Genomic DNA, 56,821 nt, shown 5'->3' with positions numbered 1-56,821 from the left:
CTACGAGGATCTCCGGACCGCGTACGCGTCCGCGCTGGACCTGCCGCCCCGGTCCGCCCTGGTCCTCGAGATGACCAGCGAGCCCGGGAGCCAGTGGCTGGCGGCCGAGATCGTGCTGGCGGCCGCCGATCGCTGGCCGCTGCTCGTCAGGGATTTCGGCGGCGAGATCCTCACCGTCGAGCAGTTCCACCGGCGGCTGGCGAAGCGGCGGGCGGGCTTCTTCGACGCCGCGACATGGCACGACCCGTCCCCCGCCGCGGCGCGCCGTGGCCGGGTCGCCCTCGTGACGATGGCGCTCCCCCCTGATGTGACGCCCCGGCACGTCGAACGGCTCGTCCGGTCACTGGGCGGCCTGGCGGGCCACGGCGAGGAGGCGGACGCGCTGCTGGAACGCGGGCCCGCCCGGGTCTGGGTTCAGCTGGCCGACGCGCGGGCCACCCCGCCCGGACCCGCCTCGGTCACCCGCGAAACGCTCGGAGACGCCCCTTGCACCTGCGTGCTGCTGGAGGTGTTCGAGACGCCCGGATCGCAGGTGCTGGCGGCCGAACTGGTGGAGGCCGCCGCGGCGCACTGGCCGGTGCTGGTGCGCGGCGCCTCGGGACAGTCGATGACAGTGGAGGACGTGCGGGCCAGGATCGCCATGGGCGCGATCGACGTTTTCGACCCCTGATCGTCAACCGATCTTTCCGGGCTCGGCAGGGCCCGGTAGATTCCGGCGAGGGGGAACGGGCCGGGGCGGCCGGAGACGCCGCCGTCCGCATCACAGGGGAGGGCGCGACCGGTGTTCGGCATTTTCGCCCTGGCGTTCGGCGTGGCGTTCATCGTCGGCGGGATTCACCGGTTCCGGAGCGGCCGGGCGTTCCTCGCCTCGGCACACCGGGTGCCGGGGATCGTCGTCGGCAGCCACCGGGTATGGAGGACCGACTCCCACGAGTACTTTCCGATCCTGCGCTTCCGCACGCTCGACGGCGCCGAGATCGAGACCGTCGGCCAGACCAGGGGCGGCTCCTTCGAGATCTTCAACCTCACGGGCCGCCAGGTCGTCGTGCTGTACGACCCGGACGACCCGCGCAAGGCGCGGATGGACACCTCGTCGGGGCGCGGCCTGGCCGGATCGGTGGCACTGGTGGTCGCCGGTTGCGTCTTCCTCGCCATCGGCCTCGCCATGCTGGCCGCCGCCGTCACCTGATCGGCGGGACACGCGTCGCGGAGGTCAGCTGAACAGGGCGTCCACCACCCGGCGGGCGGCCTGCCCGTCGGCCATCGGGCGATACCTCGCCAGGAACGCGGCGTACGCGTCCCGGTGCTTGTCCGCGACCTCGCCGAGGTGCGCGAGCGCGTCGAGCACCTCGTCCTCTCCCCCGGCGCCACCCCCGGCGTCACCGTGCAGCACCGGCCCCGGCGCCTCGGGCAGGAGCCACAGGTCCCGCGGCCGGCCGGCGTGCAGGAGCACCGGGCGTCCCGTCACGGCGAAGTCGAACACCGCCGCCACGTCCCCGGCGATCAGGACGTCGGCGGCGAGGTACAACTCGTGCGGGTCCGGATGGCCGCTCACGTCCCGCAGGCGGACGCCCTCCGTCCCGGCCCCCGCCGGGTGACGGACCAACAGGACGTGGCCGCCGGTCAGTCGCGCCGCCAGGCGTCCGGCGTCGAGCGTGTCGTGCTCCCCCGCGACGTACAGCAGGACGTGGGCGCGCTCCGGCAGGCCGAGGCGGCGCCGCACCTCGGCGGCACGCTCCCGGGCGCCGGGTCCGGTCAGCAGGTCGTCGCAGGGCAGGCCGGTCTCCAGCACCTCTCCCTCGAAGCCGAACGTCCGCCGCAGCAGCGGCGTCCACCACGGGCCCGCGGACACGAGATGGGTCCACTGACCCGCCCCGGAACCGCCGGCGGCGTCCTCCGACGTGTACACGGGCTGCTGCCAGGTCTGCACGACCACCTGTCCGGGCCTGCGCTCGAACCACGGCGGGAGCGGTGCGTCGGTGACGACGTAACGGCACCGGGCGAGGGCCTCGTAGTGTTCCCGTCCCAGCGTGCGCACCGGTTCGACGTCGCCGGGCAGGGCGACCTGGCCGTCCCGCACGTTCCACAGCAGCGGCAGGTCGGTTCCCCGGCGGCGCAGTTCCTCGCAGACCGCCCTCGGGCTGCCGCCGAAGCGGGTGCCCGCGCCGCCGTCGAACAGGACGGCGTCCCGCAGCGGCCTGTCCCTCATCTGGGGATAGGTCCTCGTGCGCAGCACCCGCTGGGCCTTCTTGCCGCGCTCGTCGGCGGTCAGGTCGCCGCTCACCGTCAGCACGGCCCGGCCCGGACCCGATGTGACGATCCCGAACGTACGGCGAGCCGTCTGGTGGGCCGCAGGCACGTCCGTGTCGAACTCCAGCGGCAGGTCCGTCCACTCTCCTCCGGCGGCGCGTGCCCGGATCGCCAGGGCGTACCGGCCGCGCGGCAGCGGCAGCGGCCCGGCGGGCGAGCCGACCTGCTCGGGTGTCAGCCGCGCCCGGAAGCGGGTTCCCGCTCCCTCGATCGGCAGCAGCCACTCCCCGCGCCGGGGGGTCACGCGGGTGCCGGGTGCGACGTGGTCGAGAGCGGCCACCACCAGCGCGGACATCTCGTGCGGCACCGCGAGGCCGCCCTCGACGAGCAACTCGCCGCCTCCCCCTCGGCGCGCGGGCAGCCATTCGGCGAGGTCGGCGTACGCCGCGACGGGCTGGTCCCGCAGCACCAGGCCGCCGGTGCGGTCGCGGGTCACGACGATCTCACGGCCGGCCAGGCCGTACCGGCCGGTGGGCACGTCCTCGGCGACGGTCACGGGCGTCACGGTGCCGTCGGCGGCCCGCACCTCCACCTCCCACCACGCCTCGGGCGCGGCGACCTCCGCCGGCACGGCGATCCACGGAGTCCGGGACGCGGGCAGCAGGTCCCGCAGGTCGACGACGGCCTCGAACGTACGCCGGTCGACATGCACGGGATAGGCGCGGGGGACGCCTCCGGGGCGCCGGGTGACCTGGAGCACCGGGCTCGGGCCGAGGTCGTTGACGACGTGGCCCACCAGGCGCAGGCGGCCGTCGCGCACCTCCCGCGTGACGACCCGGGCGGTCTCCCGCTCGGCCCGCAGCATGAGGGCGCCGGTCTCCCCGAGCAGCGGCGCGACGTAGTGGTCGGGGCCCACGGTGCGATACCCCGCCTGCTCGACGGTCGAGGCGGCGGCGCGCGGGTCGGTCAGCCGTCCGCGCCGCAGGACGCCCCGGTGGAGCACGCGCAACTCGACGTGCCACCGCCCGAGCCGGCCGGGCCTGGCCAGGGTCGCGGGGTCGATGGCGAGCCGGAACCCGCCCCAGTCGCGCTCCTTCGACTTCGTGGACACCCGGGCCCTGGTGACCGAGGCCGGCACCCGGACGCGCCGCCCGGTCCGCTCGTGGACGAGGGCGGCGAAGACCTGCTGGTGGACCCGCCGGGTGGGCCGCAGGTACGGCGGCGCCGCGCGTCCCTCCACCACGAGCACGCCGTTCTCCCAGCGGACCGCGTCGATGCGGTGACGCGGGACGAGTTCGTCCCTGGCCCGGGTCACGGTGGCGGGGATCTCACGGTCGGCGGAGCGGGCGAGGGGCACGTTCAGGTGGTGGCCGCCCATCCTGCGGACGAGCCGCCGGTCGGGTTTCACCTCCCGGTCCCAGGCCAGGACCTCCAGCAGGTCGGCCAGGCGGCGCAGGCGCACCAGATGCCACTGCAGCCGCCGCAGCGCGGGCAGCCCGTCGAGCACGGGCGGCGCCACGTCCTCCAGGTACAGTCCGGCGAGGTCGAGGAAGCGCTCCCGGAACGCCGGGGAGGCCTGGTCGAGCACGTCGAGGAAGTTCGTGAGGTCGCCGTCGAGCACGGCGTGGTCCCAGGCGTGGATGTGCGCGGTGAAGTTGTGCTCGCTGAGGAAGCGGCGGACCTCGGTGACGGCGGCGAACCGGTCCTTCAGATGCGCGACCTGTGTCTTGTCCTGCGTGATCGAGCGGCCGCCGCCCTCGCGCCGCCGCCACAGGTAGACCGGCGCCGGCAGCACGTCCACGGCACGCGCCAGGAAGTGGGCGCGCAGGGCCACCGCGATGTCCTCGTAGAGCACGCCTTCCGGGAAGGCGAACCCGTGGGCGTCCCAGAACGAGCGGCGCCACAGCTTGTTGGTGACCAGCCGGTCGCGCAGGAGCGCGTGCGCCCGGGTGATGTGGGTGGCCGCGGCGGCGTCGGCGAAGACGGCCCTGTGCATGGCCGACTGGCGGGCGCCGCGCCCGTCGAAGCGCAGCACGTTGCCCGTGGCGAGGTCCGATCCCGTCTGTTCCAGGGACGCCAGGAGGCATTCGAGGGCGTGCGCCGGCAGCAGGTCGTCGCCGTCGAGGAACATCAGGTGCTCCCCGGTCGCGTGCCGCACGCCCGTGTTGCGCGCCGCCCCGAGCCCCGCGTTGGCCTGGCGGACCAGCCGGAACCTGCCGTCGCGTGCCGCGAAGCCGGCGGCGATCTCGGCGCTGCCGTCGGGCGAGCCGTCGTCGACCATGACGACCTCGATGTCCTGCCAGGTCTGCGCGGCGACCGAGGCCAGGCAGCCGGCGACGTACGGTTCCACGTCGTAGATCGGAACGATCACGCTGAGGCGGGGCACGGGCGGTCCTTAGGGTCGGCGAAGCGGGAAACACGCGCGGCTCAGGCCGGGCGCACGAGCGCGCGCAGGCGCCTGCGGAGCAGCCGGGCGGTGCGGCGCAGCCGCCTGGGCCCGGAGAGGCTCAGCCGGCCCTGGTGGCGGGGACTGCGGAGCGCCCTCGCGGCCCCGGCATCTCCGGGGGCGTCCGTCCAGGCGCGGCCGGGCACCGGCGGGGCGGTCGTCGCGGCGAGCGCGGCGGGCAGGAACCCCCATTTGTCGCCCGCGTCCCACACCGTGCCGTACATCTCGTGGACCAGGTCGCCGAGGTCGTCCCCCGGCCCCGCGCAGTGGCGGGCGCGGCTCATCGCGGCGGTCCGCTCCAGGCGGGCGTGCACGACGCGGCCGTCCTCGCGCTCGTCCAGCGCGAGCGAGACGATCCCGAGCCGCTGCCGGTCGGCGTGCTTGACCACCGACCCGATGGTGCCGCGCGACGGCACCCAGCCGGGCGGGCAGTGGAAGCGGAACGGCACGGGGAAGCAGTCGTCCGGCACGGCCTCGCGGAACCGCACGCGCGGCTCGCCCTGGTAGCACGCGAGCACCAGGCGCAGGTCGAGCGAGGGGTCGCCGAGCGGGTCCCGCCGCCCGCCGCCGAGCCGTCCCCACGGCCCGACGACCGTCACCCGCACGTCGGGCAGCCGCCCGGCGAGCACGGCGTCGACGGTCGCCCTGACCTCCTCGAACGACGCGTCTCCCACCTCGACCACGACCTCGACGTACGGCACGAGGTAGGTGCGGTGGGGGTGCCTGCGCAGCCAGCGGAAGCTCGGGACGCGCTCGGCGAGGTGGGGCCAGTTGTGCCGCTTCACGTCGGGCTCGCGGCGCATGACGGTGGACCGGCCGAGGTGCCAGCACCGGCTGTGGCGGTCGGGCACGAACACGGCCCCCGCCTGGGCCAGCCGGTAGCCGAGCTCGGTGTCCTCGCCGAGGACCAGCGAGGCGTCCAGCCCTCCTGCGGCGCGCAGCAGGCGGGCGGGCACCGACGCGGTGGCCCCGACCATGACGGAGAACGCGCTGAAACCGGCCGCCCGCAGGTCGTCGGTCTGGTCCCAGCGCCGCTCGGTCCACTGCGGCGTGGCGTCCTCCTCGGCGAAGAGCTTGGGCACCGCACCCGCCTCGACTGCCGCGAGCACCTCGCTCGCCGGGACCTCGTCGAGGCCGGGCACGAACCGCAGGTGCCCGAGCACGACCAGGTAGTCGGCCAGGTGGTGCCAGCGCATCTGGGCCTCCACGTGCTCGGGGAACAGCACGAGGTCGGCGTCCAGGTAGAGGATCACCTCGCCCTCGGCCGCCTCCGCCCCCGCCGCGCAGGCGCTCGCCCTCCCCCACGCCCCACCGCGCGGGCGTACCACCCGCAGCCGATCCGGCAGCGGCCCGGCCGACGACTCGGGCGGCGGCTCCATGGGCCGATCGCCGTCGTCCACCACCACGACCTCCATGAGGTGGGCCGGGTAGGTCTGCCGGGCCAGGCTGGCCAGCGTCAGCGGCAGCGTGCGCTCCGCGCGGTATGCGGGGATCACCACGCTGACCGTGAGCGTGGGGGTCCACTCCCCCGGCGCGGGCGGCTCTCCGAGCACCCCGTAGTCGTTGAGCGGGATGCGCGTAGCCCCCGTCACGTCCTCACCTCCGCCCGCCATCGGGCACCGTCCTCCATCAGTTCGTTGAAGACCAGCCCGCGCCACTGCTCCTGGTAGGACGCGAGGAACGACTGCACGGGCTGGCGCCAGGTGTGGCCGTACGCGCTGCGGCGGCGCAGCACGTAGCCGAGGCCGTGGGTGCGGTAGATCCGGCCGCCGACGGCCTCAACCGCCTGCAGCAACTGACCGTCCACGGTCCTCGCCAGGGGCCGGAAGCCGCCGGCCGCCTCGAACGCCGCCCGGGTGACCAGCATCGTGCCCCCGGCCACCAGCGGCGCGAACCGCTCGGTGCCGATGCACCTCCTGATCGTCACGTCGAGCGGCTCCAGGTAGACGAACTCCGCGGCCGAGCCGACGAGGTCGGCGCCGCTGTAGCGCCGGGCGAGCAGGAGGTCGGCGAGGTGGTCGGGCCCGTACCAGTCGTCGTCGTCCACCTTGGCGAGGTACGAGCCGGAGGCGACGGCCGCCGTCCGGTTCAGGACCTCCCCGAACGGCATCGCGGCGGGAGCCTCGATCACGGTGACCGGCAGCCGCGTGCGGGGGATCGCCGCCTCCCGCGCGGTGAAGCCGTGGAGCCCCACGATCAGCTCGGCGCTCACGCCGCGCTGGCGCTCCATCTGCTCGACCGCGAACGGCACCATCTCCGGGCGGCGCGTGCACAGCAGGATCGAGACCCTCGGGTCCGGCGGCACCGGCAGGCCGGCGGCCAGGGCCAGACGCCGCCAGCGGGCGACGGCTCCGTGCTCGCGCAGCGCGGCCCTGCGCAGCCGGATGCTCAGCTCCTCGCGGCGCAGGTCGGACACGAGCGCCTCCCCGGTCACGGCGGCGAGCGCGGCGGCGAGGGCGGGGCCGAGCACCCGGTCGCGGGCGGGATCTGGCGCGGCGAGCACCGGGATCCCGGCGGCCGAGAGGGCGGCCACGACGCGGGCGACCTCACGCGCCCGCCCCTCCCCTGCCTGTGGGTCGAGCGCGGGCACCTCGATCCCGCGCACGTCCCGCAGGCGGGCGACGTCCACGTCCGTGACCCGTCCAGAGGCCGGAAGCCGTACGAGCATGTTCCCGCCGAGGGTGACGACGAACCCGTCCCGGTGCGCGGCGAGCGCCGCCATCCCTTGCGAGGGATGCTGGCGGAATCCGATGGGGTTGACCACGGCCTCGTCCAGCGGCGGCAGCAAGCCGTCAGAGCCGGCGACCACCGAGCCGGCAACCGCGATCACAGGGCCGTCCGCCTCCGCCCGGCGCAGCGGCAGGTCGCAGCCCGGGGCGTCGCGGCGGTCCGGCACCGGCCCGCCGGGCGGCGACAGCGTCACGTTGGGGTCGCCGGGCCGCCAGTCGGCCGTGACACCGCCCTCCAGTCCCGCAACAGGAGTGGCCGCCGCGCATCCGCCGAACAGGCCGTTCGCGACGTGGGCCACGACGTCACCGGCCGGCACCGGCTCGGTGAAGGCGGCCTCCAGATGCCAGCCGCGGCCCCGGCGGGAGACCCGCATGTCGGTCAGGTGCCGCCAGCAGGCGCCCGGAGCGGCGACAGGCAGCGGCTGGGCCGCCCAGGGCGGCACGTCGGCGACGGCGACGCGCACCCGCGTCGCCGTGGGCAGCAGGCCGCGCAGCGGTACCGCCCTGCGCAGGTCGGCCGGCGACCGCGCGGCGAGCACGACGCATGCGGTCGCGCCGGTTCCGTCCGGCGCCGCGTCCCGTACCGCCTCCCCTGCCGCGTCCGGGCTCGCCTCCGCGTCGCCCACCGGAGCTGTCGAGAGATCGGGGACGGGAACGTCCTCCAGCGGGATCCAGGGACCGGCGAAGCCCTCGACGAGGCGGCCGAGCAGCGCGGGACAGGACTCGAACCCGATCCACGTCCCCCACGCCGACCGGGTGGCGGTTCGCGTCACCCGCCCTCCTCACGCTGCCCGGTTCCTCTTCCGACCGGCCCAGCATCGCGAACCGCACTCGCGAGGGAGCAGCCTTAGTCCCTTCCTTGGCCGAAGGTTTAATCGCTCCCGTCCCAGGTGGACGAAGGTTTGTGGTCAGTACGAAACCGGACTGAAGAGGAGGAAGTTACGCGGAGCACGTTACGATGCCGCGTTATAGATCCCCCCGAGGAGTACCCCATGGCTGTACGTCGTCTGATCCCTCTGGCCGTCGCGTGCGCCCTCGCCGCGGCCGCCGCCACCCCTGCGCAGGCTCGCGGGACCGATGAACCGTACTGCGCGACCCACAAATGCATCGCCCTGACCTTCGACGACGGTCCGGGGCCGTACCTGCAGACCCTGCTTAAGACCCTCGCCACCTACAAGGCGAAGGCGACGTTCTTCCTCATCGGCACCGAGGTGAAGAAGCACCCGAAGCTCGCTCAGCAGATCGCCAAGTCGGGCCACGAGATCGGCAACCACTCGTGGGACGCCAGCTATCTGACCCAGCTGACGTACGCCCAGATCAACAAGAAGATCGGCGACACCCAGCGGCTGATCCAGAAGACGACGGGCAAGACGCCGAAGCTCTTCCGCGCGCCGGGCGGGCTGCGCAACGGCGGCGTGGAGGAGATCACCGCCAAGTTCGGGCTCATCCAGGTGCCCGGCACGACCGCCACGAAGGACTACATCAAGGATTACCGGCATGTGGACCTTCTCACCAACCGGGCCCTGGATGTGGCCGGGGAGGGCGAGGTCGTGCTGATGCACGAGACCATCAAGGAGACCGTCGAATCGATGCCCGAGGTGCTCCAGACGCTGAGCGCGGAGGGCTACAGCTTCGTGACGGTGTCCACCCTGCTCGAGGGCCAGGAGCTCACCCCGGGACAGGTATATCCCGACCGGTCGGGGATGGAGACGACGACCGCCGTCGAGTGATCCTGCGGCCCAGCGCCTGGGCCGGCGCCTCCACGAAGCGATAGGTCAGCCAGCTCAGCGTGAGCAGCGCCACGAGATAGCCGAGCGCGACGGCCGCCTGGCCGGTCGGCGTGAGCGACCGAAGGTCGCCGGCGAGCGCGTTCAGATACTTGAGCAGCGGGTGGTGCACCAGGTAGACCGAGTAGCTGATCAGGCCGAGCCAGGTCAGCACGCCGGGGACGCGCCGCCCGCGCAGCACCATGCCGAGGGCGAACGTCCCGCCGGCGAGGACGATGGTGGTGATCCACACGTCGGGCTGCACCCACCACCAGCCCGCCTGGATCGACCACACCGGCGCGGCGGCCACCAGGGCCGCCGCGGCCACGACCGGGCCGAGCCCGCCCGTGCCCCGCTCCCAGCGGTACAGGGCCGTCCCCGTGAACATCACCGCGAGGATGGCCGCCCCGAACCACGGCACGAAGCTGCCGAACACGAGCAGCACGAGCGCCATCAGGCCCAGCGCGTACGCCGCGACCGTACGGAACCGGCCGGTGATCAGGCAGGCCAGACCGGCGAGGAACAGCACGCAGGCCGCGACGGCGGGCCACGGCCCCGGCAGCAGCGGCGCCGACAGCACCAGCCCGGCGGCGACCGCCACGACGCCGAAGGCGATCGCCAGCGTCCCGCTGCGCCGGTGGGCCCCGCCCACGAACAGCGCGGTCACCAGCAGGTAGAACACCATCTCGTACGACAGCGTCCACATCGGGTCGGCCAGGGCGCCGGTGTGGACGACGTCGAGCAGCATGCTCACGTGCGCGGCCACGGCCGACGGATGCCGGGGCACCTCCTGGCGCACCGGAACCCAGAACGCCATGACGAGCACGGCGGCGATCACCAGCAGGTAGAGCGGGTAAAGCCGGAACACCCGGCTGACCCAGAACGCTCCGACGTCGCCCCTTTTCTCCAGGGACGCGGGGATGATGTACCCGCTGACCAGGAAGAAGACCAGCACGCCGTACATGCCGAGGCTGAACCAGTAGGGACGCAGCGACGGCATGAGCCAGGGCAGCGCGTGCTCGGCGACCACCGCCAGCGCGCCGATCCCCCGCAGGGCGTCGAGCCACGCGAGCCGGGTGACCTTCGCACCTGACCGATCGGTGACGGGGTGAGTGGCAATCACACCGCGCCACTCTATCCGGCACGGCCGGGATCATTCCGATTGATCCCCACTCATTGATCCCCGCTTACCGATCCCCGATCAATGATCCGCGGTCACTCCCACTCGATGGTGCCCGGCGGCTTGCTCGTCACGTCGAGGACCACCCGGTTGACCTCCCGGACCTCGTTGGTGATCCGGGTGGAGATTCGCGACAGCACGTCGTACGGCACCCGCGCCCAGTCGGCGGTCATGGCGTCCTCGGAGGTCACCGGCCGCAGGACGACGGGATGGCCGTAGGTGCGGCCGTCACCCTGCACGCCGACCGAGCGGACGTCGGCGAGCAGCACGACCGGGCACTGCCAGATGTCGCGGTCGAGACCGGCGCGGGTGAGCTCCTCGCGGGCGATGGCGTCGGCCTCGCGCAGCAGGTCGAGGCGCTCGCGGGTGACCTCGCCGATGATCCGGATGCCGAGGCCGGGCCCGGGGAACGGCTGGCGCCAGACCATCGCCGCGGGCAGGCCCAGCTGCTCGCCGGCCCGCCGCACCTCGTCCTTGAACAGCGTGCGCAGCGGCTCGACCAGTTCGAACTTGAGGTCCTCGGGCAGGCCGCCCACGTTGTGGTGCGACTTGATGTTCGCGGTGCCGGTGCCGCCGCCGGACTCGACCACGTCGGGGTAGAGCGTGCCCTGCACGAGGAAGTCCACCGGCCCGTCGGCGAGGATCGCGCGCTGCTCGTCCTCGAAGACCCGGATGAACTCCCGGCCGATGATCTTGCGCTTCTCCTCCGGGTCGGTGACGCCCGACAGCGCCTTGAGGAAGCGCTCGGAGGCGTCCACGACGCGCAGCTTGACGCCGGTCACCTCGACGAAGTCGCGCTCGACCTGCTCGGCCTCGCCCTTGCGCAGCAGCCCGTGGTCGACGAAGACGCAGGTCAGCCGGTCGCCGATGGCCCGCTGGACGATCGCGGCGGCGACGGCGGAGTCGACGCCGCCCGACAGCGCGCAGATCGCCCGGCCGTCGCCCACCTGGGCGCGCACGGCCTTCACGGCGTCCTCGACGATGTTGAGCATGGTCCACGAGGGGCGGCAGCCGGCCGCCTCGAGGAAGTGCTTGAGCACCTGCTGGCCGTGCTCGGAGTGGAGCACCTCGGGGTGGAACTGCACGCCGTAGAGGCCGCGCGAGGGGTCCTCCATCGCGGCGACGGGGGTGGCGGCGGTGGCGGCGGTGACGGCGAACCCGGCGGGGGCGCCGACCACGGAGTCGCCGTGGGACATCCAGACGGTCTGCGCGACGGGCAGGCCGGCGAACAGCAGGCCCTCCTGGAGGACCTTGAGCGCGGTCCCGCCGAACTCGGCGGAGTCGGTCCTGGCGACCTCGCCCCCGAGCGCCCGGGCCATTGCCTGGAAGCCGTAGCAGATGCCGAAGGTCGGCACCCCGGTCTCGAACAGGCCGTCGGGAACCGGCGGGGCACCCTCGGCGTACACCGACGAAGGGCCGCCGGACAGGATGATCGCCTTGGGCTTCCTGGCCAGCATCTCCGACACCGGCATCGACGACGGGACGATCTCGGAGTAGACGTGGCACTCACGCACCCGTCGCGCGATCAGCTGCGCGTACTGCGCGCCGAAGTCCACGACAAGGACCGTGTCGAACTCAGACACTGGAAAGGACCCCCATGAAGGCAGCGAGGCGGTAACGCCAGTCTATCGGCGCGGTGACGCTGCCCGCCCGGGCGTGCCGCAGCCGGCGCCGGCCCAAAACTTGGCCGACCAATATACAGAGGGTACGATGACCGGGTAAGGAGGTCCCCATGGTGGAGAGGGTGGAGTCGCCGGCCCAGGACGCCCCGGAATGCCCCGCGGACGCCTCGGAACGCCCCGCGCCGCCCGTGGACGTCGAGGACTCGCTGGGCTGCCTGATGGCCACGGCCTCGCTGGGGCACCGGGTCCTGCTGGGCGCCCTGCTGGCGGAGATCGATCTCTATCCGGGACAGGACCGCGTGCTCAACGTGCTGTGGGCGCACGGCCCGCAGTTCCAGAACAAGCTGGCGGCGAAGCTGGGCATCGACATGTCCACGATGACCAAGACCCTTCAGCGCCTGGAGCGCAGTGGCCTGGTGAGCCGTTCGCCGTGCGCCACGAACCGGCGCCTCAGCATCGTCAGCACGACTCCGAAGGGCGACGCCCTGCGCCCGAGACTTCGCCGCATCGAGGAGGAGGTCCACCGGAGACTGGCGCGCGGCCTGACGCCGGAACAGGTGGAGACGCTCTGCTCGCTGCTCGCCGTGGTCCGGGACAACACCTGCCGCGAGGCCCTGCGCTCACCCGGCGCCGGGGGCTGACCTCGTCAGGCCCTCCGGCGGGCGTGGGTGATCACCGAGATCCCGCTGCCGGCCAGGGCGTCCGGACGCTCCCGGAGGGCGGGGCCGGCGGCGTCGCACTCCGGCACCTGCTCGACCACCTCGAAGCCGTGCTCCTCCAGCAGGTCCGCCGCCTCCCGCGGGCTCAGGAACGTCAGCCAGGGCTCACCGCCGCCCGCCACCAGCGGCATCAGGGCCTCGGCGTACGCCCGGGCACGCGGGCCGCGCAGGGCCTCGGGCAGCAGGTGGTCCACGACGATCTCACTGCCGGGGGCGAGGCGGCCGAGCCCGGCCAGCGTACGCGCGACGGCCTCGCGGGTGAGATAGACGGTCACGCCGAGCCAGCTCACGAACGCCGGCCGGGCGAGGTCGAACCCGTGCGCGACGAGCCGGTCGACGGGGCACTCCCCGGCCTCCATGTCCACGGGGACGTACGTGAGGCGGTGTGGCGCCGGGAGGCCCGCACGCGCCATCGCCTCCCGCTTCCAGCACTGCGTGCCCGGGTGGTCCACCTCGAAGACCTCGACAGGGCCTGAGGCCGACCTGCAGGCGTAGGTGTCCAGCCCCGCGCCGAGGATCACGTACTGGCGGACGCCCCGCCGTGCTGCGCCGGCCAGGCGGTCCTCGGTGTAGCGGCCTCGGGTGACCACGGCCGCGCGCAGCCCGGCGAGGACGGGGTGGTCCGCCATCTCGCGGTGCGGGCGCACGTAGTGCTCGGCGCACTCGCCCAGCAGGGCGTACGCGAAGGGGTCGCGGAAGACGACCGGCTCCCCGTCGACGATCAGGTGCGCGGCGCGCGCCGCCGCCGTGTGGAGCGCGGTCCCGCTGGGCCCCTCGGTCTGCACCCGTCGAGCGTAGACCGCCTCAGCGATCTTGGCGATGGGTCACAGGCCGTGCGCCCGCGCGCCGTGCCGTAGCAGTTCGAAGGCGGTGCCGGCGGCGGCGACGGCCTCGCCGTACACCTCGTCCGCCGTCCGGCCGGACGCCAGCGCCGCGTAGTTGTCCCTGGCCAGGATCTGCCGGACGGCGACGTACTGCGCGGCCACCAGGCGCGACGTCAGGCGCGGCACGGGATGGGACGTGCTCCCGGGAGCGCCGGGCGCGGGACCCGCCGCCTCGCTCATCGCCTGCGCCAGCGCCTCCGTGTCCGCCGCGGCGTACTCGGCCACGCGGGACGCCAGGCTGGGGGTGTCGAACACGAGGCGGTGGTAGGCCAGCACCGCCGGATGGTCACACAGGCCCGTGGTCGGCTCGCGGGCCTCCAGCCCGGCCATGAAGGCGTCGTGCAGCGCGTCCAGCGGGGTCCGCCCGGCCGGGCGGGCGCGCACCACGGCCGCCGCCTCTCCCCTGTGGTCGGCGATCCGCTGCAGGACCAGATCCTCCTTGGAGGGGAAATACCGGAACAGCGTGGGCTTGGAGACCTCCGCCGCGGCCGCGATCTCGGCCACGCCCACCCGGTCGAAGCCGTGTTCCAGGAACATCGCGATCGCGACCTCGGATATGGCCCGGCGGGTCCGCTCCTTCTTCCGCGTCCGCAACCCCTCGACCATGCGCACAGGCTAGCAGCATTGCCAAGAAAAGTTAACCCGGTTGCATTTTTAATCGAGTTGCTGTTCCATGCCCCTACGGCGACCGGGGGAAGGAGACGGCGGATGACCCCGCTGGAGGAGGAACAGGCGTACGTCGAACGCTGCAGGGAGGGCCTGCGCCGGATGCTGGACGGCGCCAGGCACAACGTGGTCATCGGGGAGACCGTGGCGGGCGACCGCTACAGCGCCGAGCGGCTGGGCCGCCATTTGAAGAGCCTGGCGAAGGAGCTCGGCGAGGACGACGGAGGGCCGCCGTTCTTCGGGCGCCTCGACTTCGGCCCGGACGTGAGCGAGCACGCGGGGCAGCGCTACCACATCGGCCGCCGCCACGTCTCCGCCGACGGCGGCACTCAGCCTCTGGTGATCGACTGGAGGGCGCCGGTCTCCCGGACCTTCTACCAGGCGTCGGCCCGGGATCCCCGGGGCGTGGCCGTACGGCGGCGCTTCGGCTGGGCGGGCGGGGAGCTGACCGGCTTCGAGGACGAGCGCCTCAACCTCGGCGTGGATCTGGGCGGCGCGGGCCGGATCCTGACGGCCGAGATCGAACGCCCCCGGGTCGGGCCGATGCGCGACATCGTCGCCACCATCCAGCCGGAGCAGGACGACCTGGTCCGCGCCGACCTGGAGGAGTCCCTGTGCGTCCAGGGCGGGCCGGGCACCGGCAAGACCGCCGTCGGCCTGCACCGCGCCGCCTACCTGCTCTACGCCCACCGCAGGCGGCTGTCGCGCGGCGGTGTGCTCGTGCTCGGCCCGAATCGGGCCTTCCTCGGCTACATCTCCGCCGTGCTGCCGGCCCTGGGCGAGGTCGACGTCGAACAGACCACGCTGGACGCGCTCCTCGCCCGGGTCCCGGTCAAGGGGATCGACGGCACGGACGCCGCCGTGGTCAAGCACGACGTGCGCATGGCCGAGGTGCTGCGCAGGGCGCTCCACCTGCGCGTCCGCGAGCCCGCGGAGCCGCTCGCCGTGGCCGACGGCTCCTCTCGCTGGCGGGTCTCGCAGGACGAACTGCGCCAAGTGGTCGAGGAGACCCGGCACGAGGCGGTGCCGTACGGCGTGGGCCGCGAGCGCGTCATCGCCCGCGTGGCGTCACTCGTGCGGAGCCGGGCGGAGGCCCGCGGCCGGACGATCGACACGGCGTGGACGCGCAGGACCACCCGGGCCGTCGCCGCCGCCGTGGACGCCTTCTGGCCGGCCGTACGCCCCGAGGAGGTGCTGTTCGAGGTGCTCAGCGATTGCTCTGAGGCCGCCGAGGGCGTGCTCACGACGGCCGAGCGGGCGGCGATCACCTGGGCGAGACCGCCGCGCACCTACCGGAGCGCCTCCTGGACGACGGCCGACCTGATCCTGCTGGACGAGCTCGCCGGCCTTGTCGAGCGCCCGCGGGGATACGGCCACGTGATCGTCGACGAGGCGCAGGACCTGTCGCCGATGCAGTGCAGGGCCGTCGCCCGGCGCAGCGAGCACGGCTCGCTCACCGTGCTCGGCGACCTGGCGCAGGGCACGACCCCGTGGGCCGCCCACGACTGGGGCGAGCAGATGGCGCACCTGGGCAAGCCGGCGGCCGCGGTCATGGCGCTCACCACCGGTTTCCGCACGCCCGCCGCCGTCGTCGAGCTCGCCAACCGCCTGCTGGCCGAGCTCGCGGTGGACGTGCCGCCTTCCCGGTCATTCCGGCGCGACGGCCGGTTGCGGGTGCTGCACGGGGACGACCCGGCGGTCGTGACGGCGGTGGTCGAGGCGCTCGGCCACGAGGGCTCGATCGGCGTCATCGCCGCCGACGCGTCGGCCGGCCGCCTGCGCGCCGCGCTCACGGACGCCGGTCTGGCCGTCGCCGACGGCCCCACGCCCGACCCGTCCGTGCGGATCTCCATGGTGCCCGCCACCCTGTGCAAGGGCCTGGAGTACGACCACGTCGTGCTGGCCGAGCCCGCCGAGATCGTCGCGGCCGAGGAGCGCGGGCTGGGCAGGCTCTACGTGGCGCTCACCCGCGCGGTGTCCCGTCTCGACGTGGTGCACTGCCGTCCGCTGCCGTCCCCCCTGACGTGATGCCCACGATCGGCAGGCGCAGCGCGCCCGGCGCCGACGCGGGGACCACCGGCCGCACGGGCGCGACCGGCCCGAGCCGCATGTACGCGGAGCCGAGGGCGGGGCGCGGGTCCGCCTCGCCCTTGTTCGGCCACAGCGCCATCGCGCGCTCGGCCTGGGCCGTGATCGTGAGCGAGGGGTTCACGCCGAGGTTGGCCGACACGGCCGAGCCGTCCACGATGTGCAGGCCCTCGTAGCCGTAGACCCGGTGGTAGGGGTCGATCACACCGGTCTCGGGCGAGTCGCCGATCGCGCAGCCGCCGAGGAAGTGCGCCGTCGCCGGGATGTCGAACAGATCGAGCCAGGAGCCGCCGGGAAGGCCGCCGATCTCCTCGGCCGCCAGGCGGACGGCCTCGTGCCCGGCGGGGATCCAGGTGGGGTTCGGCTCGCCGTGGCCCGGGCCCGCCCGCAGCTTCCCGCCCTTGAGCGAGAGCGTGATCGAGTTGTCCTTGGCCTGCATGACGAGGGCGATGACCGTGCGCTCCGACCACCTCCGGTGGTTGAACAGCCGGGGCAGCAGGTGGGGCCGCCGCAGGGCCGCACCGATGAACTTCAGCCAGCGCGGCGCCCGCCCGCCCCCGTCCACGAGCAGCGTGCGCAGCAGTCCCATGGCGTTGGAGCCGTCGCCGTACCGGACCGGCTCGATGTGCGTCTCGGCGTCCGGGTGGATCGAGGACGTGATCGCCACGCCGCGGTTGAGCTTGGCGCCCTTCGTGGTGAGGCGTTCGAAGCCGAGCAGGGCCTCGGAGTTCGTCCTGGTCAGCGCGCCGAGCCGGGGCGAGATCCGGGGCAGTGTGGTGGCCCTGAGCCGGTGGAGCAGGTGCTGCGTGCCGTACGTCCCCGCGGCGAAGACCACCTGTCCGGCGGTCAGCGTGCGGGTGGGGCCGAACGGTCCTGTTCGCCTCACCGTGATCTCGTAGCCGCCCTCGATGGGCCGCACACCGGTCACGGTGGTCTCCGGGTGGACCTTCGCCCCGGCCTTCTCGGCCAGGTAGAGGTAGTTCTTGATCAGCATGTTCTTGGCGCCGTGGCGGCAGCCGGTCATGCACTCGCCGCACTCGGTGCAGCCGCGGCGGCGCGGCCCCGCGCCGCCGAAGTAGGGGTCGTCCACCTCGACGCCGGGCTCGCCGAAGAACACCCCGACAGGGGCGAGATGGAAGGTGTGGCCGACGCCCATCCGCTCGGCGACCTTCTTCATCACCTCGTCGGCGGCGGTGACCGTGGGGTTGTCCACCACGCCCAGCATCCGCCTGGCCTGGTCGTAGTAGGGCGCGAGCTCGGCCTTCCAGTCGGTGATGTGCGCCCACTGGGGATCGCGGAAGAACGGGTCGAGCGGCTCGTAGAGGGTGTTGGCGTAGACGAGCGAGCCGCCGCCCACGCCCGCGCCGGCCAGCACCATCACGCCGTTGGCGCCCCGCAGGACGTGGATGCGCTGGATGCCCTTCAGGCCGAGCGCGGGCGCGAACAGGAAGTCCCCGGCCCGCCAGGAGGTCTTCGGCAGGGTCTTCTCGTCGAACCGCCGGCCGGCCTCCAGGACGCCGACCGAATAGCCCTTCTCGGTGAGCCGCAGCGCGGTCACGCTCCCGCCGAACCCCGACCCGATCACCGCGACGTCGTAGTCCAACGCCCCGCCTTTCTTACTTGAGGTGCAGCCGCTTCATCGTCTTGAGCAGCCCCGCGAGCGTGTCGGCGTACTTGTCGTAGGTCATGCCGAGGATCGGCTCGAAGCCCAGCCACGTGGCCTGGCTGGCCACCGTCTGGACCTCCGTGTACTTCAGCAGGCCCTCGGTCCCGTGGCGGCGGCCGAGCCCGGACGACTTCATCCCGCCCATCGGAGCGTCGTAGGAGGCGTACGCCGAGCCGTACCCCTCGTTGATGTTGACGGTGCCCGCCTTGACCAGGGCGGCGAGGCGGCGGCCCCGCGCGACGTCCCTGGTCCAGATCGAGGCGTTCAGCCCGTACGCGGTGTCGTTGGCCGCGTGGACCGCCTCGTCCTCGTCTCTGAAGCGGTAGAGCGACACGACCGGCCCGAACGTCTCGTCCCTGCAGACGGCCATGTCCTCGCCGACGCCGTCGAGGACGGTCGGCTCGTAGAAGAACGGGCCGAGGTCGGGGCGGGCCCTACCGCCCGTCAGCACCGTGGCGCCCTTGGCGACGGCGTCCTCTACGTGCGCAGAGACCCCGTCGAGCTGCCTCTGGGACGTGAGCGAGCCCATCTGCACGTCCCAGTCGAGACCGGGGCCGATCCTCATGTTCTCCACCGCCCGGACGAACTTGTCGCGGAAGGCGCCGGCGATCGCCTCGTGCACGTAGAGGCGCTCGATCGAGATGCACAGCTGGCCCGCGTTGGTGAAGCAGGCCCGGATCGCGCCCTGGGCGGCCACGTCGAGGTCGGCGTCGTCGAGCACGATCATCGGGTTCTTGCCGCCGAGCTCGAGGGAGCAGCCGATGAGCCGCTTGGCCGCCTCCTCGGCGATTTTGCGCCCGCCGCGCGTCGAGCCGGTGAACGCGACGTAGTCGGCGCCGTCGATCAGCGGGTCGCCGACGTCCTCCGGATCGCCGAGCACGACCTGCCAGATGTCGCGCGGCATGCCCAGCTCGGCCAGCAGGTCGATCGTCCACAGCGTGGACAGCGGGGTCTGGGTGTCCGGCTTGTGCACGACCGCGTTGCCCGCGATCAGCGCGGGGACCACGTCGGTGACGCCGAGGGCCAGCGGGTAGTTCCATGGGCTGATCACCGCGACCACGCCCTTGGGGTGGCGCAGCTCGGCCGTACGGGTGGCGATCGGGAAGATGCCCTGCCTGCGCTGCGGCTCCAGCAGCACGGGCGCCCGCCGCGCGTAGTACAGCGTGCAGCCCGCCACGTCCGCCACTTCCTCGTACGCGTGGCGCCGCGCCTTGCCGGTCTCCCACTGCACGATGTCGAGCAGCTCCTGGCGGCGGTCGAGCATCGCGTCGTGGAGCCGCAGGAAGGGCGTGATCCGTTCCCGGACCGGCAGCGCCGCCCAGGCCTCCTGCGCCGCCCTCGCCCTGGCGTACGCCGCGCGGACGTCCGCGGGGGTGGAGATCGGGACCTCGGCCAGGACCTCGCCGGTGAACGGCGCGACGATCTCCCTCGTCTTGCCCTCGGAGGAGACGTGCGTGAGGATCCGGTCGACCATGGCCGCGTCGAGCGTCCGATTCATGGCACCCATGGCGGAAGAATATTCCGGAGCCCCGCTCGTGGCTACCGGTAAGTAATGCCGGAGCCCCAATCGGCCGCGGCCGTCGAACCGGGACGGGAGGTGATCCGTCTTGGGGGCATGAGGACATCGATTCGTACGGCGGGCATTCTCGCCGCGCTGCTGGCCACGGGGGCCACGGGCTGCGCGGGTGGCCGTACGGCACAGGACTTCCCGCCCCCTCACACGGACCTGACCGGCACCGATCTGACTGGCAAGGTGCGGCTCGTCGCCTACGCCGGCTGCGACGAGATGACGGAGGGGCTGCGGCAGGCGGCCGCGCGGAACGTGACCCCATGGGGCTTCGGGGACGCCATGCTCTACGCGGCCCGCTCCGACGTCGCCACAGCCAAGCAGGCGACGCCCGAGCAGCAGTCGTACTCGACCACGAACACGCACGAGGCGGGCGTGGACGAGCCCGACCTGGTCAAGACCGACGGCGACCGGGTGATCACGGTCACCAGGGGCGTGCTCCGCGTCGTGGACGCGAAGACCCGGAAGGTCACCGGGACGCTGCGGCTCGTCGCCGAGGACCAGTCGTGGGCTCAGGCCGACCTGCTGGTCCACGGCGACCGCGCGCTCGTGCTGTTCCAGGGCGGCGGGATCGTCCCGTTCGGGGCGATGGCCAAGCGCCTGCCGGGTCCGAGCGGCCCGAGGTACGTGCTCGTGGACCTGTCCGGCGAGCCGCGCGTCCTCGGCGCGATGACCGTGCACGGGCAGCACATCGACGCCCGGCAGGTCGGCTCCACGGTGCGGCTCGTCGTCCGGTCCCAGCCGGAGATCGCCTTCCCGACGCCGAAGCAGGACGAATCGGAGAAGGAGCTGCTCGAAGGCAACCGTAAGGCCGTGCTGTCCGCCCCCGCCGACGCGTGGCTGCCGTCGTACGACGTCGAGTCCGGCGGCGCGAGCCGCACCGAGCGGGTCGGCTGCGACCAGGTCAGCCACCCCGACCAGTTCACCGGCACCTCGATGCTGACGATCCACACGATCGACCTGGCCGCCGCCACGCCGTTCGGCTCGCTCACGCCGATCGCGGTCGCGGCCGACGGCGACACCGTGTACGGAACGGCGGGCAGCCTCTACGTCACCAGCAATCCCCGCTGGTGGGCGGCTCGCCCGATCGACGTGGTGCCGGTGCCCGACTCGTCGGCCGCCGCGCCCACGGCCACCCCGGCGGTGCCGCCCGAGCGCACGGAGGTGCACCGCTTCGACGTCTCCGCCCCCGGCGCCCCGCGCTACGTCACGTCGGGCTCTGTGCCGGGACGGCTGCTGAACCAGTACTCCCTGTCGGAGTACGACGGTCACCTGCGGGTGGCGACGACCAGCGGCGCCGAGGTGTTCGACGCGAGCCCGGGCACGAGTGAGAGCGGCGTCTATGTGCTCGACGCCGGCACGCTCGCCCAGACCGGCTCGGTCACGGGCCTCGGCAAGGGCGAACGGATCTACTCGGTGCGGTTCATGGACGGCCTCGGCTACGTGGTGACGTTCCGCCAGACCGACCCCCTTTACACGCTGGACCTGCGGGATCCGGCCGCGCCGAAGGTCACCGGCGAGCTGAAGATCACCGGTTTCTCCGCCTATCTCCACCCGGCGGGCGAGGGGCGGCTCATCGGCATCGGCCAGGAGGCGAGCGAGGCGGGCCGCGCGCTCGGCACGCAGATCTCGCTGTTCGACGTCGGCGACCCCGCCGCGCCCGCGGTGCTGTCGCGGTTCCACCAGAAGGAGTCCGGCTCGGAGGCCGAGTGGGACCCGCACGCCTTCCTCTACTGGCCCGCCACCGGGCTGGCCGTGCTCCCGCTCCAGAACTGGGCCGAGGGCGGGATCGCGGGCAGCGCGGCGCTCGCGCTGCGCGTCGGCGACCGCGAGATCACCAAGCTGGGCGTCGTGACCCACCCGCGGCCGTCGGCGAAGAGCGACTTCGCCCCCGCCGACCAGGGCATCCGCCGTTCCCTCGTCATCGGCGACGACCTGTGGACCGTCTCCGACACCGGCCTCAAGGTCAGCGACGCCTCCACGCTGGCCGACCGTGCGTGGATCCCTTTCAGCTGATGTTCCCCGGCGCCTTCGCGAGGTCACGCGGGGGCGCGACGGGGACGATCTCCGGCGCGCCGAGGCGGATGGCGTCGGCCTCCTGGTCGGTGTCCTGCTCCTGGGAGGCCCGCTCCGCCTCGACCCGCTTGGTGTAGTACTCGACCTCGCGCTTGACCTGATCGGCGTCCCAGCCGAGCGGGCCGGCCATGAGCTCGGCGGCCTCCTGGGCGACCGCAGTGCCCCGGTGGAAGGTCTCGATCGAGATGCGGGTGCGCCGCGTCAGCGTGTCGTTGAGGTGCCCGGCGCCCTCGTGCGTCGCCGCGTACACGATCTCCGCGCGCAGGTAGTCGTCCGCGCCGTCGAGAGGCCGGCCGAGCGAGGGGTCCTTCTCGATGAGCGCCAGCACCTCGTCGATCAGCGAGCCGTACCGCTCCAGCAGGTGCTCGATCCTCGCCACGTGCAGCCCGGAGGAGCGCGCCATGCGGTGGCGGGAGTTCCACAGGGCCTGGTAGCCCTCCGCGCCGGCGAGCGGCACCTGGTCGGTGCAGGACGGCGGCACGCGCTGGTCGAGGCCGTGCGCGACCGCGTCCACGGCGTCGGCCGCCATGACCCGATACGTCGTGAACTTCCCGCCGGCCACCATGACCAGCCCCGGCACGGGGTGGGTGACGACGTGCTCGCGCGAGAGTTTGGAGGTCTCCTCTGACTCCCCGGCCAGCAGCGGCCGCAGCCCGGCGTACACGCCCTCGACGTCGTCCCTGGTCAGCGGCACCGAGAGCACCGAGTTGACCCGGTCGAGCAGGTAGTCGATGTCCGCCCGCGAGGCCGCGGGGTGGGCCTTGTCGAGGTTCCAGCGGGTGTCGGTGGTCCCGATGATCCAGTGCCGACCCCAGGGGATGACGAACAGCACCGACTTCTCGGTGCGCATGATGAGCCCGCTGAGCGAGTGGATGCGGTCGCGCGGCACCACGAGGTGGATGCCCTTTGACGCCCGCACGTGGATCTGCCCCCGGCCGCCGACGAGCTGCTGGATGTCGTCGGTCCACACGCCGGTCGCGTTGACGACCTGGCGGGCCCGCACGTCCAGCTCGGCGCCGGTCTCCAGGTCGCACACGCGCACCCCGGTGACCCGCTCCCCCTCGCGCAGGAAGCCGACCGCCTGCACCCGGGAGGCGACGTGCGCGCCGTACGTCGCGGCGGTGCGCAGCGTGGTCATCACGAAGCGGGCGTCGTCGACCTGGGCGTCCCAGTACTGCACGGCGCCGGTGAAGGCCGACCTGCGCAGCGAGGGGACGACCCGCAGCGCCTGGCGGCGGGTCAGGTGGCGGTGCCCCGGCACGCCCCGGGCGAGGCCGAAGGACAGCCCGAGCGTGTCGTAGAGCGCGAGCCCCGCCCCGATGTACGGCCGCTCCCAGCCCGCGTGCGTGAGCGGGAACAGGAACGGCACCGGCCTGACCAGGTGCGGCGCGATCCGCTTGAGCAGCAGCGACCGCTCCCGCAGGGCCTCCCTGACGAGGTCGAAGTTGAGCTGCTCCAGATAACGCAGCCCGCCGTGGATCAGCTTGGACGACCGGGACGACGTGCCGGAGGCGAAGTCGCGCGCCTCGACCAGGCCCACCGAGAGCCCGCGGGTCGCGGCGTCGAGCGCGACGCCGGCGCCGACCACGCCGCCGCCGATCACGACCACGTCGAGTTCCTGCGCCTCCATCCGCGCCAGGGCGGCGGTACGTTCTTCCGGGCCGAGTTTCGCCGTCCCCATCCTCGCCGTCATATGGCTCCTTCTGTACCGCTTTCGCCTCTTCCGAGTAAATCTACCCGTGAGTAGTTACCCGCGAATCCATCTTTTCCGTCGCCTTTCCCAAGGATCTCCGTAATAGTCGGTGAACACTCCGGGGCAGCCCCTCGCCGTACGGCGGCGAGGCGCGCGCCGCCACACGGTGCGTGCCCGCACCGGGACGGTGTGTGATCACAGCAGGTGGGTCCGGCACGCGGGTGATTGCGCGAAAACGGCCGGTTGACACGCTTTCCGACATGTAATCAACTCGTGTCGCGGGGTCCGGGTCAGCGCGCGCGGCGAAAGCGGTAATAGCGCTCGGCGAGAAGTGCCGAATCGCCTTCACCAAGCAGTGGCGACGCGTGACGGGTGGTGGCGGGTGTTGTCGAGGTCGGAGCCACGTGAACGCGGGAAGAAATTCCAGGGAAATCCGGTGGCTTTCTCCACCGGGCATCGTGAGCGAGACGGCGACCGGCGTACGGCGGCGGAGCGCTCCCGAACCGGCGCCGCGCCCTCGGCTGCCCTCTACCGGGGCATACGCCTGTTCACGATCGCATTTCTGTTGCTCGTGCTCACGTTGCCGCCCGAATTTCTGCGGGACCGGCCCGGGCCGTGGAAGTGCGCGGTCGCGGGGTGCGGGCTCGCCGTCTTCATGGCTTCCTACACCCGGGTGGTGTGCCGCTCGATACCGCGTTCGGAACGGCTCCACACGCCCTGGGCGCTATTGGGCGTGGTCGTCAGCGGACTCGCCCTCCTGGCGGTTCTGCCGGAGAGCTGGATTTATTATCTGCCGTTCTATGTCCTCACCTGCCTCGTCATCACTCAGGGCCCCTGGCTCGGGCTGGTGTCCGCCGGCGGCTTCGTTCTCGTCATGGTGTGCGCCGGGCTCCTGCGGGGGCTCGCCCCGATGCGGCTCGCCATCCTGGTGACCCAGCTCGCGGTCTTCGCCGTGACGTTGAGCGGCATCCACCAGGTCATCGAGTTCGCCATCACCCGCTGGGAGACCCAGAAGGCGTCCGAGCGGCTGGCCGGCGAGCGCGAGCGCCGCAGGCTGTCCCGGGACCTGCACGATCTGGTCGGCCGCGACCTGGTCGCCCTCATCATGCGGGCCGAGGTCGCGGCGCAGCACGACCCCGAGACCTCGACGGGCGAGGAGCTGCGCCGCATCGCGGCGCTGGCGCGCACCGCTCTGAACAACACTCTGGCGGTGGTCGAGGAGATGCGCTCCCCGGACATCGTGACGGAGCTGGAGGAGGCCAGGGAGCTCCTGGGCTGGGCGGGGATCGACCTCGCCGTCTTCGGCCGTCCGGTGAGGGCGCACCAGAGGGCGCCGTTCGCCTGGTTCCTGCGCGAAGCCGTCACCAACGTCGCCAAGCACAGCGGCGCCCGGACGTGCCGGGTGATCTTCGGCGCCGGCCGGCTGACGGTCGAGGACGACGGACGGCCGAAGGAGCCCCTGGTGCCGGGCGCGGGCCTCACCGGACTGCGGGAACGGCTGGAGCAGGCCGGTGCGGAACTGGTCGTCTCGCGGTCCAGGGAGGGCGGCGTACGCGTGACAGCGAGATTCGTCGAAGGGGGACGCCCGCATGACTGAACCGCCACTGGACGTGCTGATCGCCGAGGACCAGGACCTCGTCAGGGAGGCCCTGGGGCTCCTGCTCTCGGCGTACGCGGGATTGCGGGTGGTCGGCGCGGCGGGCGGGGTCGAGGAGGCGCTGACGCTGGCCGCCGAGACGCGCCCGCACATCGCGCTGGTCGACCTGCACCTGCCGTCGGACGGCGCGGCCGGCCAGGAGGACGTCCCGAACGGCGTGGAGGTGGTCGCGGGGCTGCGCAGACGCTCTCCCGCCACCAGGTGCCTGATCCTCTCGGCGTTCCGCGAGCCGGGCGCCCTGCGCGCCGCGCTCGCCGCGGGCGCCTGCGGCTACCTCGTCAAGGACACCTCCACCGCCCGGCTGGTCGCCGCTATCAGGCGGGTGGCGGTCGGCGAGCTCGTCATCGACGACCGCCTCGCCGCCCGCATCGCCCTGGCCAAACCGTGCCCGCTCACTCCGCAGGAGGTCGCGGTGCTCCGCCACGCCCAGGACGTCCTCACGGTCGCCGACATCGCGAGGGCCATGCGCCTCAGCACCGGCACCGTGCGGAACTACATCACCCGGGCCATCCACAAGACCGGCGCGCGCAACCGCCACGAGGCCGTACGCATCGCCGCCGCCAACGACTGGCTCTGAGTCAGCCGGCAGGGCTGAGGGCCTCGGGGCGCAGCCGGGCCAGGGCCACCACGAGCGCCAGCGCGGTCCAGCAGGCCAGCACCAGCAGCGGCGTGGCAACCTCTCCGGATCCCCGCTCCGCGGTGATCGCCAGGTGATAGAGCGCACTGGTGGGCAGGTAGTCGCTGACCTGCCTGACCGTCTGCGGGAACGCCGACGTGGGGAACCACAGCCCGCCCAGGATCGCCATCGGGAAGAAGACGCCGAGGCAGGCGAACTGGGTCGCCTCTCCGGCGACCAGCAGCCCGATCGCCACCCCGAACACCGCGAAGCAGACGCTGCCGCCCCAGGAGGCGGCGAGCACCAGCGCCCAGCGGTCCGGCGGCATCCGCACCTGGTTGAGCAGGGCGCCCAGGATGAAGATCGCCGCGAGGGCGGGAAGCACGAGCAACCAGGCGCCCACGAGCTTGCCCAGCACGTACCGCCGTGGGGACAGCGGGGTGAGCGTGAGCTGACGGGCCCACCCGCTGCCGCGTTCCTCGCCCAGCCGGATTCCGCCGCCGGTCAGCGCGGCGTAGAACGCGCCGGAGACCGCCAGGGCGATCATGTAGGTCGCCGCGAACCCCGGTGCGGAGGTCCAGCCCGACACGGTGAAGAGCTTCGTGAACATGACGTAGAAGCCGGCCGAGAACAGCACGGAGAAGACCAGGAAGTAGCCGCTGCGGACCATGCTGACCACGTCGAGCCTGATGTAGTGGGTCATGGCAGTCCCGTCTCCTTCGCCAGGGCCATGAGGACGTCCTCGAGGGAGCCCCGGATGATCTCCAGATCCCGCACCCCTCGCCGTGAGGCGCCGTACAGGGCGTCGAGTGTGGCGTCCTGGTCGGAGGTGACCAGCTCCCAGCGGTCCCCCGGGTCGCCCTTCACCCGCAGCACCCCCGGCAGCCGGGCGAGCTCCTCCTCCCGCGCCTCCGGATCGGTGAACCGCAGGGTGACGTCGCTCACCCGGGACATGATCTGCCTGGCCGGGCCGTCGGCCACGATCTGCCCGCCCTGCAGCACGACGATCCGGTTCGCGTACGCCTCCGCCTCCTCCATGTAGTGCGTGGCGAAGACGATCGTCCGGCCGCGCCCGGCCCGTTCCAGGATGTCCTCCCAGAACGCGTGGCGGGCCGCCACGTCGAGCGCGGCGGTGGGCTCGTCGAGGAAGAGCAGCCGCGGGTCTCCGGCGATGGCCAGGGCGAACTTGACCCGCTGACGCTGACCGCCGGAGAGCCTGCTCACCCGGCGCGTCCCCAGGTCCGCCAGCCCGGCCTCGCGCAGGATCTCCCCGGTCAGAGCGGCCCTGCCGTACTGCGCCGCGACGAGGCCGACGACCTCGCGGACGGTCACATGGCGCATCAACCCGGTGTCCTGCAGCATCGCCCCCACCAGCCCGCGCGCGACGGCGTCCTGCGGGCGCATGCCGAACAGGTCGGCCCGGCCGGTCCCCGGGGTCAGCAGCCCCAGCATGACGTGGGTGAGCGTGCTCTTGCCCGCACCGTTCGGTCCCAGCAGCGCGACGACCTCTCCGGCGGATATCCCCAGGGTCACGCCGGCCAGCGCCCGCACCGCTCCGTAGCTGAAGGTCACGTCCCTGATGCTCACGTGCCGGGTTTCAGGCGTCATCGCTGTCGCGGCCTCCCGAAAACGGGTTCGTCGGGGCGAAGTCCACTGACGCACGCTACGACGCCGGCGCGTATTCCGGGAGAACTTTTTCCGCACTGTTTTCTGGTGAGTTTTGTCACCATCGTCCCGCGCGGATTCTCATCATTGACACCGCATTCTCGCGTGTGATGATCGGTGAGTCCGATCCGGAGAAAAGGACCTTTTGCTGGATCGGAGCGCGGCGCCCGGGCTCGCATGAATCCGCGTCTTCGATCTCCCGGGTCTCCGTCATGCCGAGAGGGGGTGAACTACGGCATGAAGCTCGAGAGCACCGCCACGGTCGACCACCGGAGCATGACCGCTCAGCCGCTCGGCGCCGGTTTGACCGGCGCCGGGTTCGGCGTCGTCGTCCCGGGCGCCTCGTCCTGCTGCGCTGGCTGCACGTCCAGCTCCTGCGGCACGATCGCGCGTCCGTAGCGACAAGCGGGGCCCGGCGGCTCACGCCCCGGGCCCCGCCCTCCCGAAATTCACGGAGAATTCACGGAGAAATCCCGAGGAAAACGCGGTGACAGCCATGGAAGCAAAGCGGGAAATAGACGTTTCCGCCATTCCCAAGCCCGTTCTCATCAACGTTCCGGTGGACGACGTGGCGCGCGGTGTGGAGTTCTACCAGGCGCTGCTCGGAATGCCGCTCGCACGATCCCTCTCGTACGAGATCTCCTATCACGCCCCGGTGTCCAGCGACGGCATCCTGCTCACGGTCGACAAGCGCAGGTTTCCCGGCGAGGCGATAACGGTCTATTTCCACGTGGCCGACCTCGACGCCGTGCTCAAGACCATCGCGGAGGCCGGCGGCGAGGTGACGGCGGGCCCGTACGACCTGCCGCTGCCCAAGCAGATCAAGCCGGAGTTCCAGGAGCAGTTCCGGGACAGCCCGTTCTACCGGGGGGACGCCGGCGACTCCATGGGGCGGGGCGCCAGCGTGACCGACGCCGACGGCAACAGGTTCGGGCTCGTGGAGTTCAGCGAGTGGGCGCACGCGACCTTCCGGCTGGGCGAGTACGCCACTCCGGTCACCGCCGAGCAGCTCGTCGACCAGTCGATCGCCCTGAACCGGAAGGTCCCCCCGCCCAGCGAGATCTTCCAGGAGTGAGCGTGGAGCACACCGATCCCCAACTGGCCGAGGCGAGCGCAGGGGTCAGCGCCTACCGGCTGCTCAGCCCGGACCTGCAGACGGTCGGCCTGCGCACGCACCAGGCCCGCTACGACAACCTCGGCGAGGCGCGCTTCCCCCGGCCCGCCGAGGACTTCATCGTCGCCAGCCGGTTCGCGCCCTGGGACCGGGAGGCCCAGCTCTCGGGCGCGGACTACTTCGGGGACGTGATGGCGACCGCGCTGTCGGTGATCGACCACGAGTCGGCGCCCGAGGCGGACGTCGTCGAGCTGCCCGCACCGCTGGAGGTGCCGATCGCGCTGGACGAGGCCGTCGCCCGGCGGCGGAGCGTGCGCAGGTACACCGGTGACCCCGTGGCCCTCGCCGAGCTCGGCACGATGATCCGGTTCGGCGGCGGGATCACCGGGGAGGCCGACGGCGAGCTGATGCGCGGCGGCACCGCCACCTATCGGTTCCGCGCGGTGCCGAGCGGCGGCGGCCTCTATCCCGTGGAGATCCACCTCGCCGCGCTCGACGTGCCGGAGCTGCCCGTCGGCACCTATCGCTACAGCCCGGTCGAGGACGTGCTCGTCCGCACCGGGGACCGGGCGACCGCGGACCGGCTGCGCGACTCGTTCGCGATTCCCGGCGGGATCATCTCCGTCGAGAGCGCGGCCGCGGTCGTCCTCCTCGTCGCCCGGCCCTGGCGGTCCATGCGCAAGTACGGCCCGCGGGGCATGCGCTTCGTCCTGCACGAGTGCGGCGGCATCGCGCAGAACATGCACCTCACCGCGACCGGGTTCGGCCTGGGCACCACCGACTGCTCCAGCTACGTCGACGACCTGACCAACGAGGCGCTCGGGCTGGACGGCGTGCTGTCCTTCGTCGCGCACACGATCTTCGTCGGATGGCCGGGATGAGCGACGCCCGGCCGCTGCTGATCTACGTGCACATCCCGTTCTGCAGCTCGAAGTGCCACTTCTGCGACTGGGTCACCGAGATCCCCACCGCCGAGCTGCTGCTGCGCCCCGCCGACACGCCCAGGCGGGCGTACATCGACGCGATCTGCCGGGAGATCAGGGAACGCGGGGCGGACCTGACCGGCCGCGGCTACCGCCCCGCCATCATGTACTGGGGCGGCGGCACGGCGAGCATCCTGGCCGAGCACGAGATCGCGCGGATCGGGGCCGCGCTGCACGAGGTGTTCGACCTGTCCGGCGGGATGGACGAGGCGACCATCGAGTGCAGTCCGGAGAGCCTCACCCCGGAGAAGCTGGCGGCGTTCCGCGACGTGGGCTTCCGGCGCTGGAGCAGCGGTGTCCAGTCCTTCGACGAACGGCGGCTGCGCACACTGGGCCGCAGCCACGACGCGGCCCAGGCGCGGCGCGCCGTCGAACTGGCGGCCGAGGCGGGCTTCGACGACCGCTCGATCGACCTGATCTGCGGGCTGCCGGGCGAGAGCGTGGAGGAGGCCGCCGACTCCGTACGGGCCGCCCTCGACCTGCCGGTCACCCACGTCGCCCTCTACCCGTACCGGCCCGCGCACGGCACGGTGCTGCGCCGGCAGGTGACCCGGGGCACCACGGAGATCCTGCGTTCCGAGCAGAAGGCGGCCTACGGGCGGGCCGCCGCGCTGCTCGTGGACGCCGGGTTCCCCGAGTACGCGATGAGTCACTTCGGTCACCGGCGCTGCCTCAGCGACCTGGCCTACTTCCAGCTTCGCATGGACTGGGCCGGCTTCGGCTCCGGCGCCACCTCGCTGATCGGCGGGGAGTACCTCGCGCACCGGCGCGGCTTCCTGTCCGCCTACAACCGGGACCCGCTGCACTTCGACGAGCGCTACCCCGCCGCCTCGCCTGCCATCGCGGCCCGGCTGCTCTACCAGTCGCTGACCACCTTCGAGGGCGCCTCGCGCGACCTGTGGCGGGAGCGCACGGGAACCGATCTGGACGAGGTACTGGCGCTCGGGCCCTGCCGTCACCTGCTCGGCTTCCTGGAACGGGTGGCCGAGGTGCGCTCCGACGCCGACGGCGTGCGGCTGCGCCGCGACCAGATCGCGGACGCCTTCATCGACCTGCAGTTCGCGGGGATCGCGGCGGGCGGGGGGCACGGGTCGCCCGAGCTCCCCCGGACGGCCGCGTTGCTGGGCTGACGGCACGGACCCTGAGAGAGGAATGTCCCCGAATGACACCGCCGATGCACCAGAGCAAGAACGTCAGGATCAAACCGTCCTTCAGCATCGTGGCCCACGACGCCGACACCGTCGAACTGCGCCACGGCGTCTGGAACGTGCGCTCCTACACCCTGACCGACCATGCCAGGACCGGCCGGCTGTACGGCCTGCTCCGCGGCCTCGACGGCACCGCCAGCAGGGCCGACGTGGCGAAGGCCAACGGGGTGACCCGGGCCGAGGTCGAGGCCCTCGTGGACCATCTCGACCAGCTCGGCGTGATCGCACGGGCGCCGGAGACCGCGCTGGACAGCTATCTGGAGAGCACCGGCGCCTACACCACGGAGGCTCCCGTCCCGCCGGTGGTCGTCCTGGGTGGCTACGCGCTTGCGGCGGCGACGGCCCGGGTGCTGGACGGCAGCCTGCCGGGCGGCGTGGAGGTGGCGGGCGAGGACGACCCGCTGCACCGCGCCCTGCTGGAGGCCGATCCGGTCGCGCTGGAGGACGGGCTGACCTTCGAGCGGTTCACCGAGCGGTTCGAGCCGTGGCGCGGCAAGGTGCTGGTCCACGTCGCCGAGGAGCCGCACCCGCTGCGCCTCAGCGTGCTCAACCGGATCGCGCTGGCGCTGCGCACGCCGTGGATCCAGGCGGCCGTCGACGGCCCGATGCTGCTGATCGGCCCCGCGTTCTCCCCGCCGGCCTCGGCCTGCTTCGCCTGCTTCGAGACCCGGGTGCTGATGAACCTGCGGGAGTCGGCCGCCTACCAGCGGTACAAGGACGCCCTCGTCCGGCGGTCGATACGGGCCGGCGAGCCGCCCACCCTCGACGCGCTGCGCGCTCTGGTCGCCGGGCACGTCGGGCTGGAGGCGCTCAACCTGGCGCTGACCGGGACCACCACCACGCTCGGCAAGGTCCTGGGCATCTACGTGCCGACGATGGAGATCGCGTACTCCGAGGTGCTGCGGCTGCCCGGCTGCCGGGCCTGCGGGCCGGTGCCCGAGCGGGAGGCGACCGAGCTGTACTTCGACGTGCGGCGGTGGATCGATGCCTGACGTGACGACCCCATCGGTGACGGCCCCGCCTGACGCGATGGCCCCGCGTGACGTGATGGCGCCGCGTGACGTGATGGCCCCGCGTGTCGTGGAGGCCCCCGACCAGTTCACCGCGCGGCTGCGGGCCCGGATGCACTCCCCGCTGTGCGGCCTGATGCCGTCCATGGGCTTCCTGCAGCGGCAGCGGGGCGGCCCGCGGCTGATGGTGGCGGGAGGCGAGCTCACCGGCGTGCACGTGCTGCGCGGCCTGCCCGCGCCGAAGCTCGGCGCCTACCACATCGGCGGCTACGGCCTGCGCCCCTTCGAGTCGCACATCAGGACGCTCGGCGAGGTGGTGGAGCGGTACGGCGGCTACATCGCCCCGGTGAGCGGGCGGTTCCCGATCCGCTACGCGACGGCCGAGGAGCTGACCGCGGCAGGAGAGCACTGGGACGCCGGTCCCGCCGAGCCGTACGGCGTGGAGCAGTACGGCCGTCCCGGATTCCCGTTCCGGCCCCGGCGGGACGGCGACGTGCTCGGCTGGGTGCGGGCCACCCGGCTGGACGACGGCCGCGACTGCTGGGTCCCGGCCCAGTTGCTGCTCGTCGGCTACGTCGTCCAGGACACGAGGGGCGAGCCCTGGCTCGCGCCCGCGGTGTCCACCGGCACCGCCGCGCACACCGACCCCGACCGCGCCGCGCTCAACGCTCTTGAGGAGATGGTGCAGATCGACGCGGCGCTCAGCCACTGGTACGGCGGCAGCCGGTCGACGCGGGTCCGGCCGGGGGCCAGGACCGCAGCGCTGCAACGGGTCATCGGCGGCTCCTTCGACGTGCGGGGCGACCAGCCGGAGTTCCACCTGCTCCCCAGCGCCGACCTGCCCGGGTTCACCGTCGCCTGCCTGATCCGCAGCGCGGACGGCCGCCTGCCCGCCGTGGCCGTCGGTCTCGGCATCGACGGCGTGCTCGAACGGGCCATGTACCGGGCGCTGCTCGAGGCGGCGGGTGTCCGGGGCCTGGCGGTCTGGTCCGCGCTGCAGCAGCGGTTCGAGCAGGGCTCCGCCGTGCGGGAGGACATCTTCGACCTCGAATCCAACGTCTCCCTCGCCGCCACCCCCGAGGGGGCGCGGGTGGTCGAGGAGAGGTTCGGCGACTGCGACGACGCGTCGGCCGACGACCTGCCGCCCGACGACGAACGGCCGGCCGGGGCCCGTGCGCGCGACCTCGTGCGGGCCTTCCACGCCACCGGCAAGCGCCTCTACGCGGCCGACTTCACCACCGTGGACGTCGCCGACCTCGGGTTCGTCGTCGCCCGCTTCTGGTGCCCCGACCTCGTGACCCTGCCGCTGCCCAGCGCCCCGCCCGCGGCGCACGCGCGGTTCGCCGCGTACGGAGGATTCCGCCGCCATGACCCCCACCCCTATCCCTGACGCCCCTCTCACCGACACCAGGGCGTATGCGCTGACCGCGCTGGCCCTGCTGTCCCTGTCGTGCCTGACGCTCGCGGCCCACCTGCACACCCGGTGGGCATGGGTACGGCGGCTGCCGCTCCTCGGCGTGCATGTGCTGCTCATGGGCGCGCTGGTGGCCGCGGGGGCGATGCTGCTCGGCCCCGGCTCGGCGCTGCTGCCGGTGCCCGGGCACCCGGCCGGATGGTGGGGGCTGCCGGCGGGCGCCGTGCTCGGGGCGGTGCTCGGCCTGCTGATCGTCCGGGTCGACCTGGCGATCACCGCGGCCTGGCGTACGGCACGCTCCGCTCCGGCCCGGCCGGCGCCGCAGCGGATGACGGCGGCGCGCCCGGCGGGGTTCGCCGCGTCGGGGACCCGGGTGTCCGAGCGCCGCCGCACCGGCCTGGTGCGCGCCCGCAACGACTACGCGCCGACGGGCGGCGACCTGCGGGTCCGGCTCGAACTGCTGGTCGCCGTGGCCGTCGGGGAGGAACTGGTCTTCCGCGGCCTGCTGACCCGGCTCGCCCTGCTGCTCCCCGACGTACGGCTCGAGGCCGGCGCGCTGGTCCTGGCCGCGGCGGTGTTCGCCTGCTCCCACGTCTTCTTCGGCTGGGTTCAGGTGCTCGCCAAGACCCCGCTCGCGGCGGCGGCGTGCGCGGCGACGCTGCTCACCGGCAACGTGCTGGCGGCGGTCGTCGCCCACGTCGTGTTCAACGTGTGGGTCTGGCGCTACCGGCGAAGCGAGCCGGTGGCACGGCGGACCCCGGCCCGGGGCATGTGGGGGGCGCCCGCATGAACGACCTGCCCTGGCCGCTGAAGGCGCTCGTTCTGACGGTGTTCGTCGTCCTGTACTACAAGTACGCCAAGAGCGCGCTGTTCGCGCTGTGCCGCCGGGCCGCCCACCTGCTGCCGTTCGGCCGCCGCTGGGACGCCAGCGAGCGTGGCAGCGTCCTCGAACTGGCGGCGGCCGGCGCGAGCCACGTGCTCGTCGTCGCCGTCCTCGTCCTCGTCACCGGGATCGACCTCACCCGGTTCGCCGCCGGCTTCGACCGGCCCGGCCTCATCGCGCTCGGCGCGGCGATCGGCGTCGGAGAGGTGGCGCTCGGGTCGCTGCTGTGCCGCGTGCTCATCGAGGGCGTGCAGGCGGCGGGCCGGCGCCGCGTCGGTTCCGTGGCGGGCGGGGCGCGGGGCGGGGCGCGAAGCGGGGCGCGGGGCGAGATGAGGGGCGCGCGGACCGCGCCCGCGACCGCCGGTGGCACCATGGACGGCGCGGTGGAGAGCGGGGAGCGCATGCGGCAGTGGCTCGGCCTGTCGCGCGGCGGCTGGATCAGGCACCACCTCAAGACGATGGAGGTGGTCTCCCTCCCCCTCGCGCTGGCGCTCACCGCCACGCAGGTCGGCAGCGAGGAGGTCGTCTTCCGCGGGCTGGTGCTGTCGTGGCTGCGCGAGGCCGGGCCGGTCCTCGCGATCGGGATCTCCTGCCTGCTCTTCACCGTCATGCAGGTCTTCCTGATGTCCTCCTGGCGCGCCGCGATGTTCCCGGTGGTCGGCGCGATCGTGATGGGCGTCACGCACAGCGTCCTGTTCTGGCACTTCCCGGTGCTGATCCCCCTCGTGGTGGCGCACGTCACCTTCTTCCTGTTCGCCGTGGCCTGACCGATCGCCGTGACCTGACTTGGAGAAAGGACCGCACATGTTCCACGGCCTGTCCCTGCTGCCCGACTGCGCGCCCGCGACCAAGGCGCCCGACGACTACTTCCGCGACGTGCTGCTGCTGAGCCGCCTCGCCGACCAGGGCGGCATGAGCCACGTGAAGATGACCGAGCACTACCTCGGCGCCTACGGCGGCTACTGCCCGAGCCCGCTGGCGTTCCTGTCCGCGGTGGCCGCGGCCACCACGCGGATCCGGCTGATGACCGGCTGCGTGCTGCCGGTCTTCCACCACCCCGTACGGCTCGCCTCCGAGGCGGCGATGGTCGACGCGATCAGCGGGGGACGGCTCGACGTCGGCTTCGCCCGCGCCTACCTGCCCCAGGAGTTCGAGGTGTTCCAGGTGCCGATGGACGGCAGCAGGGAGCGCTTCACCGCGACGGTGGAGACCGTGCTGCGGCTGTGGACCGAGGAACGGGTCAGCGTGGACACGCCGTTCTTCCGGTTCGAGAACGTGACGATCCTGCCCCGGCCGGTGCAACGCCCCCACCCGCCGGTGTGGGTCGCGGCGGTGCGCTCCCGCTCCAGCTTCGCCTGGATCGGCGAGAGCGGCCACAACCTGCTCGTCACTCCCGCGCTCACGCCGCTCGCCGAGATGAGCGATCACATCGCCGTCTACCGCGAGGCGTACGCCGAGGCGGGGCACCCGGGCTCCCCCCAGGTGGTGGCGAGCCTCCCCCTGTACGTCGGTGACAGCGACGAGGAGGCGTGGCGGACCGCCGACCCGCTGCTGCGGGCCTACCTCGATGTATGGGCGTCGGCCACCGAGTCCTGGTTGTCGGCCGCGTCGGCCGACTACACCGGCTACACGGGCATGAGCCGGGCCATCCGGGCGCTCGACCCCGCGACGTTCCGGACCATGGGCAGCGCCGTCGTCGGCGCCCCCGCCACCGTCGCCGAGCGCGTCGAGGAGATCGCCGAGGTGCTGGGCGTCGACGGGTTCCTGTGGCAGATGGACTTCGGCGCCGTGCCCGGGCAGGTCGCCGTGGCGAGTCTCGAACGGTTCCTGGACAAGGTGCTCCCGAGCCTCTAGGGGTTGTGATGACCAAGAACGTGATCGTGCGCGCCCTGCTGGCAGGGGCGGTGCTGCTGCTCCTCACCGGCCTGCCCGCGCGGCCCGCCGCGGCCTCGGCCGCCGGATGCCGTCTGGTGTCCGTGCCGGTCACCCTGGCCGCCCAGAAGACGACGCTCCGGGGGACGCTGTGCCGCCCGTCCGGACAGGCCCCGGCCGCCCTGCAACTGCTGCTCGCCGGCGCCACCTTCGACCAGGCGTACTGGCTCACCCCGGCCGACGCGCACACCCCCCCGTACGTCCGCTACATGACCGACGCCGGATACGCCGTGCTCGCCCTCGACCGGCCGGGCAGCGGCCTCAGCGACCGCCCGCCCGCGCAGGACGTCACGCTGAGCACGGAGGTCGAGGCGATTCACGAGGTGGTGGGCCTGCTGCGGGCGGGGAAGGTCGACGGCCACGCCTACGGCCGGGTGGTAGGCGTGGGCCACTCGTTCGGCTCCAGCGTCCTGGTGACCGACGCGGCCCGGCACGGCGACCTCGACGCGGTGGTGGCGAGCGGCTTCGTCCACTCGGTCGGGCCCAAGCTGGACGCGCTCAACCAGGCCATCGTGCCCGCCGCGGACGACCCGGTCCTCGGGCCGAGGCGTCCGCCGTCGGGATATCTGACGACCCAGCAGGGCAGCAGGGCCGGGCTGTTCCTCGACACGGCGGACGCCTCGCCGGCGATGCCCGCGGTCCTGGAGCTGACCAAGGCGACGATGACGAGCGGCGAGCAGGCGACGCTCGCGGAGGCAGGCGATCCCGCGATCTCCGGCGCCGTCCGCGTCCCGGTCCTCGTCGCGGTGGGGCAGCACGACGACCTGTTCTGCAACGGGCCATACCTGCAGTGCACCGACGCCGCCGCCGTCAAGACCTGGGAGAGCTGGTTCTATCCGGCCGAGGCCCGGCTGGAGACCTTCGTGCTCGCCGGGGCAGGGCACGCGCTCAACCTGCACCGCAACACCGGGGACTTCTTCGCCGCCGTACGCGGCTGGCTGGACGGGCTGTCGCCTGCCGGCCCCTGATCTCAGGGACGCCTGCAGGCGACCATCGACGTACGGGCGTGCGGCCCGCCGTACCAGAACCTCCAGCCGAGGTCGTAGACCTCGACGTCGGCGGCGCCGCACTCCGTGAGCACCTCGGCGTATCGGCGGGCGTTGCGGAAGTCGGCGATCCGCAGCAGGCCGCCCGGTTTGAGCACGCGGAAGGCCTCGCGCACCGCCTCCGCGCGGCCCTCCTCCTGGGGGATGTTGTGGATCGCGAGGCTGGAGACGACCAGGTCGAACGTGGCGTCGTCGAACGGGAGGTCGCGCATGTCGCCGGTGACCAGGTCGACCCTGTCGGCGACCCCCTCCGCACGCGCGTTGGCCATGGTGGCGTCCTGGCTGTTGCCCGACTGGTCCTTGGCCGACCACAGGTCGATGCCGGTGGCCCTGCCGGACGACAGCCGCGCCGCGGCCTTGAGCAGCACCAGGCCGCGGCCGCAGCCCAGGTCGAGGACCTGCTCGCCCCCCTTCAACCCGAGCCGGTCGAGTTCGGCGTCCCAGACCTCGAACTTGCCGCGAAGGGTGGTGTGCGCGAACAGCGCCGCGCCCACGACCAGCACGATCCCGCCCACGAGGAGCACGACGGCCGGGATCGGCCAGCCGATCCCGAAGAGCACGGCGGCGAGTGCCAGCTCGGCGATGCCGCCCAGGGTCAGTCCGGCCAGCACGCCGGGGGCGTCCACCCCATAGTTCGCACGCGGATTAACCACCGTTAGTTCTTACCTCTGACTTACCTGTCATGTACAGGGTTTCTCGGGGGAATGATCCGGGTTTCCCCGATCGATGCCCCTTGACGTGCGCGGGAGTGCCGCGACATGCCGTCCCCCTGGGTGCGTGACGTGCTCTTTCCGGTTCTCCTCATGAGGGTGCTATAGCTTTTCGACCGTTATTCACGTCCATTGAGGACTTATCGATCCAATGGGCGCTTTCTGCTGCGATGACCGTCCCATCGGCGCACACCCGCGTACGGCGGGAGCCGCCGGACCCGGAGCGGCGGACACGCGCCGGACGCGGGAGGATGGCGGCATGAGCGTGACTCTCTCCGATGCCCGCGTCGTCACTCCCGACGGCGTCCACGACGGCTGGCTCACCATCGAGGACGGCAGGATCACCCACATCGGGCGCGGGCAGGCCCCGCGCGACGGGCTCGGCCTGGGCGGGCGCACCGTCGTCCCCGGCTTCGTCGATATCCACAGCCACGGCGGCGCCGGCGGGAGCTTCCCCGACGGCGATCCGGAGACCGCCGCCGCGGCTGCGGCCCTTCATCTGAGCCGGGGCTCGACCACCCTCGTGGCCAGCCTGGTCACCGCCGCGCCCGACACGCTCGCGCGGGCCGCCTCGGTGCTCGCCGACCTGTGCGAGCAGGGCCTGCTCGCCGGCATCCACTTCGAGGGGCCCTACATCGCCAGGTCGCGCTGCGGCGCGCACGAGCCCACGCTGCTGCGCGAGCCCGACGTGGCGGAGTTCCGGGCGCTGGTCAAGGCCGGGCGGGGCAACGTCCGGATGCTGACGATCGCGCCCGAGCTGCCGAACGCGCTCGACGTGATCAGGGACGCCGCCGCCGAGGGCGTCGTCGCCGCGCTCGGCCACAGCGACGCGACCTACGAGCAGACGATCGAGGGGATCGACGCCGGCGCGACGGTGGCCACCCACCTCTACAACGCGATGCCGCCGCTCGGCCACCGCGCACCCGGACCGATCGCCGCCCTGCTCCAGGACGAGCGGGTGACCGTCGAGCTGATCAACGACGGCGTCCACGTCCACCCGGCGATGCTGCGCCTGGCCATGCACGCCGCGGGCGCGGGCCGTACGGCGCTGATCACCGACGCGATGGCGGCGGCGGGCATGGGCGACGGGCGTTACCCGCTCGGCCCGATGAGCGTCGACGTCGTGGACGGGGTGGCCCGCCTCGCCTCCGACACCCCCGGAGGAGGCTCGATCGCCGGCAGCACGCTCACGATGGACGTGGCCTTCCGCCGAACCGTACGGGAGGTCGGGCGCTCACTGGTGGACGCCGCGCTGATGGCCTCGCTCACCCCTGCCCGCGTCCTCGGACTGGACGGCGAGATCGGCTCGATCACGGTCGGCAAGTACGCCGATCTCGTGGTGCTCGACGACGACCTGCGCGTCGGCGGCGTGATGAAGCGCGGCGCCTGGGTCCGCCACCCCTGACCGATCTCAGGAAAGCCGAAGGCCGGGCCCGCCGGGCCCGGCCTTCCCTGGCAGTGGCTCAGCGCTGCGGCGGGGCGACGACCACCTCGACGCGCTGGAACTCCTTGAGGTCGGAGTAGCCCGCGGTGGCCATCGTGCGGCGCAGCGCGCCGAGCAGGTTCATCGAGCCGTCGGCCAGCGACGACGGGCCGTGCAGGATCTCCCGCAGCGTGCCGATCGTGCCGAACTCGACCCGCTTGCCGCGCGGCAGCTCGGGGTGGTGGGCCTCCGATCCCCAGTGGAATCCGCGGCCGGGGGCCTCGGTGGCCCGCGCCAGCGGCGAGCCCACCATGACGGCGTCGGCGCCGCAGGCGATCGCCTTGGCGATGTCGCCGGAGCCGCCCATGCCGCCGTCGGCGATGACGTGGACGTAGCGGCCGCCCGACTCGTCCATGTAGTCGCGGCGGGCCGCGGCCACGTCGGAGATCGCGGTGGCCATCGGCACGACCACGCCCAGCACGTTGCGGGTGGTGTGCGAGGCGCCGCCGCCGAAACCGACCAGCACGCCGGCCGCGCCGGTCCGCATGAGGTGCAGCGCCGCCGTGTACGTCGCACAACCGCCCACGATCACCGGGACGTCGAGCTCGTAGATGAACTGCTTGAGGTTGAGCGGCTCGGCCCGGCCGGAGACGTGCTCGGCGGAGACCGTGGTGCCGCGGATCACGAAGATGTCCACGCCCGCGTCGATCACGGCCTTGTGGTGCTGCACGGTGCGCTGCGGCGACAGCCGTACGGCGGTCGTGACACCGGCCGCGCGGATCTCCTCGATGCGCCGGCCGATCAGCTCGTCCTTGATCGGCGCGGTGTAGATCTCCTGCAGCCGCGCGGTCGCGGCGGCCCGGTCGAGGGTGGCGACCTCCTCCAGGAGCGGCGCCGGGTCCTCGTAGCGGGTCCACAGCCCTTCGAGGTCGAGCACGCCGAGGCCGCCGAGGCGCCCGATCTCGATGGCCGTCTGCGGTGACACGACGCTGTCCATCGGGCTCGCCACGAGCGGAGAGTCGAACCGGTAGGCGTCGATCTGCCAGGAGATCGACACCTCCTCCGGGTCGCGGGTGCGCCGGGAGGGCACGATGCCGATCTCGTCCAGCGCGTAGGCACGCCGCCCGCTCTTGCCGCGCCCGATCTCCACCTGTGTCATATCGCCTGTTCTTTCCGTCTCTTCCGGTACGACCTAGCGCCCGTGGTAGTTCGGAGCCTCGACCGTCATCTGGATGTCATGCGGGTGGCTCTCCTTGAGCCCGGCCGCGGTGATCGGCATGAGCTGCGCCTTCTCGTGCAGCTCCTCGATCGTCCGGGAGCCGGTGTACCACATGCCCTGCCGCAGGCCGCCGACCAGCTGGTGGGCCACCGCCGCGACCGGGCCGCGGTAGGGCACCTGGCCCTCGATGCCCTCGGGGATGTACTTGTCCTCCCCGGACACCCCGGCCTGCGCGTACCTGTCCTTGCTGAACGACGCGCCGCCGCGCTCGCGGTTGCGCACCGCGCCCAGCGATCCCATGCCCCGGTACGACTTGAACTGCTTGCCGTTGATGAAGATCAGCTCGCCGGGCGACTCCTCGCAGCCGGCCAGCAGCGAGCCGAGCATGACCGTGTCGGCCCCGGCGGCCAGCGCCTTGGCGATGTCGCCCGAGTACTGCAGGCCGCCGTCGCCGATGACCGGGATACCGGCCGGGCCACACGCCAGCGCGGCCTCGTAGATGGCGGTGAGCTGCGGGGCGCCCACGCCCGCGACGACCCGGGTGGTGCAGATCGAGCCGGGTCCGACGCCCACCTTGACCGCGTCGGCGCCCGCGTCGACCAGCGCCTGCGCGCCCGCGCGGGTGGCGACGTTGCCGCCGATGACGTCCACCCGGCCGTTGGCCTTGATCTTGGCGATCATGTCGCACAGGCCGCGCGAGTGCCCGTGCGCGACGTCGACGATGATGACGTCCGCGCCCGCCTCGATCAGCGTCATGGCGCGCTCCTCGGCGTCGCCCGCGACGCCGACCGCCGCGCCGACCATCAGGCGTCCGTCGGCGTCCTTGGTCGCGAGCGGGTACTGCTCGCTCTTGGTGAAGTCCTTGACCGTGATGAGGCCCTGCAGGCGACCGGCCTCGTCCACGAGCGGGAGCTTCTCGACCTTGTTCTGCCGCAGCAGCCGGAACGCCTCGTCGCGGTCGACGCCCACCGGCGCCGTCACCAGCGGCATCGGGGTCATGACGTCGCGCACGGCCCTGCTCTGGTCGCTCTCGAACCGCATGTCGCGGTTGGTGACGATGCCCACGAGCACGCCGTCCGCGTCGGTGACCGGGACCCCGGAGATCCGGTAGGTCGCGCACAGCCGCTCGACGTCGGCGAGGGTGTCCTCGGGAGAGCAGGTGACGGGGTTGGTCACCATCCCCGCCTCCGACCGCTTGACCAGGTCGACCTGCTGCGCCTGCTCCTCGATCGAGAGGTTGCGGTGCAGGATGCCGATGCCGCCCTGCCGGGCCATCGCGACCGCCATGCGCGCCTCGGTGACCGTGTCCATCGCGGCCGACACCAGCGGGATGCGCAGCGTGATGGTGCGGGACAGCCGGGTCGTCGTGTCGGCCTCCCCCGGCTGCAGGTCCGAATATGCGGGAACGAGTAGCACGTCGTCGAACGTGAGTCCCGGTTCGGTGAACTTGGCCATCTGCTGCACCCCTCCTGCGCTGTGGGTCCTCGCGCGTGGGTCCCTCGCCAGACCCGAGGTCAGTCTAGTGGGCGCCCCAAACCGCATCCGGCCGACCTGTCAAGGGGGAGGGCACAAAAAGTGGGGGGACCGGCTTCCGGTCCCCCCACTTCCCCGCGTCGCGCCCGCCACGCCCGTCGAGCCCCCCTCCGCGCCCGGCAGACGGGGCGTTCCCGGCTAACGCTGGGTCAAGAATGCGTCACGCAGCGTCCACGCGCAATGGCGTAACGTGCAACTGCACAAAGATGCATTTCCTGTCTCTCGAAACTACGCCCGAAACAAATGCCGAACCCTCACATCCATACAAAAGCCGCCACGCTCAACCCTGCCAAATGTGTGAACGGGACGGACAGCGCGGAAAATCCGAGCTATTCTCGCGACCCGAAGCGAGGCGGGGATGGGGCGGAAGTCGGCGCACCGGACGCCGGGAAACGTTTTCTCCCAGGGACCGGCGAGCCAGTGGATCGAGTGCGCCCAATGCGATCAGCGCGGCGCGACCGGTGCGGTGCCATCGGCGCCGTGCGACCAGTGTGACCACCGACGGAGCGAGCATGAGTACGACGCGCAACGCCGCCTCCCCGGCCGACCCGTTCGAAAGCCTCGGCCTCTCCCCCGACCAGGCGGCCCTCTACACGGCCATGCTGCGGCTGCACCGCGCCACGCTGACCGAACTCGCCGAGGCGGTCGACCGGCCCGCCGCGGACGTGCTCAACGCCCTGAACGGGCTCGTACGGCTCGGCGCGGTGAACCGGCGGCGGGAGGAGTTCCTCGCCCGCCACCCGGCCGCGGCGATCGGACGGCTGGTGGCCGAGAGGCTGGACCGCATGGCCCGGGAGACGCGCCAGATCGACGAGGTGCTCGCGGCGGCGGGACGCCTGACCCACCACTACGACGCGGGCCTCGACTGGCGCAGCGGGCGGTTCTCGGTCGAGCCCGTGAGCGGCGCGGACGAGCTCTGCGAGAGCGTGATCGGCCTCGCGCTGCAGGCGCCCCCCGCCGAGCTGGTCATGGCCGTGCCGGATCGCCGCACCATGGCCAGGCTGGCGGACGGGTACGGCGGCCAGTGGATCCAGGCCGCCGCGGACGGCATCCTGCGCCCGCGGATGGTCGTCGCGCTCGACGCCGTGTCCGCACCCGCCATGCGGGAGGTGTGCGCGCGGTTCTCGGCGGCGGGCGCGGGACTACGCGCCCTCGACGCGGTGCCGAGCTGGTTCTTCGCGCTCGGCGACGGCACCGCCGGGCTGCCCGCCGAGTGGGGCGTCCCGCTGCCCGAGCACTCCTACAACTGCTACCTGGTCCACGCCCCGGTGGCGGTGGGGGCGCTGCGGGCGCTGTTCGAGGCGCTGTGGGCCCGGGCCGCGCCGATCTCCCCGCACAACAACGCGCTGCAGGTGCTGCGGCTGGCCGCGCACGGCCTGTCCGACGACGCCATCGCCCGCCACCTCGGGGTCTCCGTACGCACCGTGCGGGCCAGGTTCGCCGAGGCGATGTCGGAGCTGGGGGCCCAGTCCCGCTTCCACGCCGGGGTGGAGGCGGCCCGCCGCGGCTGGCTGTGACGCCCGCGTCGCGGGGCACGGCCCGACGAGCAGATGAGGCGCACTTTCGCTCGTGGAGGGGGCCGTGGTCATAAGGTGGGATGCGTGCTGGAAGACGTCCCCCGCGACCCGTTCGCGGATGACCCCAACGACCCCGCGTCGGAGCTTGGAGCGCCCGACGACGTGGAGCCGCTGACGCTCGCGGAACGCGACGAGGCGCTGACCGATCTCGCCGACGTGGAGGTCTTCCGTTCCCTGCTCGAACCCCAGGGCGTGCTCGGGCTGGTCCTCGACTGCCCGGAGTGCGGCGAACAGCACTACTTCGACTGGGACCTGCTGCGCGGCAACCTGCGCCAGATGATCGACAACGGCCGGCCTCAGGTCCACGAGCCGGCCTACCAGCCCGATCCGGCCGACTACGTCAGCTGGGAGTACGCCCGGGGCTACGTGGACGGCGTGATCGACACGGAGGAGAGCCACTGACCGTCCACGTCGGCGACGAGCGCGCCGAGCAGCCGGATGGCGGCGTCCGTGCCGCCGACCGGCTCGCGGCGGGCGAGCGCGTCGAGGACGGCGTCCGTCCGCGTTACTTCGCCCTCCACGTCGGCATCGCCGTACGACCCGAGGTGGCGAGCCGTACGACGACGTTTCGTGGTCACGCAATCGACTCCAGCTCGGCCAGCTGCCGGAGCCTGGCGAGCGCACGATGCTGCGCGACCCGGACGGCACCTGGTGACATGCCGAGTACATTACCCGTCTCCTCGGCGGACAGGCCCGAGACCACCCGCAGAATGAGGAGCTCGCGCTGGGTGTCCGGGAGCCGGGCGAGCAGGTCGCGGGCGTGCTGCGCCTCGATGTACCGCACCACCGTCTCCTCCGGCCCGGGGCCCTCGTCGGGCCCGTCCGGCAGGTCCTGCGTGGGCACGGCCGAGCGGACCGAACTGCGGAGGGCGTCGGCCACCTTGTGGGAGGCGATGCCGAAGACGAACGAGGCGAACGGGCGGCCCATGTCGCGGTAGCGCGGCAGTGCCGACAGCACCGCGATGCACACCTCCTGGGCCACGTCGTCGGCGATGTGGTACTGACCGGACACCCTGCCCAGTCGAGCCCTGCAGTAGCGGACCACCATCGGGCGCAGGTGTCCCAGCAGTGATTCGATCGCGGTGCGATCTCCCTTTACGGCAAGGCTGGTCAGTTCCCTGAGGTCGGGCTCATCCGATCTCGTCGCAAGCCTTACCCCAGTTGCGGCGTCGGCGACGCATCCCTCGGTCACGTTAGGCATGATGCCCGCCGCGATCGTTCATGTCGTCATGGTTAACGGCTACGGATTGGTCACATTGACGCGTCGATAACGGTCCGTAATCAACTGATCACTCGATCGTTGGAACATTCCAACCGGAATGCCCAAAACGAGGGATATACGCCTGACGGCCTTGACAGGGAATAAGAAGCATGCCGGTCGTTCGCATTGCCCGGGAGCCGGCTTCGCCCCCGACGGCCCGTCCCATGCGCAGAACGTGCAAGGGGCGAAAAAGCGGTGCGCCCCGCGGTCCGCCCTTGCGGGCGGGCGCGGGGCGCGATGCGCGGAAGGCGCGGGAATCAGTGGCCGTGACCGTGGCCGTGGCCGTGGCCGCCGTTGGCGGCCGGAGCCTCCTCCTCGGGCTTGTCCACGACGAGGGCCTCGGTGGTGAGCAGCATGCCGGCGATGGACGCGGCGTTCTGCACGGCCGAGCGGGTCACCTTGACGGGGTCGATGACGCCCTGGCCCACCAGGTCGCCGTACTCGCCGGTGGCGGCGTTGAGGCCCTCACCGGCGTTCATCGCGGCGATCTTGGTGGTGACGACGTAGCCCTCCATGCCCGCGTTCACGGCGATCCAGCGGGCGGGCTCGATCAGCGCCTTGCGGACGATCGAGACACCGGTGGCCTCGTCGCCGGTCAGGCCCAGGTCGTCGAGCTCCTTGGCCACGTGCACGAGCGCGGAGCCACCGCCGGAGACGATGCCCTCCTCGATCGCGGCGCGGGTCGCGGAGATCGCGTCCTCGAGGCGGTGCTTCTTCTCCTTCAGCTCCACCTCGGTGGCGGCGCCGACACGCAGCACGCACACACCGCCGGCCAGCTTCGCGAGACGCTCCTGGAGCTTCTCACGGTCCCAGTCGGAGTCGGACTGCTCGATCGCCACCTTGATCTCGCGGACGCGGTCCTCGATCGCCTGGGCGTCGCCGGCGCCGTCCACGACCGTGGTGGTGTCCTTGTTGACCACGACGCGGCGGGCCGTGCCGAGCACCTCGAGGCCGACGTGCTCCAGCTTGAGGCCGACCTCCTCGCTGACGACCTGGCCGCCGGTGAGGATGGCGATGTCCTGCAGCATGGCCTTGCGGCGGTCGCCGAAGCCGGGCGCCTTGACGGCGACGGAGGTGAAGGTGCCGCGGATCTTGTTGGTCACCAGGACGGCCAGGGCCTCACCCTCGACGTCCTCGGCGATGACCAGCAGCTGGCGCTTGCTCTGGGCGATCTTCTCCAGCAGCGGCAGGAAGTCCGCGATGGAGGAGATCTTGCCCTGGGTGATGAGGATGTAGGGGTCCTCGAGGACCGCCTCCATGCGCTCGGAGTCGGTCACCATGTAGTGCGACAGGTAGCCCTTGTCGAACTGGAGGCCCTCGGTGAACTCCAGCTCCAGGCCCATCGCGTTGGACTCCTCGACGGTGATGACACCGTCCTTGCCCACCTTGTCGAACGCCTCGGCGATCAGGCCGCCGATCTTCGCGTCCTGCGCGGAGATCGTCGCGACGTTGGCGATCTCCTTCTTGTCCTCGACGTGGCGGGCGCTGCCGAGCAGCCGCTCGCTGACGGCCTGCGCGGCCTTGTCGATGCCGCGCTTGAGCCCGAGCGGCTGCGCGCCGGCGGCCACGTTGCGCAGGCCCTCGCGGACCATGGCCTGGGCCAGGACGGTCGCGGTGGTGGTGCCGTCACCCGCGATGTCGTTGGTCTTGGTCGCCACTTCCTTGGCGAGCTGGGCGCCCAGGTTCTCGTACGGCTTGTCCAGCTCGACCTCGCGAGCGATGGTCACACCGTCGTTCGTGATCGTCGGGGCACCGAACTTCTTGTCGATGACGACGTTGCGGCCACGGGGGCCGAGCGTCACCTTGACGGCGTCGGCGAGAGCGTTGACACCACGCTCGAGAGCGCGCCGCGCGTCCTCTTCGAACTCCAGGATCTTCGGCATTCAGGTCTCCTTGTGAGCGCGCGGAGCCCCGGGCACGTGGTCCCGGGGCTCCGCAAGCCGGCGCGGCCTACTACTTCTCGATGATGGCGAGCACGTCGCGGGCCGAGAGCACCAGGTACTCCTCGCCGCCGTACTTGACCTCGGTGCCGCCGTACTTGCTGTAGAGGACGACGTCGCCCTCCTTGACGTCGAGCGGAATGCGCTTCTCGCCGTCCTCGTCCCAGTTGCCCGGGCCCACAGCGAGGACACGGCCCTCCTGCGGCTTCTCCTTGGCGGTGTCCGGGATGACCAGGCCGGAGGCGGTGGTCTGCTCGGCCTCAAGCGGCTGGACCACGATGCGGTCGCCGAGCGGCTTAACGGGAACCTTGGTGGCGGTCGTCACGATCGGACCTCCCCTTCAGATTGCGATGAATGAGCTGAAGAGGCGACCAGCGGCCTGCCGTCGCGGGTGTCAGACCTGTCTCGTCGCTGTTGGCACTCTCACTGGGAGAGTGCCAACACGAAACAGTATGCAAGTGGCGCGTGACAGTCAACACGAACCGGCATCGCAGGTCAGACGCATCCGGCGGCAACGCGCCCGAGATCGCCCGTTCAGCCGTCCGCCGCGCCGGCGTCGGCGCCCGTTCGCGTGATCCTGCGCATGCCCGACGGTCAGGCGCGGGAGGCGTACGAACCGGAGCGGACGTCGTCGACGATGCCGGGGCGGCTCGGCTGCCAGCCGAGGACCTTCCTGGCGAGGTCGCCGCTCACCACCTGGCTCAGGGCCAGGCCCTCGGCGAACGGGCGGCCGAGCACCTCGCTCGCCTCGCCGATCGGCCACGGCACGGCCTTCCCCGTACGGCCCGCGGCCGCCGCCACGTCGGCGACGCTCACCGCCTCCTCGGCGATCGCGTGGAAAAGGCTCCCCGGCTCGGCCTTCTCGATCGAGGCCACGAGCAGGTCCGCCAGGTCGTCGACGTGCACGGTCGCCCAGGTCGGCACCGGGCCGCCCGCGTGGACGTACCGGCCGCCCTCTCCCCCGGGGGAGGCGAGCAGCGTGGGGATGCCGGCGCCCCGGCCGTACACGATGCCGGGCCTGACGACGACGCCGCCCGCGTCCAGCACGAGCCCTTCCAGCCGCGGACGGTAGCGGGAGGCGGGGATGGGGTTCACCGGCGTGTCCTCGCCCGCCGCCTCGGTGGTGGTGCCGAGCACCCAGACGCCGCTGATGTAGACGAGCCGCGCGCCGCCGCCGGCGAGCGCCTCGATCGCCGCGACGTCCACCGCCTCGTCACCGACGGGGTTGGCGGCGTGCACGACGACGTCGATGTCCGGCGTGACCGCCTCGCGGAGCGTCTCGGGCTCGTGGACGTCGCCGTGGCGCACCTCACCCGGCACGGCGGCGTCGCGGGCCTTCGGCCGGACGAGCGCGACCACCTCGTGGCCGCGTTCGGCGAGGCGCTCCGCCAGCGCCGAACCGATGTACCCCGTCGCCCCGAGCACCAGGACCTTCATCTCTTTCACCTCAAACACTTCGATGTTTTACTGTTCGACGAAGAAGGTATCGCACCTCCGGCTTACATTTCAACGTCGAAGTGTCGGATACGATGACGGGTGGAGGAGGAGCGGCGAGGAGGACCCGGACCGCGCGCGCGATGAACGACACCCTCACGAACGACACCGCCGACGACGACACCGCCGGCAACGACGCCGTCGACCAGATCCTCGGCCAGTGGGCCCGGGTGCGCCCGGACGTGGACTGCTCGGCGATGGGAGTGGCCGGGCGGATCTCCCGCGCGTCCCGCCTGCTGGAGAAGGGCATCAAGGAGTACTTCAGCGGGCACGACCTCGAACCGTGGGAGTTCGACGTGCTCGCGACCCTCTTCCGGTCCAACCCCGATCACCGGCTCTGCATGAGCGATCTCGCCACGGCCGCGATGGTCAGCTCCGCGGCGCTCACCAACCGGGTGGACCGCCTCGTCGTCAAGGGCCTGGTGCACCGGGAGGTCTCGCCGTCCAACCGCCGCATGGTCCTGATCACCCTCACCGGCGAAGGCCGGGCCGTGGTCGACGCCCTGCTGGCGGGTCACGTGGCCAACGAGGAGCGGCTGCTGGCCGGCCTCACCGACGAGGACCGGGAGCGGCTGTCCGGCCTGCTCTGCAAGCTGCTCACCTCGCTCGGCGACGTCGGCTCCTGCTGACCGCCGGGCAGGCGGTAGCGTCGCGGGCGTGGACCTGGACGCCTTCCGCACGCTGCTCACGCCCACCGGGCGCGGGGCCCTGGACGAGGCCGTGAAGATACTCGCCGACGGCGCCGATCCCGTGGCCGCCGCGAGCGCGCTGCGCCGGAGCCACCCGGCGGACCTGGCGGCGGCGGCGCTCACGCAGGCGTCGCTGCGACGGCGGGCCGAGGCCAAGTTCGGCCCCGACGCCGCCGTCATGTACTTCACCCCCCACGGGCTGGAGCAGGCCACGCGCCCCGAGGTCGCCGCACACCGCGCTGCCAGAATCCGAGCCGCCGGAGAGCTCGGCCCTGCCGTGCTGGACGTCTGCTGCGGGATCGGCGGGGACCTGCTCGCGCTGGCGAGGGCGGGCTGCCCGGTGGACGCCGTGGACCTCGACCCGCTGACCGTGGAGATCGCCCGTGCCAACGCGGCGGCGCTCGGCCTGTCCTGCCTGGCCGACGTCCGCACGGGCGACGCCGCGCTGGCCGACCCCGGCGGATACGGCCTGCTGTTCGCCGACCCCGCCAGAAGGGGAGCGAGGGGCCGGACCTTCGACCCGATGGCGTACTCCCCCACGTGGCCGGTCGTGCTCGACCTGGTGGCCCGCGCCCCGGCGGCCTGCCTGAAGGTGGCTCCCGGCATCCCGTACGAGTTCATCCCGGAGGGCGCCGAGGCCGAGTGGGTGTCGTACCGGGGCGAGGTGAAGGAGGCGGCGATCTGGACCGGGATGGGGCCGGGCGGCCGGCGCGCCACCCTGCTGCCGTCCGGGGCCACGCTCACGGCGTCCGGGGCGGAGGCGGAGACCGGGCCGGTGAGCCGCTACCTCTATGAGCCCGACGGCGCCGCGGTGCGGGCCCATCTGGTCGCCGAGGTCGCCGCCCTCGTGTCGGGCCGCCTCGTCGATCCGCGGATCGCCTACATCACGAGCGACCGTCTCGTACGCACGGAATGGGCGCCCTGCTACGAGGTGACCGACGTCATGCCGTTCTCGCTCAAACGGCTGAGAGCGGTGCTGCGCGAACGGCGCGTCGGCGTGGTCACCATCAAGAAGCGCGGGTCCGCCGTCGACGTCGAACGGCTGCGCAAGGATCTGCGGCTTTCCGGCGACAATTCCGTCGTGATCGTGCTCACCCGCATCGAGGAACGGCCGTTCGCCCTGCTCTGCCAGCCTGTGACCAGCACGAACGGATAAAACCGGAACAATTCACCGGCAATTACCGCCTTTCTCATTCCACGCCTGATGGCCGCGGGTCAGGGCCTAAAGTTGGCCGTCGGGCGTCCGCCTGTTCGTTCATCTGCGCGAGACCGGGCCGAACCGATGTTTCGGCGAGTGAAGGAGCATTCTCGGTGGAGCATTCCAGCCACAACCTCCTCCAGGCGGGCAGCCAGACCGCCATCTCCGACCGGATGCGCGAACTGCTCGCCCGGGCGGCCCAGGACCACGTCTACGAGCAGCGGACGCAGGGCGCCGTGCTCGACGAGATCCGCCAGCGGCTGGAGGGCATGGAGTGGCTCCTGCGCGAGGTGCGCGAGCGCGAGCTGGGCGGCCTCGGCGTGACACTCGAGGTGATCACCCAGCGGCTCGACGACATGACGGTCAGGCCGCCCGCCTGGGCGGAGGGGCTGGCCCAGCACATGGAGCTGCTGCGCGACCACGTGGACGACGTCGGCGGCCGCACCCAGGGCCTCGCCGACCGGATGGCGGACGTCGCGCACCGGCTCGGCAAGTTCCAGGGGAGCATGGAGGCCGCCGCCGGGCGATTCACCCGGATCGACAAGGCCCTCACCGCGCTCACCGAGCGCACCGAGCGGCTGGAGGCCGTCGTCGTCGAACGGCTGGACTCGGTCGGGGGCCGGATTGAGGCGGTGGAGAGCGGGGTCGAGGGCATGGACGCCAGGGTGACCGCGCTGGGCGCCGGCGTCGGCGACGTCGCCGCCGGCGTGGACGAGATGAGCACCACCATCGCGGGCATGAACGCCGACCTCACCTTGGCGGCGGGGGCCGTCGTGCCCCTCGCGGACGCGGTGCGCAGCAGGCCGGACCGTGAGCAGATCGCCGAGACCGTCTCGGACGCGGTCACCCGCGCCATGGAACCGGCCCGGGGCGACGTGGCCCGGCGGCTCGCCGCGCTGGAGGAGACCATGCTGGCGCTCGCCGAGGTCCTCCTGCGCCCCGCCCGCGGCCACGCCGACTGAGAACCGCCCCCGCCGCCCGGTTCGCGATCAGACGTTGACGACGGTGATCGGAAGCGACGAGTCGGCCGGGATCTCCAGGGTGGAGGGGTGCACGCCCGCCGCCACCAGGTCCGCGCCGAGCGCCGCCACCATCGCGCCGTTGTCGGTGCACAGTCCGGGCCGCGGCACCCGCAGGCGCACCCCGGCCGCGTCGCAGCGCTCCTGGGCCATGGCCCGCAGCCGGGAGTTGGCGGCCACGCCGCCCCCGATCAACAGGTCCTTCACGTCGTAGCGGGCGCACGCCTGCAGGGCCTTGCGGGTGAGCACGTCCACGACCGCCTCCTGGAACGACGCGGCGACGTCGGCCACGGGCACCGCCTCGCCCGCCGCCTCGCGGGCCTCGACCCACCGCGCCACGGCCGTCTTCAGGCCCGAGAAGGAGAAGTCGAGGGTGCCGTCGTCGTACTTGCCGCGTGGGAACGCCACCGCCGTGCCCGAGCCCTCGCGGGCGGCCCGGTCGATGTGCGGCCCGCCGGGGAACGGCAGCCCGAGCACCCGGGCCACCTTGTCGAACGCCTCCCCGGCCGCGTCGTCCACCGTGGACCCGAGCGAGATCACGTCCCGCGCCACGTCGGGCACCAGGAGCAGCGAGGAGTGCCCTCCCGACACCAGCAGCGCGATCGAGGGCTTGGGCAGCGGGCCGTGCTCCAGCTGGTCCACGGCGACGTGCGCGGCGAGGTGGTTGACCCCGTAGAGCGGGACGCCGAGCCCCAGCGCGTACGCCTTGGCGGCGGCCACTCCGACGAGCAGCGCACCCGCGAGACCGGGACCCGCGGTGACGGCGACCGCGTCGATGTCGGAGAAGCGCAGCCCGGCGGCGGCCAGCGCGCCTTCGACCGTGGGCGTCATCGCCTCAAGGTGGGCCCGCGAGGCCACCTCCGGCACCACGCCGCCGAAGCGGGCGTGCTCGTCCATGCTGGAGGCGACGGTGTTGGCCAGCAGCGTGTGGCCGCGGACGATGCCCACGCCCGTCTCGTCGCAGGACGTCTCGATCCCCAGCACGATCGGCTCGTCACGCCTGCTCATGCCCCGCCCCCCATGTCTCCGTGTCGTGGCCCGAGGTCCTTCACCATGGTGATGGCGTCGGTGCCGTCGTCGTAGTAGCGCCGTCGCAGGCCCAGCCGCCGGAAGCCGAACCGCTCGTACATCGCCTGCGCGGGCGGGTTGTCGGCGCGCACCTCCAGGAACACCGAGACCGCGCCGCGCCGTACGGCCTCGGCGAGCAGCGCGTCCATCAGCGCGGTCCCGACGCCGGCGCGCCGGTGATCGGCGAGGACCGCGATCGTCTGGACGTCTGCCTGGTCACCCGCCGCCGCCAGGCCGGCGTACCCCACGACGCGGTCGCCCACCTCGGCGACGACGTAGTGCCGGGTGCGCGGCTGGTCGGCCAGCTCGCCGCGCAGCATGGCCTCGCTCCAGGCGTCCATGGGGAACGTGGTCCGCTCGATGTCCATCACGACGGGCAGATCCTCGTGGGTCATCTGGCGCAGCACGACCTCGGCCTGCCTCACGACGTGCCCCCGCGGCGGATCACGCCGTCACCCGCTTCGGCGCCCCGGGCACCTGCGCGTCGGGACGCCGCAGGTAGATGGGCCGCGGCGGGCCGAGCACGGCCAGCTCCCGCGCCTTCTCGACCGAGTCCACGCGTCCCTCGGGCACCCGGGCGAGCTCCGCCGCCTCCTCCTCGCTCAGCGTCGCGAGGTGCTCGGCCGCCAGGGCCGCGAGCGCGCCGGCCGAGGGAAGCTCGGGACCGCGCACCCGGTCGGCGCCGATGACGTCGGCGTACATGGCGCCGCCCGCGCCGATCACGGGCAGTTCCCCGGGCAGGTCGTGCGGCCGGTCCACGCGCGGCCCGTCGAGCCGCGTGCGCGGGTCGCCGTACCGCGCCCAGAAGACCTCCTTGCGCCGCGCGTCGGTCGCGACGAGGAACGGCCCGCTCTCCCGCGCGGCGTACGCGAGGGCGTCGAGCGTGCACACCCCGAACGCCGGCACACCGGCGGTCATGGCCAGCGCCGTCGCCGTCATCAGGCCGACCCGCAGACCGGTGTACGGCCCGGGGCCGGTCCCGGCGACGATGGCGGTGACGTCCTTGAGCGTCGCGCCGGACTCCCGCAGGACATGCTCGACGGCGGGTGCGAGGAGCTCTCCGTGCCGCCGCGCGTCGATCGTCGTCGACTCTGCCACCACGCGCTCGCCGTCGTGCAGCGCGGCGGTGACGGCGGGAGTGGCGGTGTCGAAGGCCAAGACAAGCACGAAGGTCAAGCGTAGTCGCTGTGTGGAGGCGGACGACCACGCCCGGGGCCGGTTGCGGCCGCTCGGTCACCGTCGCCGCGACGGGCTCGGCCCGCGCGGCCGCCGACGGCGTCAGGCGGCGCGGATCAGAGAGGCGTAGACGATGACGTTGTCGCGGTACTCGTGCCGCGACCAGTCGAAGTTCCCGCCGCAGGTGATCAGGCGCAGGCCGTCCTCGGTGTAGACGCGCTCGGCGGGGAAGTCGTCCTTCGGCACGCGCTCCACCGAGTCGACCCGGTAGGAGGCGGTCTTGCCGTCGCTGCGCACCACTTTCACGACCGCTCCCTCGCGCAGGTCGCGCAGCCGGTAGAAGACCGCGGGAGCGGTCTTGGTGTCCACGTGACCGATGATCACGGAGGCGCCGGGGTCGCCAGGCACGGCGCTGCCCGTGTACCAGCCCGCGGTGGACGGCTTGTCGAACGGCGGCAGTTCGACGTCGCCCTCGTCGGACAGGCCGAGCTTCATCAGAGGAGCCTTGAGGTGCAGCGCCGGGATGTCGATCCGCTTGGGGACGACGGAGGACCTGGCGGCGGGCTGGTCCGTCATCCCCTTGCCGCCGGCGACCGCGGCGAACACGAGCCCGGTGACCACCCCGGCGATGATCACCCCCCGGGTGGACAGCGCCAAGGTCAGGCTCCGGAGCGCCTGCGGGCCACGCCGACGCCGACGCCGAGCGCGGCCAGCAGCACGACGACGGTGACACCCGTCGGCAGGCCGGACTCGTCTTCGGGACCCCCTGCCGCCGTGCCGCCGCCGCCCGCGTGCGGCGCCCGGGTGGGAATCCTCGTGTGGTCCTCGGTGTGGTCGGGCTCCGGCGCGACGATCCTGAACGACGCGCTGCCGATGTCGTTGGTGGCCTCACAGCGCACCTGCACGCGGTAGCCGCCCGCCTTGGCCCCGGCCCTGATGGTCGCGCTGCCGCGCACCATCGGCACGGTCGCGGTCGGGGTGGCCGACGGCGGCGCCGGGGCCACCAGCGTGACGAGCCCGGTGAAGGCGTCGGATCGGGCGGTCGCCCGATATTCCGTGCCGCCCTGGGGCAGCGGGCACCTGGCGGTGATGTGGATGCTCTTGGTCGACCCGCCGACGATCCGCTTCGGATCGAGCTCCACCCGCACGTCCGGCCGCGAGACCGAGACGAGCGGTGTCGGCAGGGCCGGGGTCAGCGTCATCGTGGGGTCGGCGGAGACCGTCTCGGCCGACGCGGTGCAGCCCAGCGCGCCGAACAGTAAGGCTCCCCCGACGGCGACCTGCGTGATCCTGCTCAACGGCACACCTCTTCCACGCCGGTCCCTTACCCAGAAAATCCTTACCGACTCATGGCCGAGGATCTTCCTTCGTCTCGATGATCCACAGAAGCGCGGACAGGCGTCAAGGACTGTGCGGCGGACCGGTCTGGATCGCGTACGAACGGCGCCCGGCTTGTCCCCGCAGGTCCTTCTCCCACGTCAGAGTCCGGGTTGCGACCTTTTATGCGCCTCCGGGCGGCTCCGGGCGGCTCCGGGCGGCGGGCGCTCAGGCGAGGGAGAGCCCCGACCAGCGCGGGCCCGCACCCGTCACCCGTACGCGGCGCTCCTCACCCTCGGCGCCCCGCTCGACGTGGACCTCCAGGCGGTCGTCGGACAGGCCCTCCACCAGGCCCTCGCCCCACTCGACCACGGTCACCGACTCCTCCAGCGAAGCGTCGAGGTCGAGATCGTCCACCTCCAGCGTGCCGCCCAGCCGGTAGGCGTCCGCGTGCACGAGCGCGGGCCCGCCGGACAGGGACGGGTGGACCCGGGCGATCACGAACGTCGGGGACGTGATCGGCCCGCGCACCTTCAGGCCCTCCGCGATGCCCTGCACCAGCGTCGTCTTCCCCGCGCCCAGCGGCCCGCTCAGCACGACCAGGTCTCCGGGAGCGAGCAGAGCGGCCAGCCGCGCGCCCAGCGCCCGCGTCTCCTCGGCGGTCGTGGCCCGGAACTCGGCCGTGGTCACGTGCTCCCCCTCTCAGCACGCTTCAGCAGCTCGCGCAGCGCCTCGTTCACGGCGTCGGGACGTTCGAGCTGCACGAGATGCGATGTCTCCGGCACCGTGGTGAGCTGCGCGGTCGGCGCGGCCGCCGCGATCGCCCTGCTGTGGTCGAGCGGCGTCAGCCAGTCGCGTTCCCCCACGATTATCGCGGTGGGCACCTTGTTGAGCACGTCGAGCGCGGTGAGCTTGTCGTGCGTCATCAGCGCCGGATAGAAGTCGGCGATCACCTCGGAGGGGGTCGCCCTGATCATGGACTCGACGAAGTCCACGACGGTGGGGCTGACGTTCTTGGAATCGCCGAACGCGAGGTGACGCAGCGCCAGGAACGACAGGTCGGTGCCGGCCTCGCGGCCCCGGTCGACCAGCGCGCCGCTCCTGCGCATGATCGAGACGGCCGACGGCACCGCGACGTTGACGAGCTTGGAGACCAGGGCGGGCAGGCCGAGGGTGATCTCGGCGAGCTTGCCCGCCGAGGTCGCGATCAGCGACACGCCCCGGATCTTGTCGCCGAACAGCTCGGGCCGCCGCTCCGCCAGCGCCATGATCGTCATGCCGCCCATGGAGTGACCCACCACCACGCACGGCCCCGGGACGAGCTCCTCCAGCACCAGCGCGAGGTCCTCGCCGAGGCGCTCGATCGTGCAGTCGCTGGACAGCGCGCGGGCGGACTGGCCGTGGCAGCGCTGATCCCACAGCACCAGCCGGTAGGAGTCGCGCAGGTCGCGCCGCTGGTAGTGCCAGGAGTCCGAGGACAGGCAGTAGCCGTGGCACAGCACCACGGTCAGCGGCGCGTCCTCCACTCCGTCGATCTCGGCATGGATCTTCACGCCGTCCGAGGTCGTGAGCGTCACCGAACGTCCGTGCAGCTCGCCGAGGGGCTCACTCGCCTCCAGGTCCGGCCGCAGGCGGATGCGGCCGACGGCGTACCTCTTGGCGAGCGTGGCCGCCGCCACTCCCGCCGACGCCGCGCCGAAGACCGCTCCGGCGATCCCGACCTTGCGACGTGTGCTCATGCCTGCCCTCCTCGCAGCCGCGGCTCAGCGTCCATCCGTATGGACACGAGGCACGCGGGATCCGATCCTCGTCACGATCTCATGGGTAATCGTGCCCAGGGAATCCGCCCATTCCTGACAGGTCGGCTCGCCGTCGTCCCCGGGGCCGAAAAGGATCACCTCGTCCCCCGATTCCGCCGGATCGTCACCGAGGTCGATGACGAACTGGTCCATGCACACCCGCCCGGCGATCCGCCGCCGCCGGCCCGCCGCCAGCACCTCCGCCCGGTTGGTCGCGTTTCGCAGGATGCCGTCCGCATACCCGAGAGGGACGAGGCCAAGCGTCGTCTCACGCTCCGTGACGTACAGGTGCCCGTACGACACGCCCGAGCCCGGGGCGGCCCGCTTGACCTGCGCGAGCCTGGCCGTCAGCGTCATGGCGGGGCGCAGCCCGAAGTCACCCAGCTCGGGGATCGGGCTCAGGCCGTAGACCGCGATGCCCGTGCGGACCATGTCGTACCTTGCCCGCGGCAGCGTGACGGTCGCGGCCGAGTTGGCGAAGTGACGGATCGCGTCGCTCGGCACGCCCGCCTTGTCGG

The 56,821-nt window shown here is 72.5% G+C and carries 52 protein-coding genes (2 of these 52 cut by a window edge); 24 read left to right on the top strand and 28 right to left on the bottom strand.

What is annotated here, in order from left to right:
• Positions 1-670, top strand: partial view of a hypothetical protein gene (locus QSK36_RS04995; RefSeq protein ID WP_285781500.1) — the 3' portion only. Its footprint begins 173 nt before the window's first position; 670 of the gene's 843 nt are visible here — the last part of the coding sequence; its start codon lies off the left edge, out of view; it ends in the stop codon at positions 668-670.
• 111 nt (positions 671-781) lie between these two features.
• The gene (locus QSK36_RS04990) at positions 782-1,189 is read left to right on the top strand and encodes a DUF3592 domain-containing protein (protein WP_285781499.1); all 408 of its coding nucleotides are present in this window, start codon (positions 782-784) and stop codon (positions 1,187-1,189) included.
• Positions 1,190-1,213: 24 nt separating this feature from the next.
• Here QSK36_RS04990 and QSK36_RS04985 read toward each other — a convergent pair whose 3' ends face one another.
• The 3 genes from QSK36_RS04985 to QSK36_RS04975 are packed head-to-tail and all read right to left on the bottom strand — an operon-like array spanning position 1,214 to position 8,198.
• Complete coding sequence (locus QSK36_RS04985; RefSeq protein ID WP_285781498.1) at positions 1,214-4,636, bottom strand: bifunctional glycosyltransferase/CDP-glycerol:glycerophosphate glycerophosphotransferase; 3,423 nt, start codon at positions 4,634-4,636, stop codon at positions 1,214-1,216.
• A 41-nt stretch (positions 4,637-4,677) separates the two neighbouring features.
• The gene (locus tag QSK36_RS04980) at positions 4,678-6,288 is read right to left on the bottom strand and encodes a glycosyltransferase family 2 protein (protein WP_285781497.1); all 1,611 of its coding nucleotides are present in this window, start codon (positions 6,286-6,288) and stop codon (positions 4,678-4,680) included.
• Entirely contained in the window at positions 6,285-8,198 is a 1,914-nt protein-coding gene (locus tag QSK36_RS04975; protein WP_285781496.1) for a glycosyl transferase family 2, read from the bottom strand. Before QSK36_RS04975 ends, QSK36_RS04980 begins: the two co-directional genes overlap by 4 nt.
• A 219-nt stretch (positions 8,199-8,417) precedes the next feature.
• Between QSK36_RS04975 and QSK36_RS04970 the strand changes: the two genes are divergently transcribed.
• The gene (locus QSK36_RS04970; protein WP_285781495.1) at positions 8,418-9,155 is read left to right on the top strand and encodes a polysaccharide deacetylase family protein; all 738 of its coding nucleotides are present in this window, start codon (positions 8,418-8,420) and stop codon (positions 9,153-9,155) included.
• On the opposite strand, the gene QSK36_RS04965 is transcribed toward QSK36_RS04970, so the two are convergent.
• Both QSK36_RS04965 and guaA read right to left on the bottom strand, forming a co-directional pair.
• The gene (locus QSK36_RS04965; protein WP_285781494.1) at positions 9,094-10,314 is read right to left on the bottom strand and encodes an acyltransferase family protein; all 1,221 of its coding nucleotides are present in this window, start codon (positions 10,312-10,314) and stop codon (positions 9,094-9,096) included. The two genes, QSK36_RS04970 and QSK36_RS04965, sit on opposite strands and share 62 nt — an antisense overlap.
• A gap of 92 nt (positions 10,315-10,406) precedes the next feature.
• A complete protein-coding gene (guaA, locus tag QSK36_RS04960; protein ID WP_285781493.1) occupies positions 10,407-11,954 on the bottom strand; it encodes a glutamine-hydrolyzing GMP synthase in 1,548 nt (515 codons plus the stop codon).
• A 149-nt stretch (positions 11,955-12,103) separates the two neighbouring features.
• Here guaA and QSK36_RS04955 point away from each other — a divergent pair, with 149 nt between their 5' ends.
• Entirely contained in the window at positions 12,104-12,634 is a 531-nt protein-coding gene (locus QSK36_RS04955) for a MarR family winged helix-turn-helix transcriptional regulator (protein WP_285781492.1), read from the top strand.
• Between the two features lie 5 nt (positions 12,635-12,639).
• Here QSK36_RS04955 and QSK36_RS04950 read toward each other — a convergent pair whose 3' ends face one another.
• Together QSK36_RS04950 and QSK36_RS04945 are read right to left on the bottom strand one after the other, a co-directional pair.
• Positions 12,640-13,497, bottom strand: coding sequence for a class I SAM-dependent methyltransferase (locus QSK36_RS04950; protein WP_183534352.1), 858 nt, complete (start codon positions 13,495-13,497; stop codon positions 12,640-12,642).
• Between the two features lie 39 nt (positions 13,498-13,536).
• The gene (locus QSK36_RS04945; protein ID WP_285781491.1) at positions 13,537-14,202 is read right to left on the bottom strand and encodes a TetR/AcrR family transcriptional regulator; all 666 of its coding nucleotides are present in this window, start codon (positions 14,200-14,202) and stop codon (positions 13,537-13,539) included.
• Between the two features lie 102 nt (positions 14,203-14,304).
• On the opposite strand from QSK36_RS04945, the gene QSK36_RS04940 reads away from it, so the two are divergent.
• The gene (locus QSK36_RS04940) at positions 14,305-16,290 is read left to right on the top strand and encodes a HelD family protein (RefSeq protein ID WP_285781490.1); all 1,986 of its coding nucleotides are present in this window, start codon (positions 14,305-14,307) and stop codon (positions 16,288-16,290) included.
• Here QSK36_RS04940 and QSK36_RS04935 read toward each other — a convergent pair.
• Positions 16,226-17,953: an FAD-dependent oxidoreductase gene (locus tag QSK36_RS04935; protein ID WP_285781489.1), complete on the bottom strand. Its 1,728-nt coding sequence runs from the start codon at positions 17,951-17,953 to the stop codon at positions 16,226-16,228. The genes QSK36_RS04940 and QSK36_RS04935 overlap by 65 nt on opposite strands.
• Positions 17,954-17,966: 13 nt before the next feature.
• Positions 17,967-19,523 (bottom strand): succinic semialdehyde dehydrogenase, encoded by a 1,557-nt coding sequence (locus tag QSK36_RS04930; RefSeq protein WP_285781488.1) that lies wholly within the window; start codon positions 19,521-19,523, stop codon positions 17,967-17,969.
• Between the two features lie 108 nt (positions 19,524-19,631).
• Here QSK36_RS04930 and QSK36_RS04925 point away from each other — a divergent pair, with 108 nt between their 5' ends.
• Entirely contained in the window at positions 19,632-21,599 is a 1,968-nt protein-coding gene (locus QSK36_RS04925) for a beta-propeller domain-containing protein (protein ID WP_285781487.1), read from the top strand.
• On the opposite strand, the gene QSK36_RS04920 is transcribed toward QSK36_RS04925, so the two are convergent.
• Positions 21,592-23,352 carry a glycerol-3-phosphate dehydrogenase/oxidase gene (locus QSK36_RS04920; protein WP_285781486.1) on the bottom strand — a complete coding sequence of 587 codons (1,761 nt, stop codon included), beginning with the start codon at positions 23,350-23,352 and terminating at the stop codon, positions 21,592-21,594. The genes QSK36_RS04925 and QSK36_RS04920 overlap by 8 nt on opposite strands.
• Before the next feature lie 436 nt (positions 23,353-23,788).
• Between QSK36_RS04920 and QSK36_RS04915 the strand changes: the two genes are divergently transcribed.
• Together QSK36_RS04915 and QSK36_RS04910 are read left to right on the top strand one after the other, a co-directional pair.
• Positions 23,789-24,949 carry a sensor histidine kinase gene (locus QSK36_RS04915; RefSeq protein ID WP_285781485.1) on the top strand — a complete coding sequence of 387 codons (1,161 nt, stop codon included), beginning with the start codon at positions 23,789-23,791 and terminating at the stop codon, positions 24,947-24,949.
• Complete coding sequence (locus QSK36_RS04910) at positions 24,942-25,586, top strand: response regulator transcription factor (RefSeq protein ID WP_183534341.1); 645 nt, start codon at positions 24,942-24,944, stop codon at positions 25,584-25,586. Before QSK36_RS04915 ends, QSK36_RS04910 begins: the two co-directional genes overlap by 8 nt.
• Before the next feature lies 1 nt (position 25,587).
• On the opposite strand, the gene QSK36_RS04905 is transcribed toward QSK36_RS04910, so the two are convergent.
• Complete coding sequence (locus tag QSK36_RS04905; protein WP_139573603.1) at positions 25,588-26,328, bottom strand: ABC transporter permease; 741 nt, start codon at positions 26,326-26,328, stop codon at positions 25,588-25,590.
• Complete coding sequence (locus QSK36_RS04900; protein WP_285781484.1) at positions 26,325-27,197, bottom strand: ABC transporter ATP-binding protein; 873 nt, start codon at positions 27,195-27,197, stop codon at positions 26,325-26,327. Before QSK36_RS04900 ends, QSK36_RS04905 begins: the two co-directional genes overlap by 4 nt.
• 330 nt (positions 27,198-27,527) lie before the next feature.
• Here QSK36_RS04900 and QSK36_RS04895 point away from each other — a divergent pair, with 330 nt between their 5' ends.
• The 10 genes from QSK36_RS04895 to QSK36_RS04850 all read left to right on the top strand — a co-directional run bounded on the left by QSK36_RS04895 (position 27,528) and on the right by QSK36_RS04850 (position 36,802).
• A complete protein-coding gene (locus QSK36_RS04895) occupies positions 27,528-27,689 on the top strand; it encodes a hypothetical protein (RefSeq protein ID WP_157099475.1) in 162 nt (53 codons plus the stop codon).
• 160 nt (positions 27,690-27,849) lie between these two features.
• Positions 27,850-28,365: a VOC family protein gene (locus tag QSK36_RS04890; RefSeq protein ID WP_183534337.1), complete on the top strand. Its 516-nt coding sequence runs from the start codon at positions 27,850-27,852 to the stop codon at positions 28,363-28,365.
• Positions 28,366-28,367: 2 nt separating this feature from the next.
• Entirely contained in the window at positions 28,368-29,285 is a 918-nt protein-coding gene (locus QSK36_RS04885) for a SagB/ThcOx family dehydrogenase (protein WP_139573606.1), read from the top strand.
• Complete coding sequence (locus QSK36_RS04880) at positions 29,282-30,517, top strand: coproporphyrinogen-III oxidase family protein (protein WP_285781483.1); 1,236 nt, start codon at positions 29,282-29,284, stop codon at positions 30,515-30,517. The genes QSK36_RS04885 and QSK36_RS04880 overlap by 4 nt, the downstream gene beginning before the upstream one ends.
• Before the next feature lie 32 nt (positions 30,518-30,549).
• A complete protein-coding gene (locus QSK36_RS04875) occupies positions 30,550-31,587 on the top strand; it encodes a TOMM precursor leader peptide-binding protein (RefSeq protein WP_285781482.1) in 1,038 nt (345 codons plus the stop codon).
• Positions 31,580-32,995 (top strand): YcaO-like family protein, encoded by a 1,416-nt coding sequence (locus QSK36_RS04870; RefSeq protein WP_285781481.1) that lies wholly within the window; start codon positions 31,580-31,582, stop codon positions 32,993-32,995. The genes QSK36_RS04875 and QSK36_RS04870 overlap by 8 nt, the downstream gene beginning before the upstream one ends.
• A complete protein-coding gene (locus QSK36_RS04865) occupies positions 32,973-33,809 on the top strand; it encodes a CPBP family glutamic-type intramembrane protease (protein ID WP_285781480.1) in 837 nt (278 codons plus the stop codon). Before QSK36_RS04870 ends, QSK36_RS04865 begins: the two co-directional genes overlap by 23 nt.
• Entirely contained in the window at positions 33,806-34,669 is an 864-nt protein-coding gene (locus QSK36_RS04860) for a CPBP family intramembrane glutamic endopeptidase (RefSeq protein ID WP_285781479.1), read from the top strand. The genes QSK36_RS04865 and QSK36_RS04860 overlap by 4 nt, the downstream gene beginning before the upstream one ends.
• A gap of 37 nt (positions 34,670-34,706) precedes the next feature.
• On the top strand, positions 34,707-35,756 hold the full coding sequence (locus tag QSK36_RS04855; protein ID WP_139573612.1) for an LLM class flavin-dependent oxidoreductase: 1,050 nt from the start codon (positions 34,707-34,709) through the stop codon (positions 35,754-35,756).
• An 8-nt stretch (positions 35,757-35,764) separates the two neighbouring features.
• Positions 35,765-36,802, top strand: coding sequence for an alpha/beta hydrolase (locus tag QSK36_RS04850; RefSeq protein ID WP_285781478.1), 1,038 nt, complete (start codon positions 35,765-35,767; stop codon positions 36,800-36,802).
• A 2-nt stretch (positions 36,803-36,804) separates the two neighbouring features.
• On the opposite strand, the gene QSK36_RS04845 is transcribed toward QSK36_RS04850, so the two are convergent.
• Positions 36,805-37,533, bottom strand: a complete 729-nt coding sequence (locus tag QSK36_RS04845; RefSeq protein WP_285781477.1) for a class I SAM-dependent methyltransferase — start codon at positions 37,531-37,533, stop codon at positions 36,805-36,807.
• A gap of 316 nt (positions 37,534-37,849) precedes the next feature.
• On the opposite strand from QSK36_RS04845, the gene nagA reads away from it, so the two are divergent.
• Complete coding sequence (gene nagA / locus QSK36_RS04840) at positions 37,850-38,995, top strand: N-acetylglucosamine-6-phosphate deacetylase (RefSeq protein ID WP_285781476.1); 1,146 nt, start codon at positions 37,850-37,852, stop codon at positions 38,993-38,995.
• A gap of 58 nt (positions 38,996-39,053) precedes the next feature.
• Here nagA and QSK36_RS04835 read toward each other — a convergent pair whose 3' ends face one another.
• The gene (locus QSK36_RS04835; RefSeq protein ID WP_183534319.1) at positions 39,054-40,172 is read right to left on the bottom strand and encodes a GuaB3 family IMP dehydrogenase-related protein; all 1,119 of its coding nucleotides are present in this window, start codon (positions 40,170-40,172) and stop codon (positions 39,054-39,056) included.
• A gap of 33 nt (positions 40,173-40,205) precedes the next feature.
• Positions 40,206-41,687, bottom strand: a complete 1,482-nt coding sequence (gene guaB, locus QSK36_RS04830) for an IMP dehydrogenase (protein WP_139573616.1) — start codon at positions 41,685-41,687, stop codon at positions 40,206-40,208.
• Positions 41,688-42,277: 590 nt separating this feature from the next.
• On the opposite strand from guaB, the gene QSK36_RS04825 reads away from it, so the two are divergent.
• Both QSK36_RS04825 and QSK36_RS04820 read left to right on the top strand, forming a co-directional pair.
• Positions 42,278-43,282, top strand: a complete 1,005-nt coding sequence (locus tag QSK36_RS04825) for a helix-turn-helix transcriptional regulator (RefSeq protein WP_285781475.1) — start codon at positions 42,278-42,280, stop codon at positions 43,280-43,282.
• An 84-nt stretch (positions 43,283-43,366) separates the two neighbouring features.
• On the top strand, positions 43,367-43,744 hold the full coding sequence (locus QSK36_RS04820; protein ID WP_139573618.1) for a DUF5319 domain-containing protein: 378 nt from the start codon (positions 43,367-43,369) through the stop codon (positions 43,742-43,744).
• On the opposite strand, the gene QSK36_RS04815 is transcribed toward QSK36_RS04820, so the two are convergent.
• From QSK36_RS04815 to QSK36_RS04795, 5 genes are all read right to left on the bottom strand, one after another.
• Positions 43,705-43,920 (bottom strand): anti-sigma-D factor RsdA, encoded by a 216-nt coding sequence (locus QSK36_RS04815; RefSeq protein WP_183534314.1) that lies wholly within the window; start codon positions 43,918-43,920, stop codon positions 43,705-43,707. The genes QSK36_RS04820 and QSK36_RS04815 overlap by 40 nt on opposite strands.
• Complete coding sequence (locus QSK36_RS04810; protein ID WP_139573620.1) at positions 43,917-44,543, bottom strand: sigma-70 family RNA polymerase sigma factor; 627 nt, start codon at positions 44,541-44,543, stop codon at positions 43,917-43,919. Before QSK36_RS04810 ends, QSK36_RS04815 begins: the two co-directional genes overlap by 4 nt.
• A 317-nt stretch (positions 44,544-44,860) precedes the next feature.
• Positions 44,861-46,486 (bottom strand): chaperonin GroEL, encoded by a 1,626-nt coding sequence (groL, locus tag QSK36_RS04805; protein ID WP_183534312.1) that lies wholly within the window; start codon positions 46,484-46,486, stop codon positions 44,861-44,863.
• Between the two features lie 70 nt (positions 46,487-46,556).
• Entirely contained in the window at positions 46,557-46,868 is a 312-nt protein-coding gene (gene groES / locus QSK36_RS04800; protein WP_030508383.1) for a co-chaperone GroES, read from the bottom strand.
• 269 nt (positions 46,869-47,137) lie between these two features.
• A complete protein-coding gene (locus tag QSK36_RS04795; RefSeq protein WP_285781474.1) occupies positions 47,138-47,980 on the bottom strand; it encodes an NAD-dependent epimerase/dehydratase family protein in 843 nt (280 codons plus the stop codon).
• 140 nt (positions 47,981-48,120) lie between these two features.
• Here QSK36_RS04795 and QSK36_RS04790 point away from each other — a divergent pair, with 140 nt between their 5' ends.
• From QSK36_RS04790 to QSK36_RS04780, 3 genes are all read left to right on the top strand, one after another.
• Positions 48,121-48,666, top strand: a complete 546-nt coding sequence (locus QSK36_RS04790) for a MarR family winged helix-turn-helix transcriptional regulator (RefSeq protein ID WP_183534308.1) — start codon at positions 48,121-48,123, stop codon at positions 48,664-48,666.
• A 28-nt stretch (positions 48,667-48,694) separates the two neighbouring features.
• On the top strand, positions 48,695-49,882 hold the full coding sequence (locus QSK36_RS04785; protein WP_285781473.1) for a class I SAM-dependent methyltransferase: 1,188 nt from the start codon (positions 48,695-48,697) through the stop codon (positions 49,880-49,882).
• Positions 49,883-50,037: 155 nt separating this feature from the next.
• On the top strand, positions 50,038-50,886 hold the full coding sequence (locus QSK36_RS04780; RefSeq protein WP_285781472.1) for a hypothetical protein: 849 nt from the start codon (positions 50,038-50,040) through the stop codon (positions 50,884-50,886).
• 27 nt (positions 50,887-50,913) lie between these two features.
• Here QSK36_RS04780 and tsaD read toward each other — a convergent pair whose 3' ends face one another.
• From tsaD to alr, 8 genes are all read right to left on the bottom strand, one after another.
• Entirely contained in the window at positions 50,914-51,951 is a 1,038-nt protein-coding gene (gene tsaD / locus QSK36_RS04775; protein ID WP_285781471.1) for a tRNA (adenosine(37)-N6)-threonylcarbamoyltransferase complex transferase subunit TsaD, read from the bottom strand.
• A complete protein-coding gene (gene rimI / locus QSK36_RS04770) occupies positions 51,948-52,436 on the bottom strand; it encodes a ribosomal protein S18-alanine N-acetyltransferase (protein ID WP_352239692.1) in 489 nt (162 codons plus the stop codon). The genes tsaD and rimI overlap by 4 nt, the downstream gene beginning before the upstream one ends.
• A gap of 19 nt (positions 52,437-52,455) precedes the next feature.
• Complete coding sequence (tsaB, locus tag QSK36_RS04765) at positions 52,456-53,178, bottom strand: tRNA (adenosine(37)-N6)-threonylcarbamoyltransferase complex dimerization subunit type 1 TsaB (protein ID WP_183534300.1); 723 nt, start codon at positions 53,176-53,178, stop codon at positions 52,456-52,458.
• Positions 53,179-53,289: 111 nt separating this feature from the next.
• Complete coding sequence (locus tag QSK36_RS04760; protein WP_183534298.1) at positions 53,290-53,844, bottom strand: class F sortase; 555 nt, start codon at positions 53,842-53,844, stop codon at positions 53,290-53,292.
• A 2-nt stretch (positions 53,845-53,846) separates the two neighbouring features.
• Positions 53,847-54,485, bottom strand: a complete 639-nt coding sequence (locus tag QSK36_RS04755) for a hypothetical protein (RefSeq protein ID WP_285781470.1) — start codon at positions 54,483-54,485, stop codon at positions 53,847-53,849.
• A gap of 247 nt (positions 54,486-54,732) precedes the next feature.
• Complete coding sequence (gene tsaE / locus QSK36_RS04750; RefSeq protein WP_139573629.1) at positions 54,733-55,194, bottom strand: tRNA (adenosine(37)-N6)-threonylcarbamoyltransferase complex ATPase subunit type 1 TsaE; 462 nt, start codon at positions 55,192-55,194, stop codon at positions 54,733-54,735.
• The gene (locus QSK36_RS04745; RefSeq protein ID WP_183534294.1) at positions 55,191-56,243 is read right to left on the bottom strand and encodes an alpha/beta fold hydrolase; all 1,053 of its coding nucleotides are present in this window, start codon (positions 56,241-56,243) and stop codon (positions 55,191-55,193) included. Before QSK36_RS04745 ends, tsaE begins: the two co-directional genes overlap by 4 nt.
• Before the next feature lie 24 nt (positions 56,244-56,267).
• Positions 56,268-56,821, bottom strand: partial view of an alanine racemase gene (gene alr, locus QSK36_RS04740; protein ID WP_183534292.1) — the final stretch only. The gene runs 592 nt beyond the window's last position; 554 of the gene's 1,146 nt are visible here — the last part of the coding sequence; its start codon lies off the right edge, out of view; its stop codon occupies positions 56,268-56,270.

Origin of the sequence: Microbispora sp. NBRC 16548 (genome assembly GCF_030268985.1) — a bacterium.
GTDB classification, from domain to species: domain Bacteria; phylum Actinomycetota; class Actinomycetes; order Streptosporangiales; family Streptosporangiaceae; genus Microbispora; species Microbispora catharanthi.
This window is presented reverse-complemented; position numbering and strand designations above follow the sequence as displayed.

Coding starts and splice junctions, on each gene's coding strand:
- QSK36_RS04905 (WP_139573603.1), bottom strand. CDS start 26,328: ATGACCCACTACATCAGGCTCGACGTGGTCAGCATGGTCCGCAGCGGC.
- QSK36_RS04940 (WP_285781490.1), top strand. CDS start 14,305: ATGACCCCGCTGGAGGAGGAACAGGCGTACGTCGAACGCTGCAGGGAG.
- groL (WP_183534312.1), bottom strand. CDS start 46,486: ATGCCGAAGATCCTGGAGTTCGAAGAGGACGCGCGGCGCGCTCTCGAG.
- QSK36_RS04790 (WP_183534308.1), top strand. CDS start 48,121: ATGAACGACACCCTCACGAACGACACCGCCGACGACGACACCGCCGGC.
- QSK36_RS04835 (WP_183534319.1), bottom strand. CDS start 40,172: ATGACACAGGTGGAGATCGGGCGCGGCAAGAGCGGGCGGCGTGCCTAC.
- QSK36_RS04945 (WP_285781491.1), bottom strand. CDS start 14,202: ATGGTCGAGGGGTTGCGGACGCGGAAGAAGGAGCGGACCCGCCGGGCC.
- QSK36_RS04875 (WP_285781482.1), top strand. CDS start 30,550: ATGACACCGCCGATGCACCAGAGCAAGAACGTCAGGATCAAACCGTCC.
- QSK36_RS04910 (WP_183534341.1), top strand. CDS start 24,942: ATGACTGAACCGCCACTGGACGTGCTGATCGCCGAGGACCAGGACCTC.
- QSK36_RS04825 (WP_285781475.1), top strand. CDS start 42,278: ATGAGTACGACGCGCAACGCCGCCTCCCCGGCCGACCCGTTCGAAAGC.
- QSK36_RS04795 (WP_285781474.1), bottom strand. CDS start 47,980: ATGAAGGTCCTGGTGCTCGGGGCGACGGGGTACATCGGTTCGGCGCTG.
- nagA (WP_285781476.1), top strand. CDS start 37,850: ATGAGCGTGACTCTCTCCGATGCCCGCGTCGTCACTCCCGACGGCGTC.
- tsaD (WP_285781471.1), bottom strand. CDS start 51,951: ATGAGCAGGCGTGACGAGCCGATCGTGCTGGGGATCGAGACGTCCTGC.
- guaB (WP_139573616.1), bottom strand. CDS start 41,687: ATGGCCAAGTTCACCGAACCGGGACTCACGTTCGACGACGTGCTACTC.
- QSK36_RS04870 (WP_285781481.1), top strand. CDS start 31,580: ATGCCTGACGTGACGACCCCATCGGTGACGGCCCCGCCTGACGCGATG.
- QSK36_RS04860 (WP_285781479.1), top strand. CDS start 33,806: ATGAACGACCTGCCCTGGCCGCTGAAGGCGCTCGTTCTGACGGTGTTC.
- QSK36_RS04855 (WP_139573612.1), top strand. CDS start 34,707: ATGTTCCACGGCCTGTCCCTGCTGCCCGACTGCGCGCCCGCGACCAAG.
- QSK36_RS04810 (WP_139573620.1), bottom strand. CDS start 44,543: ATGCCTAACGTGACCGAGGGATGCGTCGCCGACGCCGCAACTGGGGTA.
- QSK36_RS04865 (WP_285781480.1), top strand. CDS start 32,973: ATGACCCCCACCCCTATCCCTGACGCCCCTCTCACCGACACCAGGGCG.
- QSK36_RS04895 (WP_157099475.1), top strand. CDS start 27,528: ATGAAGCTCGAGAGCACCGCCACGGTCGACCACCGGAGCATGACCGCT.
- QSK36_RS04850 (WP_285781478.1), top strand. CDS start 35,765: ATGACCAAGAACGTGATCGTGCGCGCCCTGCTGGCAGGGGCGGTGCTG.
- QSK36_RS04880 (WP_285781483.1), top strand. CDS start 29,282: ATGAGCGACGCCCGGCCGCTGCTGATCTACGTGCACATCCCGTTCTGC.
- QSK36_RS04745 (WP_183534294.1), bottom strand. CDS start 56,243: ATGAGCACACGTCGCAAGGTCGGGATCGCCGGAGCGGTCTTCGGCGCG.
- QSK36_RS04925 (WP_285781487.1), top strand. CDS start 19,632: ATGAGGACATCGATTCGTACGGCGGGCATTCTCGCCGCGCTGCTGGCC.
- QSK36_RS04920 (WP_285781486.1), bottom strand. CDS start 23,352: ATGACGGCGAGGATGGGGACGGCGAAACTCGGCCCGGAAGAACGTACC.
- QSK36_RS04970 (WP_285781495.1), top strand. CDS start 8,418: ATGGCTGTACGTCGTCTGATCCCTCTGGCCGTCGCGTGCGCCCTCGCC.
- QSK36_RS04955 (WP_285781492.1), top strand. CDS start 12,104: ATGGTGGAGAGGGTGGAGTCGCCGGCCCAGGACGCCCCGGAATGCCCC.
- QSK36_RS04930 (WP_285781488.1), bottom strand. CDS start 19,523: ATGGGTGCCATGAATCGGACGCTCGACGCGGCCATGGTCGACCGGATC.